The 53,557-nt window shown below is 68.9% G+C and carries 61 protein-coding genes and 3 tRNA genes (1 of these 64 only partly in view); 18 read left to right on the top strand and 46 right to left on the bottom strand.

What is annotated here, in order from left to right:
• The 6 genes from gshA to CPCC7001_RS07570 all read right to left on the bottom strand — a co-directional run.
• On the bottom strand, positions 1 to 963 hold the 5' portion of the coding sequence (gene gshA, locus CPCC7001_RS07595) for a glutamate--cysteine ligase (protein WP_043369744.1). It extends 204 nt beyond the left edge of the window; the window shows 963 of its 1,167 coding nt (coding positions 1-963); its start codon is at positions 961 to 963; its stop codon lies beyond the left edge, outside the window.
• Positions 964 to 983: 20 nt separating this feature from the next.
• Positions 984 to 2,543 (bottom strand): anthranilate synthase component I family protein, encoded by a 1,560-nt coding sequence (locus tag CPCC7001_RS07590; protein ID WP_006909826.1) that lies wholly within the window; start codon positions 2,541 to 2,543, stop codon positions 984 to 986.
• An 80-nt stretch (positions 2,544 to 2,623) separates the two neighbouring features.
• Positions 2,624 to 3,055, bottom strand: a complete 432-nt coding sequence (locus tag CPCC7001_RS07585; RefSeq protein WP_006910658.1) for a photosystem I reaction center subunit II PsaD — start codon at positions 3,053 to 3,055, stop codon at positions 2,624 to 2,626.
• 129 nt (positions 3,056 to 3,184) lie between these two features.
• A complete protein-coding gene (locus CPCC7001_RS07580; RefSeq protein WP_006910845.1) occupies positions 3,185 to 4,564 on the bottom strand; it encodes a sensor histidine kinase KdpD in 1,380 nt (459 codons plus the stop codon).
• A 13-nt stretch (positions 4,565 to 4,577) separates the two neighbouring features.
• Entirely contained in the window at positions 4,578 to 5,858 is a 1,281-nt protein-coding gene (gene rodA, locus CPCC7001_RS07575; RefSeq protein ID WP_006910113.1) for a rod shape-determining protein RodA, read from the bottom strand.
• Positions 5,859 to 5,862: 4 nt separating this feature from the next.
• Positions 5,863 to 6,966, bottom strand: a complete 1,104-nt coding sequence (locus CPCC7001_RS07570; protein WP_006910428.1) for an Mrp/NBP35 family ATP-binding protein — start codon at positions 6,964 to 6,966, stop codon at positions 5,863 to 5,865.
• A gap of 139 nt (positions 6,967 to 7,105) precedes the next feature.
• Here CPCC7001_RS07570 and hemF point away from each other — a divergent pair, with 139 nt between their 5' ends.
• Positions 7,106 to 8,182, top strand: coding sequence for an oxygen-dependent coproporphyrinogen oxidase (gene hemF, locus CPCC7001_RS07565; protein WP_050757208.1), 1,077 nt, complete (start codon positions 7,106 to 7,108; stop codon positions 8,180 to 8,182).
• On the opposite strand, the gene CPCC7001_RS07560 is transcribed toward hemF, so the two are convergent.
• Entirely contained in the window at positions 8,109 to 8,999 is an 891-nt protein-coding gene (locus CPCC7001_RS07560) for a hypothetical protein (RefSeq protein ID WP_050757092.1), read from the bottom strand. The two genes, hemF and CPCC7001_RS07560, sit on opposite strands and share 74 nt — an antisense overlap.
• A gap of 70 nt (positions 9,000 to 9,069) precedes the next feature.
• On the bottom strand, positions 9,070 to 9,621 hold the full coding sequence (locus tag CPCC7001_RS07555) for a cofactor assembly of complex C subunit B (RefSeq protein WP_006910150.1): 552 nt from the start codon (positions 9,619 to 9,621) through the stop codon (positions 9,070 to 9,072).
• A gap of 94 nt (positions 9,622 to 9,715) precedes the next feature.
• On the opposite strand from CPCC7001_RS07555, the gene CPCC7001_RS07550 reads away from it, so the two are divergent.
• Complete coding sequence (locus CPCC7001_RS07550) at positions 9,716 to 10,390, top strand: ribonuclease D (protein ID WP_006910311.1); 675 nt, start codon at positions 9,716 to 9,718, stop codon at positions 10,388 to 10,390.
• Positions 10,391 to 10,429: 39 nt separating this feature from the next.
• Here CPCC7001_RS07550 and CPCC7001_RS07545 read toward each other — a convergent pair whose 3' ends face one another.
• Together CPCC7001_RS07545 and CPCC7001_RS07540 are read right to left on the bottom strand one after the other, a co-directional pair.
• Positions 10,430 to 10,687: a hypothetical protein gene (locus CPCC7001_RS07545; RefSeq protein ID WP_006910930.1), complete on the bottom strand. Its 258-nt coding sequence runs from the start codon at positions 10,685 to 10,687 to the stop codon at positions 10,430 to 10,432.
• Between the two features lie 27 nt (positions 10,688 to 10,714).
• Positions 10,715 to 11,986, bottom strand: a complete 1,272-nt coding sequence (locus CPCC7001_RS07540; RefSeq protein WP_006909725.1) for a lipid-A-disaccharide synthase-related protein — start codon at positions 11,984 to 11,986, stop codon at positions 10,715 to 10,717.
• A gap of 44 nt (positions 11,987 to 12,030) precedes the next feature.
• Here CPCC7001_RS07540 and CPCC7001_RS07535 point away from each other — a divergent pair.
• Positions 12,031 to 12,101: transfer RNA gene (locus tag CPCC7001_RS07535), tRNA-Cys, on the top strand.
• A 335-nt stretch (positions 12,102 to 12,436) separates the two neighbouring features.
• Here CPCC7001_RS07535 and CPCC7001_RS15155 read toward each other — a convergent pair.
• Entirely contained in the window at positions 12,437 to 13,048 is a 612-nt protein-coding gene (locus CPCC7001_RS15155; protein WP_043368777.1) for a hypothetical protein, read from the bottom strand.
• A gap of 84 nt (positions 13,049 to 13,132) precedes the next feature.
• On the opposite strand from CPCC7001_RS15155, the gene CPCC7001_RS07520 reads away from it, so the two are divergent.
• Entirely contained in the window at positions 13,133 to 14,113 is a 981-nt protein-coding gene (locus CPCC7001_RS07520; RefSeq protein WP_050757206.1) for an aldo/keto reductase, read from the top strand.
• A gap of 27 nt (positions 14,114 to 14,140) precedes the next feature.
• Here the strand turns inward: CPCC7001_RS07520 and CPCC7001_RS07515 are convergent, their stop codons facing one another.
• Together CPCC7001_RS07515 and purM are read right to left on the bottom strand one after the other, a co-directional pair.
• The gene (locus CPCC7001_RS07515; RefSeq protein ID WP_006910373.1) at positions 14,141 to 14,797 is read right to left on the bottom strand and encodes a hypothetical protein; all 657 of its coding nucleotides are present in this window, start codon (positions 14,795 to 14,797) and stop codon (positions 14,141 to 14,143) included.
• 232 nt (positions 14,798 to 15,029) lie between these two features.
• On the bottom strand, positions 15,030 to 16,067 hold the full coding sequence (gene purM, locus CPCC7001_RS07510; RefSeq protein WP_006911361.1) for a phosphoribosylformylglycinamidine cyclo-ligase: 1,038 nt from the start codon (positions 16,065 to 16,067) through the stop codon (positions 15,030 to 15,032).
• Between the two features lie 450 nt (positions 16,068 to 16,517).
• Between purM and CPCC7001_RS07505 the strand changes: the two genes are divergently transcribed.
• Positions 16,518 to 17,036: a septal ring lytic transglycosylase RlpA family protein gene (locus CPCC7001_RS07505; protein ID WP_006911789.1), complete on the top strand. Its 519-nt coding sequence runs from the start codon at positions 16,518 to 16,520 to the stop codon at positions 17,034 to 17,036.
• 148 nt (positions 17,037 to 17,184) lie between these two features.
• Positions 17,185 to 18,684 carry a bifunctional pantoate--beta-alanine ligase/(d)CMP kinase gene (locus CPCC7001_RS07500; RefSeq protein ID WP_369699360.1) on the top strand — a complete coding sequence of 500 codons (1,500 nt, stop codon included), beginning with the start codon at positions 17,185 to 17,187 and terminating at the stop codon, positions 18,682 to 18,684.
• Between the two features lie 10 nt (positions 18,685 to 18,694).
• On the opposite strand, the gene CPCC7001_RS07495 is transcribed toward CPCC7001_RS07500, so the two are convergent.
• The 12 genes from CPCC7001_RS07495 to CPCC7001_RS07440 all read right to left on the bottom strand — a co-directional run bounded on the left by CPCC7001_RS07495 (position 18,695) and on the right by CPCC7001_RS07440 (position 27,381).
• Positions 18,695 to 19,183 carry a low molecular weight protein-tyrosine-phosphatase gene (locus CPCC7001_RS07495; RefSeq protein WP_156796725.1) on the bottom strand — a complete coding sequence of 163 codons (489 nt, stop codon included), beginning with the start codon at positions 19,181 to 19,183 and terminating at the stop codon, positions 18,695 to 18,697.
• A complete protein-coding gene (locus CPCC7001_RS15150) occupies positions 19,180 to 19,851 on the bottom strand; it encodes a HEAT repeat domain-containing protein (protein ID WP_006910624.1) in 672 nt (223 codons plus the stop codon). Before CPCC7001_RS15150 ends, CPCC7001_RS07495 begins: the two co-directional genes overlap by 4 nt.
• On the bottom strand, positions 19,848 to 20,672 hold the full coding sequence (locus CPCC7001_RS07485; RefSeq protein ID WP_006910157.1) for a HEAT repeat domain-containing protein: 825 nt from the start codon (positions 20,670 to 20,672) through the stop codon (positions 19,848 to 19,850). Before CPCC7001_RS07485 ends, CPCC7001_RS15150 begins: the two co-directional genes overlap by 4 nt.
• A 181-nt stretch (positions 20,673 to 20,853) precedes the next feature.
• Positions 20,854 to 21,342 (bottom strand): phycocyanin subunit alpha, encoded by a 489-nt coding sequence (gene cpcA, locus CPCC7001_RS07480; protein ID WP_006910423.1) that lies wholly within the window; start codon positions 21,340 to 21,342, stop codon positions 20,854 to 20,856.
• Positions 21,343 to 21,412: 70 nt separating this feature from the next.
• Positions 21,413 to 21,931 (bottom strand): phycocyanin subunit beta, encoded by a 519-nt coding sequence (locus CPCC7001_RS07475; RefSeq protein ID WP_006909676.1) that lies wholly within the window; start codon positions 21,929 to 21,931, stop codon positions 21,413 to 21,415.
• Positions 21,932 to 22,232: 301 nt separating this feature from the next.
• Positions 22,233 to 22,721 (bottom strand): phycocyanin subunit alpha, encoded by a 489-nt coding sequence (gene cpcA, locus CPCC7001_RS07470; protein ID WP_006910423.1) that lies wholly within the window; start codon positions 22,719 to 22,721, stop codon positions 22,233 to 22,235.
• A 70-nt stretch (positions 22,722 to 22,791) separates the two neighbouring features.
• Positions 22,792 to 23,310, bottom strand: a complete 519-nt coding sequence (locus tag CPCC7001_RS07465) for a phycocyanin subunit beta (protein WP_006909676.1) — start codon at positions 23,308 to 23,310, stop codon at positions 22,792 to 22,794.
• Between the two features lie 393 nt (positions 23,311 to 23,703).
• Positions 23,704 to 24,555 carry a phycobilisome rod-core linker polypeptide gene (locus tag CPCC7001_RS07460; protein ID WP_006909798.1) on the bottom strand — a complete coding sequence of 284 codons (852 nt, stop codon included), beginning with the start codon at positions 24,553 to 24,555 and terminating at the stop codon, positions 23,704 to 23,706.
• 292 nt (positions 24,556 to 24,847) lie between these two features.
• Positions 24,848 to 25,336, bottom strand: coding sequence for a phycocyanin subunit alpha (gene cpcA, locus CPCC7001_RS07455; protein WP_006910423.1), 489 nt, complete (start codon positions 25,334 to 25,336; stop codon positions 24,848 to 24,850).
• Positions 25,337 to 25,406: 70 nt separating this feature from the next.
• Positions 25,407 to 25,925, bottom strand: coding sequence for a phycocyanin subunit beta (locus tag CPCC7001_RS07450; protein ID WP_006909676.1), 519 nt, complete (start codon positions 25,923 to 25,925; stop codon positions 25,407 to 25,409).
• 283 nt (positions 25,926 to 26,208) lie between these two features.
• On the bottom strand, positions 26,209 to 26,478 hold the full coding sequence (locus CPCC7001_RS07445) for a phycobilisome linker polypeptide (protein ID WP_006910191.1): 270 nt from the start codon (positions 26,476 to 26,478) through the stop codon (positions 26,209 to 26,211).
• A 57-nt stretch (positions 26,479 to 26,535) separates the two neighbouring features.
• Complete coding sequence (locus tag CPCC7001_RS07440; RefSeq protein ID WP_006910713.1) at positions 26,536 to 27,381, bottom strand: phycobilisome rod-core linker polypeptide; 846 nt, start codon at positions 27,379 to 27,381, stop codon at positions 26,536 to 26,538.
• 349 nt (positions 27,382 to 27,730) lie between these two features.
• On the opposite strand from CPCC7001_RS07440, the gene CPCC7001_RS07435 reads away from it, so the two are divergent.
• Positions 27,731 to 28,090, top strand: a complete 360-nt coding sequence (locus CPCC7001_RS07435; protein ID WP_156796724.1) for a hypothetical protein — start codon at positions 27,731 to 27,733, stop codon at positions 28,088 to 28,090.
• 42 nt (positions 28,091 to 28,132) lie between these two features.
• On the opposite strand, the gene CPCC7001_RS07430 is transcribed toward CPCC7001_RS07435, so the two are convergent.
• From CPCC7001_RS07430 to psbB, 12 genes are all read right to left on the bottom strand, one after another.
• Entirely contained in the window at positions 28,133 to 28,747 is a 615-nt protein-coding gene (locus tag CPCC7001_RS07430; protein WP_006911659.1) for a chromophore lyase CpcT/CpeT, read from the bottom strand.
• Positions 28,748 to 28,799: 52 nt separating this feature from the next.
• Positions 28,800 to 29,042 (bottom strand): hypothetical protein, encoded by a 243-nt coding sequence (locus tag CPCC7001_RS07425; RefSeq protein WP_006911041.1) that lies wholly within the window; start codon positions 29,040 to 29,042, stop codon positions 28,800 to 28,802.
• 180 nt (positions 29,043 to 29,222) lie between these two features.
• A tRNA-Phe gene (locus tag CPCC7001_RS07420) sits at positions 29,223 to 29,295 on the bottom strand.
• A gap of 30 nt (positions 29,296 to 29,325) precedes the next feature.
• The gene (locus CPCC7001_RS07415; RefSeq protein WP_006909982.1) at positions 29,326 to 29,970 is read right to left on the bottom strand and encodes a ComF family protein; all 645 of its coding nucleotides are present in this window, start codon (positions 29,968 to 29,970) and stop codon (positions 29,326 to 29,328) included.
• A 56-nt stretch (positions 29,971 to 30,026) separates the two neighbouring features.
• The gene (locus CPCC7001_RS07410; RefSeq protein ID WP_006910349.1) at positions 30,027 to 30,299 is read right to left on the bottom strand and encodes a DUF2470 domain-containing protein; all 273 of its coding nucleotides are present in this window, start codon (positions 30,297 to 30,299) and stop codon (positions 30,027 to 30,029) included.
• Positions 30,300 to 30,507: 208 nt separating this feature from the next.
• On the bottom strand, positions 30,508 to 31,800 hold the full coding sequence (locus CPCC7001_RS07405) for an FGGY-family carbohydrate kinase (protein WP_043368773.1): 1,293 nt from the start codon (positions 31,798 to 31,800) through the stop codon (positions 30,508 to 30,510).
• A gap of 35 nt (positions 31,801 to 31,835) precedes the next feature.
• Complete coding sequence (gene metK, locus CPCC7001_RS07400; RefSeq protein WP_006909533.1) at positions 31,836 to 33,086, bottom strand: methionine adenosyltransferase; 1,251 nt, start codon at positions 33,084 to 33,086, stop codon at positions 31,836 to 31,838.
• Between the two features lie 68 nt (positions 33,087 to 33,154).
• Positions 33,155 to 33,937, bottom strand: coding sequence for an HAD family hydrolase (locus CPCC7001_RS07395; protein ID WP_006910985.1), 783 nt, complete (start codon positions 33,935 to 33,937; stop codon positions 33,155 to 33,157).
• Between the two features lie 8 nt (positions 33,938 to 33,945).
• A complete protein-coding gene (locus CPCC7001_RS07390) occupies positions 33,946 to 35,001 on the bottom strand; it encodes a 30S ribosomal protein S1 (protein ID WP_006911328.1) in 1,056 nt (351 codons plus the stop codon).
• 124 nt (positions 35,002 to 35,125) lie between these two features.
• Positions 35,126 to 35,611 carry a transcriptional regulator NrdR gene (gene nrdR, locus CPCC7001_RS07385; RefSeq protein WP_043368772.1) on the bottom strand — a complete coding sequence of 162 codons (486 nt, stop codon included), beginning with the start codon at positions 35,609 to 35,611 and terminating at the stop codon, positions 35,126 to 35,128.
• A 182-nt stretch (positions 35,612 to 35,793) separates the two neighbouring features.
• Positions 35,794 to 35,889, bottom strand: a complete 96-nt coding sequence (locus CPCC7001_RS07380) for a photosystem II reaction center protein T (protein ID WP_043368769.1) — start codon at positions 35,887 to 35,889, stop codon at positions 35,794 to 35,796.
• Positions 35,890 to 35,904: 15 nt separating this feature from the next.
• Positions 35,905 to 37,464, bottom strand: a complete 1,560-nt coding sequence (gene psbB, locus CPCC7001_RS07375; protein WP_043368767.1) for a photosystem II chlorophyll-binding protein CP47 — start codon at positions 37,462 to 37,464, stop codon at positions 35,905 to 35,907.
• Between the two features lie 116 nt (positions 37,465 to 37,580).
• Here psbB and CPCC7001_RS07370 point away from each other — a divergent pair, with 116 nt between their 5' ends.
• Complete coding sequence (locus CPCC7001_RS07370; protein WP_006909679.1) at positions 37,581 to 38,105, top strand: 2Fe-2S iron-sulfur cluster-binding protein; 525 nt, start codon at positions 37,581 to 37,583, stop codon at positions 38,103 to 38,105.
• Positions 38,106 to 38,179: 74 nt separating this feature from the next.
• Positions 38,180 to 38,287, top strand: a complete 108-nt coding sequence (gene psbM / locus CPCC7001_RS07365; RefSeq protein ID WP_043368765.1) for a photosystem II reaction center protein PsbM — start codon at positions 38,180 to 38,182, stop codon at positions 38,285 to 38,287.
• Positions 38,288 to 38,403: 116 nt separating this feature from the next.
• Here the strand turns inward: psbM and CPCC7001_RS07360 are convergent, their stop codons facing one another.
• Complete coding sequence (locus CPCC7001_RS07360; RefSeq protein ID WP_006909440.1) at positions 38,404 to 39,252, bottom strand: universal stress protein; 849 nt, start codon at positions 39,250 to 39,252, stop codon at positions 38,404 to 38,406.
• Positions 39,253 to 39,311: 59 nt separating this feature from the next.
• Here CPCC7001_RS07360 and CPCC7001_RS07355 point away from each other — a divergent pair, with 59 nt between their 5' ends.
• From CPCC7001_RS07355 to CPCC7001_RS07330, 7 genes are all read left to right on the top strand, one after another.
• Positions 39,312 to 39,764, top strand: coding sequence for an acyl-CoA thioesterase (locus tag CPCC7001_RS07355; protein ID WP_006910902.1), 453 nt, complete (start codon positions 39,312 to 39,314; stop codon positions 39,762 to 39,764).
• 190 nt (positions 39,765 to 39,954) lie between these two features.
• On the top strand, positions 39,955 to 41,019 hold the full coding sequence (locus CPCC7001_RS07350) for a DNA-processing protein DprA (protein ID WP_006909902.1): 1,065 nt from the start codon (positions 39,955 to 39,957) through the stop codon (positions 41,017 to 41,019).
• Positions 41,020 to 41,120: 101 nt separating this feature from the next.
• Entirely contained in the window at positions 41,121 to 41,990 is an 870-nt protein-coding gene (gene prmC, locus CPCC7001_RS07345) for a peptide chain release factor N(5)-glutamine methyltransferase (protein ID WP_006910401.1), read from the top strand.
• Positions 41,987 to 42,595: an L-threonylcarbamoyladenylate synthase gene (locus CPCC7001_RS07340; protein WP_006909285.1), complete on the top strand. Its 609-nt coding sequence runs from the start codon at positions 41,987 to 41,989 to the stop codon at positions 42,593 to 42,595. Before prmC ends, CPCC7001_RS07340 begins: the two co-directional genes overlap by 4 nt.
• 9 nt (positions 42,596 to 42,604) lie before the next feature.
• Positions 42,605 to 42,760, top strand: coding sequence for a hypothetical protein (locus CPCC7001_RS15145; protein ID WP_006910144.1), 156 nt, complete (start codon positions 42,605 to 42,607; stop codon positions 42,758 to 42,760).
• 36 nt (positions 42,761 to 42,796) lie between these two features.
• Positions 42,797 to 44,050 carry a family 10 glycosylhydrolase gene (locus tag CPCC7001_RS07335; RefSeq protein ID WP_071778290.1) on the top strand — a complete coding sequence of 418 codons (1,254 nt, stop codon included), beginning with the start codon at positions 42,797 to 42,799 and terminating at the stop codon, positions 44,048 to 44,050.
• Between the two features lie 170 nt (positions 44,051 to 44,220).
• Positions 44,221 to 44,754 carry a hypothetical protein gene (locus CPCC7001_RS07330; RefSeq protein WP_006909240.1) on the top strand — a complete coding sequence of 178 codons (534 nt, stop codon included), beginning with the start codon at positions 44,221 to 44,223 and terminating at the stop codon, positions 44,752 to 44,754.
• 44 nt (positions 44,755 to 44,798) lie between these two features.
• Here CPCC7001_RS07330 and CPCC7001_RS07325 read toward each other — a convergent pair.
• The 7 genes from CPCC7001_RS07325 to ctpZ all read right to left on the bottom strand — a co-directional run bounded on the left by CPCC7001_RS07325 (position 44,799) and on the right by ctpZ (position 49,609).
• A tRNA-Thr gene (locus CPCC7001_RS07325) sits at positions 44,799 to 44,870 on the bottom strand.
• A gap of 49 nt (positions 44,871 to 44,919) precedes the next feature.
• Positions 44,920 to 45,162, bottom strand: a complete 243-nt coding sequence (locus tag CPCC7001_RS07320) for a response regulator transcription factor (RefSeq protein ID WP_006909994.1) — start codon at positions 45,160 to 45,162, stop codon at positions 44,920 to 44,922.
• 50 nt (positions 45,163 to 45,212) lie between these two features.
• Complete coding sequence (minE, locus tag CPCC7001_RS07315; protein ID WP_006910275.1) at positions 45,213 to 45,533, bottom strand: cell division topological specificity factor MinE; 321 nt, start codon at positions 45,531 to 45,533, stop codon at positions 45,213 to 45,215.
• 4 nt (positions 45,534 to 45,537) lie between these two features.
• Complete coding sequence (minD, locus tag CPCC7001_RS07310; protein WP_006910901.1) at positions 45,538 to 46,356, bottom strand: septum site-determining protein MinD; 819 nt, start codon at positions 46,354 to 46,356, stop codon at positions 45,538 to 45,540.
• Between the two features lie 78 nt (positions 46,357 to 46,434).
• The gene (gene minC, locus CPCC7001_RS07305) at positions 46,435 to 47,169 is read right to left on the bottom strand and encodes a septum site-determining protein MinC (RefSeq protein ID WP_006909740.1); all 735 of its coding nucleotides are present in this window, start codon (positions 47,167 to 47,169) and stop codon (positions 46,435 to 46,437) included.
• The gene (locus CPCC7001_RS07300) at positions 47,169 to 48,410 is read right to left on the bottom strand and encodes an HD domain-containing protein (RefSeq protein WP_006909637.1); all 1,242 of its coding nucleotides are present in this window, start codon (positions 48,408 to 48,410) and stop codon (positions 47,169 to 47,171) included. Before CPCC7001_RS07300 ends, minC begins: the two co-directional genes overlap by 1 nt.
• Entirely contained in the window at positions 48,407 to 49,609 is a 1,203-nt protein-coding gene (gene ctpZ / locus CPCC7001_RS07295; RefSeq protein ID WP_043369724.1) for a carboxyl-terminal processing protease CtpZ, read from the bottom strand. Before ctpZ ends, CPCC7001_RS07300 begins: the two co-directional genes overlap by 4 nt.
• 125 nt (positions 49,610 to 49,734) lie before the next feature.
• Between ctpZ and petB the strand changes: the two genes are divergently transcribed.
• Both petB and petD read left to right on the top strand, forming a co-directional pair.
• On the top strand, positions 49,735 to 50,406 hold the full coding sequence (gene petB / locus CPCC7001_RS07290; RefSeq protein WP_006909213.1) for a cytochrome b6: 672 nt from the start codon (positions 49,735 to 49,737) through the stop codon (positions 50,404 to 50,406).
• 86 nt (positions 50,407 to 50,492) lie between these two features.
• Positions 50,493 to 50,975, top strand: a complete 483-nt coding sequence (gene petD / locus CPCC7001_RS07285; RefSeq protein ID WP_006911783.1) for a cytochrome b6-f complex subunit IV — start codon at positions 50,493 to 50,495, stop codon at positions 50,973 to 50,975.
• Between the two features lie 99 nt (positions 50,976 to 51,074).
• On the opposite strand, the gene CPCC7001_RS07280 is transcribed toward petD, so the two are convergent.
• On the bottom strand, positions 51,075 to 52,547 hold the full coding sequence (locus CPCC7001_RS07280) for a glycoside hydrolase 100 family protein (protein WP_043368762.1): 1,473 nt from the start codon (positions 52,545 to 52,547) through the stop codon (positions 51,075 to 51,077).
• Positions 52,548 to 53,557: the final 1,010 nt, after the last annotated feature.

Here is a 53,557-nt window from a genome sequence, read left to right as displayed (position 1 = left end):
CGCCAGCGGAGCCACCTCGGCGAGCAGCCGCTCCAGCCAGGCACGGGCCTGAACCGGGGTGCCGTCCCGCCAGTCGCGCAGCTCGGCTTCCAGGCTGGCGCGGGCCGCGGCCCTCTCGTTGCCATCCGCCAAACGCGCCAGCTCGGCCGGATCCAGGCTGCTGGCCAGCAGGGGATCCCAGCGCTGGGGATCCCGCTGGACCTGCCAGAGCCGCAGTTCCGCCAGGGCCGTGATCGCCAGCAGCACCAGGGGATCACTCACCAGATCGCAGATGCGGATCTCCAGCCGGTTCAGTCCGTAGGGGCGGTCGTCGCCGTTGGGGCGCACCGAGGTCCAGAGATGGCGCACGTTCTGCATGGTGCCGGCCTCCAGCTGCTGCTCCATCCAGCGGATGTAATGGGCGTGATCGAGAAAGATCGGCACCAGCTCCGGCGTGAGGGGGAACTGGAGCCAGCGCTGGGAGTGGGCGCCGGTGGGGGCTCCGTCCAGGAATGGCGAGCTGGCACTGAGGGCCAGCAGCAGGGAGGCCTCGCAGCGCAGCAACCGCAGCCCGGCGAACAGGGCCTCCATCCCTTCCAGGCCGAGGTTGATGTGCACACTTGCCGTCACCACGCGGGTGCCGTAGGTGTGCTCGATGTAGTCGTGGTAAGGGTTCCCGGGGTCGGACCGCTCGAAGTGACCGCTGTCCCCCAGGCTGAGGGTGCTGCCGGGCAGCAGGGTGAGGCCGCGCTGGGCCAGCCACTGGCGCAGCCGTTGGCGTGGTTCCAGCAGCAGGGCCAGCAGACGGCCGTAGTCCGCTTCCGGGGCCGTGATGTATTCCAGGTTGCGGTGGTCGGGCTCGGTCACGAACCCCTCAAGGGCGGCGGCCACCTCCGCCGAACAGCCCACCACCGTGCCGTCCGCCCGGCCGGTGTAGAGCTCCACTTCGAAACCCTTGAGCAGCAGCGGCGATCCGGGGGGCATGGATGCGGCCTCGGAGGAGTTCACGCCAGACACGCCAGGGCCTTCAGCATGCCGCGCGCCTTGTTGAGCGTTTCCTGGTACTCGGCCGTGGGTCTGGAATCGGCCACCAGTCCGGCGCCTGCCTGCACCTGCACGCGCCAGCTGCCCTCCTCGCCGGGCTGCACCACCATCGTGCGGATGGTGATGGCCGTGTTCAGGGCCCCGCACAGGTCCACGGCGCCGTAGACCCCGGAGTAGGGCCCCCTGGCATCGGGTTCCAGGGCGTGGATCAGCTGCATGGCCCGGATCTTGGGAGCGCCGCTGACCGTACCTGCCGGGAAGGCCGCCATCAGCAGATCCCACACGCTGCGGTCCTCGGACAGGAGCCCCTCCACCTGGCTCACGATGTGCATCACGTGGGAGTAGCGCTCGATGACCATCAGGTCGGTGACCGTCACGCTGCCCGGCTGACAGACACGCCCCAGATCGTTGCGCCCCAGATCCACCAGCATCACGTGCTCGGCCCGTTCCTTCGGGTCGGCCAGCAGGTCGGCCTCCAGGGCCAGGTCCTCGGCCTCATCGCTCCCCCGGGGGCGGGTGCCGGCGATCGGCCGGAGGGAGGCCCTGATCCCCCCCCCCGGGAGGGGGTCGGCCTTGACCATCACCTCCGGACTCGAGCCGATCAGGTACCAGCCGCCGAAATTGAAGAACGCCATGTAGGGCGATGGGTTCACCATCCTCAGGCTGCGGTAGAGCTCGAAGGGATCCCGGCGGATCGAGGTCTCGAGCCGCTGGCTGATCACCAGCTGGAACACGTCCCCTGCGGCGATGTGCTCCCGGGCCTGCACCACGGCGGCTTCGAAGTCCGCCTGGCTGCGGTTGCTCGTGGTGGTCAGGTCGCTGCCGCTGCTCTCGTGCCACTGCAGGGGAGCCACGCCCGCCGGCAGCGGCGCGTGCATCTGCTCCTCCAGCGCCGCGATCCTGGCGGCCGCCGCCGCGTGGGCCGCGGCCGGATCCGCCCCGCTGCTGAGGTCGGCGTAGGCGATCGCCGTGATCTGGCGCTTGACCTGGTCGAACACCAGCAGGCTGTCGGCCAGCATCCAGCAGCCGTCCGGCGGATCGAGCGGGTTCACGGCATGGACGGGCACGCTCGGCTCGATCCACTGGATCAGTTCGTAGCCCCAGAAACCGAACAGCTGTCCCACCGGAGGCAGGCCGGGGACCGGCGGAGCGCTCAGGCCTTCCAGACAGGTGCGCAGCAGCGCGAAGGGGTTGCCTTCGAGCGCCTCGCAACGCCCATCGCGCCACTGGCGTGAGGCCTGGGATCCCCGGGCGGTGAGGATCCAGAGCGGCTCGGTCACCACGAAGCTCCAGCGTCCGATCCTTTCGCCCCCTTCCACCGACTCCAGCAACACCCCGTGGCTGCCGGAGGCCCCCACCTTCAGCCAGGTGGTGAGCGGCGTCTCCAGGTCGGCCGGCCAGCGCTTCCAGAGCGGGATGAAGCTGTGGCCCGCCGCCACCTGGTCAAGGAAGGCCTGGCCAAGGACGGACTCGTCCGGGAAGCCGGATTCGCCGGTGCCAGAGCGATCGGACGGTGACATGGGGGAACCGGCAGGCAAAAAAAACGGGGCACCGGGCCCCGCCTTTATAGGAGTTGAGTGGACGCGAGCGCCTCGGGGACTCAGGCGTCGAAGGTGTTCTTCCCGGTGAACTTGAGATTGGCGGGATTGGTGTTGGCCCCAATGGTGCGGGGGTTGTGGCCGACGATGGGACGACCTTCGTTGACCTTTTCCGGGAACACACCATCTTTTGGATGGAGATATTCAGTGTCACCACCGGGGAAGATCCGGTAGATCTTGTAGTCCTCGATGCGGGGCTTGAACTTGGTGCGGAGCTGGGTGCCGAGGGCCAGGCACTGTTCCTTGCGGGCGAAATACATCAGGTTTTCGCCTTCGTTCATTTCGGCCGCCCCGCCGGTGGGGAGTTCGAAGGCCTGGGCCTTGGAACTGGTCCAGGTGATGGCGTACTTCTCTTCGGTTTCAGCGGCGTTGAGCAGGCCGCCGGTGCTGCCGATGTACTTGGGAAGTTGACCGCTCAGTGCCGTTGCTGTCATGACGAGGTTCAGGTGTCGGCAGACTGTTTCAGCGGGAAGCTAGCACCGTGTTTTTGCCCCTTTCCGCGCCGCCGCGCCACTCTTCACACCCGTCAACAAACCCGGGGCGTGGGAGCGGTTCCCCGCGGATCAGCAGGCCGGGAAGAACACCGTGAGGCCGTTGCCGCTCCGTTCGGTGAGGCGGCCTCCCATGCGCTCGAACAACTGCTGGGTGGCCTGATGGCTCAGCTGCAGGCTGCCGGTGCTGGGGTTCCAGCTGAGCACCGGCCCCACCAGCTCCCGGGCCGTCGCCTGGCTGGGCGGGGCGAGGGGCTGAACGGCCGTGCCCTCGCTGCTCAGCTGCAGTTTCAGCCGTGCTCCGGCGGGCTGCAGCGAAACCACCACGGTGCTGCCCGCCGGCAGGCTGCGGCTGAAGCGGTCGATCAGCCCGCCCAGCATCGTTTCCAGCCGGGCTGGATCGCTGAGCACCGCGGGCAGGCCATCGGCGAGGGTGAGCCGCAGGGTGAGATCACGGCGGGCCAGCTGGCGTTGCCAGAGCGCCTCGAGCTGGCCCAGCAGCTGGCTGAGGTCGGTGCGGGCCAGGGGGCGATCGGCGGGAGGCTGGGCCGGGTCGGCCTGGCGCTGCAGCTCGGCCGCCAGAAAGATCAGGCCGAATCGGTCGATCTGTTCGCTGCATTCCCCATCGATGTGTTCCAGCCGCTGCCGCACCACGGCCGGCAGGTCGGTGCGGCGCAGCAGGGAGCGGATCAGGGTGCGGATGGTGGCCAGCGGCGTGCGCACCTCGTGGGTGAGGGCCTCCAGCAGCGCCAGCTCGGTCTTCACGGCCCGGCTCTCGGCTGGGGAGGGATCGGCCCGCGCCTCCGCCACCATGGGCTGGAGGGTGAGGCTGGGAGCGATGGTCGCCAGGCGGTCCGCCAGCCGCGGCCAGAACCGTTCCCCCAGGGAGGGATCGCTGTGCAGGGGGCCCAGGCGCTGCACGGCTGCCCGCAGTTCGGCCGCGGCGGGTTGATCGGTGCGCTCCAGGCGTTCGTGGATCAGCGTCAGGGCCCGCGAGAGCACCTCGGCGTCGAACCGCACCACCAGGCGCCGGGCCTCGACCGCCCCATCCAGGCAGAGGGCCACCTGCAGATGGGGGGTGATGAGCACCAGCAGCGGGTCGTTGCCGTCGTCGGGCTCGAGGGGCAGGCGCCGGAATCCCCGGCCCGGATCAGCGCCGGCCTGGCGCGATGCCGTGGCGCCGGGGAGCAGCGGGGCCCCTGCCGGCAGCAGCCCATCCAGGGGAGCCGGCGTCCACACCCATCCCTGAAGCTGCTGCAGCAGGTCCGGCTCGTAGAGCGCCGGCAGCGGCGCTGCCAGCCAGAGCCCGGAGAGACTGCCGCGCTCCAGCAGGAAATCCTCCTGAAGGGTGGCCAGGGCCGCCCACCACTGCCGCCGCACGCCGTCGTCACGGCTGGATCCGGGGGGCACCCCCTCGCAGAGGCAGTGCCGCAGCGCGCGCAGGCTGGCCAATCCGCCCCTCCCCTTACCAGCGGTTCGGGGAGGGACGGCCCCGGCGGGCCACGGAGGCGCACAGCCCCAGCGCCATGAAGTTCATCAGCATGGCCGAACGGCCGTAGCTCAGAAACGGCAGGGGGATTCCGGTGATGGGGCCGAGTCCGATCGTCATGTTGATGTTCACCACCACCTGGAACATCAGCATCGCGCCGATTCCCACCACCACCAGTGATTCGTAATCGGTTCGTGCCCGGCCGGCGATCTGCAGCAAGCGCCACATCAGCAGCACGAACCCGGTCACCACCAGCACCGAGCCGATGAAGCCCGTCTCCTCGCCGAGGGCGCTGAAGATGAAATCGGTGTGTTGCTCGGGTATGAACCGCAGCTTGGTGAGGGACCCCTGCATCAGGCCGGTGCCCCAGAGCTGGCCGCTGCCGATGCCCACGGTGCTCTGCAGCAGGTGGTACCCCCCACCGAGGGGGTCCTGCCCGGGGTCGAGGAACAGGGTGAGCCGATCGCGCTGGTGAGGCCGCAGGCCGTGCTCCCAGAGCCAGGGGGTGAGCACGGCGAACAGGGCCTGGATTCCCACGGCCACCGCCAGCATCACACGCTTCCAGGGCAGGGAGGTCCAGGCCAGCCAGCCCATCAGCGGAATCCAGCCGATCAGCAGCCACGGCACGGTCCCCGAGGCGATGGCGCTGACCAGCGGCGAGAGCAGCAGCACCACCCAGGCGGCCGGCATGCCGGCCCAGAACAGCATCACCAGCAGCACCGCGCCGAACACCAGCGAACTGCCGAGGTCGGGCTGGATGAACACCAGCAGCCATGGGGCGGCGATCACGGCCACGGGGCGCACCAGATCCACCGGTCGCTCCACCGGGTGCCGGGCCAGCACGTCCGCCAGCAGCAGGATGCCGCCAAGCTTGGCGAACTCGGAGGGCTGCACGTAGAAGCCGCCGATGTTGATCCAGCTCTGGGCGCCGAGAGCGCTCACCCCCACCACCCGCACGGCGATGAGGCTGATCACCATCGCCGCGAAGATCGGCCACTTCCATGGCAGCAGCCGCTCCAGAGGAAGCCTGGCCAGCAGCAGAGCCAACACCATTCCCACCGCGCCGGTGATCCAGTGCTGGTACCAGTCGGCATAGTTGGCCTGCCGCTGGGTGCTGGCGATCAGCACGCCGGCCACCAGCACCATCGCCAGGGGGATACCCCAGAGGAACCAGTCCACGTTGGCCAGGGGGCGCCGTCGCGCCACTCCGCTCCCCGAGAACAGGCCCCGGTTCCGCCGCCGTGGCAGGGTCACCATCCGTTCAGGCCGGCACCGCCGCGAGCGAGGCCACCTTGCCGGCCAGGGCCATGAAGCCACGCGCTGTCGCCGATTCGGGTGCCGTCAGCACCACGGGGCGGCCGCCGTCGCCGGCCTCGCGCACCGGCATCTCCAGGGGCAGCTCAGCCAGCAGGGGAACGCCTGCCTCCCGGGCCAGCCGCTCACCGCCACCCTGCCCGAAGATCGGGTAGAGCTTGTCGGGGGCATCGGGCGGGATGAAGCCGCTCATGTTCTCCACCACCCCCAGCACCGGCACGCCCATCTGCAGGAACATCGCCAGGCCGCGGCGGGCGTCGGCCAGGGACACCTCCTGGGGCGTGGTGACCACGATCACACCGGCCATCGGCACCGCCTGGGCCAGGGTGAGCTGGGCATCGCCGGTGCCGGGGGGAAGGTCCACCACCACCACATCGCGTTGCCCCCAGGCCACCTGGTAGAGGAACTGGCGGATGATCCCGTTCAGCATCGGACCTCTCCAGATCACCGGCTGGTTCTCCGCGATCAGCAGCCCCATCGACACCATGGCGATGCCGCAGGTCTCGATCGGTTGCAGCTCCTGGCTGGCTCCCTCCCCACTCACTTCCGGGGTCCGGTCGGCCACCCCGAGCATGGTGGGGGCATTGGGTCCGTAGATGTCGGCATCGAGCAGGCCCACCCGCAGGCCGCTGCGGGCCAGGGCACAGGCCAGGTTCACGGCCACCGTGCTCTTGCCCACGCCCCCCTTGCCGCTGCTCACGGCGATCACCTGTTTCACGCCGGGGATGGGCTGCTGCTGGGGCAGCTGGCCCTGGCCGCCGGGCCCGTGCCCCGCCGCGCCGATCGCAGCACCGCTGTGGCCTGAGCCCTCGGGCTGGGCCAGTTCGATCTGCACGTCCTGCACGCCGTCAAGGCCGAGCAGAGCCTGGCGCGCCTCGGCGGCGATCCGATCTCTCTGGCTCTGGGCAAAGCCCGGCAGGGCCAGGCGGATCACCGCCCGCTCCCCCTGCAGGCGCGGATCCTGAATCCAGCCCAGCTCCAGCACGCCACGGCCGCTGCCCGCGTCCTTGAGACCGCTCAGGGCGGCGCGGGCCTGCTCGACAGTGGCCATCCGGGGAGCATGCAGGGAGGGTCGATCCTAGAAGGCATCAGCCGGATGGCTGGCATGACAGAGCCTCTCGAACACTTGATGGCCGGGCGGCCGGGCTGAAATGGTGAAACCGTTTCAGGCGCCCGTGGGGCGCGATGTGATGGCCAAGGCCGAGTCGACGCTGGGGTCCACTGGGAGTGCGGAACTCGGGTTGGAGGCCCCGCCGGCGGGGTCGCGGCAGCGGGCCCGCGCTCTGTTGCTCGGCCTGCAGGACTCGATCTGTGCCGGTCTGGAACAACTCGATGGCGAGGGCCGCTTCGCCGAGGAGAGCTGGGAGCGCCCGGAGGGCGGCGGTGGGCGCTCACGGGTGATGAAGGAGGGCCGGGTGTTCGAGCAGGGGGGCGTGAACTTCTCGGAGGTGCAGGGTTCGGAGCTGCCCCCCTCGATCCTCAGCCAGCGACCGGAAGCCAAGGGCCACCCCTGGTTCGCCACCGGCACCTCGATGGTGCTGCATCCCCGCAACCCCTACATCCCCACCGTCCACCTCAACTACCGCTACTTCGAGGCGGGGCCGGTGTGGTGGTTCGGCGGCGGCGCCGACCTCACCCCCTACTACCCCTTTCTGGAGGACGCCCGCCATTTCCATCGCACCCTCAAGGGGGCCTGCGACAGCGTGAACCCGGCCTACTACCCGGTGTTCAAACCCTGGTGCGACGAATACTTCTTTCTGCGCCACCGCCAGGAAACCCGCGGCGTGGGCGGCATCTTCTACGACTACCAGGACCCGCGCGGCGTGCTCTACAAGGGGCAGAACCCCGAAGGACCCGCCGCCGCCGCCAGCCTGCGGCAGGGTCCGCTCCCCCAGAGCTGGGAGCAGCTGTTCCAGCTGGCCAGCGCCTGCGGCCATGCCTTCCTGCCGAGCTACGTGCCGATCGCCGAGAAGCGCCAGCACACGACCTACGGGGATCGGGAGCGGCAGTTCCAGCTCTACCGGCGCGGCCGCTACGTGGAATTCAACCTGGTGTTCGACCGGGGCACGATCTTCGGGCTGCAGACCAATGGCCGCACCGAATCGATCCTGATGTCCCTGCCGCCGTTGGTGCGGTGGGAATACGGCTACAGCGCCGGTGAGGGCAGCCGCGAAGCCCTGCTGACGGAGCTGTTCACCCGCCCCCAGGACTGGTTGGAGGACGGCTCGCTGGAGGCCCGCTGCGCCCCTCACCAGGCCGTGAACTGAGGCCACTGCCGCTGCCGCTGGGGCCAGGCGCGGCGATGGCCGGCCTGGCCAGGCCGGGCTCAGCCAGCCCCTGCTCCAGGGCCGCCACCACCCGTTCGGCGATGGCGCCGATGGTGGCGTTGCGGCGGCGCGGATCGCGCAGGGCCCGCTCCAGCGTCCCCTCCAGCTTGCCGATCTCGAGGATGGCGATGCCGCGGCGAGGGGCGCCAAGCCCTTCGCGGTAGAGCAGGGGGTAGGCGCCGAAGGCCTGGGCCAGGCTCTCGTCCAGCCGGCTGGGGTGGCGGTGCAGGGGCGGGATCAACCCCGAGCCCACCCCATCCGGTCCGTAGGCGTCGTAGTGGATCTCCAGCGCGTAGCCCCCGCGCGCCGCGTGAGTCTTGCCGACGCTCCAGTTGGTGCGCGGATCGTCGCCATCGACGATGGTGCGCGCGGGGGGGTCGTAGAGCCGGATCGCCAGGCCCCGCTGGCGGCCCAGGGCCACCACGGCCCGGGCCGTGAGCAGGTTCCAGTAGAGCTCGTCGCGGATGCCGGTCTGCATCGGCCGGGCTCCGAGGCGATCCACCGCTTCACCGGCGGTGCCGGCGCCGGCGATGCCCTGGGAATCGGCGTGGCCGGCCATCACCAGAATCTCGGTGTCGCCCGGCAACGTGCGCAGGCCGATCCAGTCCTTCTGGCTGCTGAGGCGGCTGCGGGGGCCGGTGAGGGGATCGGGCCCGGGGATCTCCGGTGCCCGGGCGATGGCGGCCGGTGCCAGCAGCAGGGCCGCGAGCCCGAGCAGCAGGGCCGGCCGGCGCAGGTTGGTGAGGTGCAACGGCATGGAAGGACACCAGCGGGCAGGCGGGCAGGGATGCAGGGCCCATTCCGTCGGCGCCCATCCTCGGGGAGATTCAGATGGGGGAGCTCAACAGATTGGCATCGCTGAACAGCCCCAGCCGGGGACCGAGCTCCAGCTCGATCGCGATCAGCTCGTCGCGGTGGGCGCGCAGCCGCAGGGCGCTGCCCGTGGCCAGGTCGTGGCTGATCAGCCGCAGCTCCACCGTTTCGGCCCGGGCGGCCCGGCGGCTGTAGATCAGGCCGGCCAGCGGGCCCAGCAGCATCAGCAGCAGGGGCCACCAGCCAAGGGCCGGCTGCACCTGCCGGATCACCAGGCCGAGGCAACCCGCTCCCACCGCTCCCAGCAGCGAGAGCAGGCCTGCCAGCACGGCGCTGGAGCGAACCTGACCGCGGAAGCGGAGGCTGCGCTGGTCGGGATCGCTGGCCTCCGCCATCCAGCCCCGTTGCTGCAGCCAGGTGCTGAGGCAATCGAGCACCTCCAGGGGAGGCTTCGACGACCGCACCTCCACGGTGGTTGTGCGGTCCTTGCTGGCGGCCCGCAGAAAGAACACCAGCCCCACCGCCAGCAGCAGCGTGAGCACAAGGGTGGAGCTGGTGGAGGTCATGGCCCGTCCGTGGTGACCCCATTCTGGAGGGGAGCCAGGCGAGCGGCGTCCAACATGGACCCGCCATCCCCCTGCCGTGCCGCCTCCGCAAGCCATGACCGCCACCCCCACCAGCAACCTGCCGGCTCCGTCCCGCTTCGCCGTGTTCGACGGCGACCTCGACGCCGGTTGGGCGGAGCTCTACGCCGGTGCCCGGGCCCTGGCGGTGGACACCGAGGCCATGGGTCTGATCCACGGCCGCGACCGACTGTGTCTGGTGCAGATCTGCGACGACGCCGACAACGTGTGCTGCATCCGGCTCCGCCGGGGTCAGAGCTCCGCCCCGCACCTGCAGGCCCTGATGGAGAACGCCGCCATCGAAAAGGTGTTCCACTTCGCCCGCTTCGATGTGGCCGCCCTGGCCGAGAACCTCGGCATTGCGGTGCATCCGATCTTCTGCACCAAGATCGGCAGCCGTCTGGCCCGCACCTACAGCCCCCGGCACGGTCTCAAGGATGTGGTGCAGGAACTGGTGGGGGTGGAGCTGGACAAACGCGCCCAGAGCTCGGACTGGGGCGAGGTGGATGACCTCAGCGAGGCCCAGTTGGCCTATGCCGCCGGCGATGTGCGCTACCTGCTGCAGGCCCGCGACCGGCTCGAGCGGATGCTGCGGCGCGAGGAACGCTGGGAGCTGGCCCAGCGCTGCTTCACCTGTCTGCCGGTGTTCGCCGATCTGGATCGCCAGCGTTTCCACCTGCTGTTCGAGCACTCCAGCGGCGGCAACCGCTGAGGCTGGGCGTCAGTCCTGGAGCCTTCGCTGCTCGGCCCTTCAGTCCTCGAGCATGAAGTGCTCGTCGCTGCCCACGGCTTCCAGCAGGGACGAGAGCATGGCGTGGTTGGCATCGCTGCTGGAGGTGGCCTCGGCCAGCAGTTCCTCGGCCAGGGCCTGCCGCCCGGCGGTGTCCCGGATGCCGGCCGCCGTCGCCTTCACCTCCACCTTCCGCCGGGCCGCCGCCAGGCTCACCCCCATGGCGCTGGCCAGCCTGGCGCAGGCCGCGTTGTAGGCCCGATCGGGGATGCCCGCCATGGGTGCTGCCGTGTCAGAACCCCTGCATCATCCCAAGCGGTCGGAGAGCAGCCGCTCCTCCACCAGGGCAGCGAGGCGGGCACCGCCGCCGGCATCGCCCATGCGCCGCCGGCCCTGCCGGCCCAGGTGCTCCCGCAGGGCTCCATCCTCCAGGAGCCGGCCGAGCCGCTCGGCCAGCTCCTGCGGTCCGGCGCAGGGCTGAACCGCGCCTCCCAGCAGGCGGCTCTGCCGCCGGGCGAAGTTGGTGGTGAACTGGGGGCCAGCGCCTGGAAGGGAGAGCACGGGCACCCCCATGCCGGTCAGTTGCTCAGTGGCCGTGCCGGCATTGGCCAGCCCCACCTCGCTCCAGGGCGCCCACCGCTCGAAGCAGCCATAGCCAAGCAGCACCTGCAGCAGTCCGCGGCGCCAGGCGGCCGCGACCCCGATGGCCGCGGCGTCCGCATCCGGATCCATGGGCTCGAGTCCGTGCTGGTGCAGCCGTTGGGCCCAGTCCTGCCGTTCGGGCCGGGCGGTGCTGGCGATCAGCAGCGTGGTGGGGGCGGTGGGTTGCCAGGCCTCCAGCAGCGCCAGCAGGCGGGTGGCGTTGCGCAGGCACTCCGGCATCCGGCTGCCGGGCAGAAGCAGCAGCCGGCGTCGCTGCCGCAACCACACGGGAGGGAGCTCTACGGGGTCGAGGCGATCGAGCATCGGATTGCCCGGGGCTACTGCCGGCACGCCCCGCCGGCGCAGGCCCCGGGCCGTGAACCGGTCGCGCACGGCCACCAGCTGACAGCGCGGCTGCCGCATCAGGGCCCATTCCCAGGGGTCCCATTCACTGCCCTTGCAGCGGTGGTAGGCGTCGGCCAGGGGGGTGGGGCGCCAGCCCCGGGGCACCGGGGAGGCCCAGGTGAAATCGCTCTTGGGCGTGCCGATGAACCCATAGGACGCACCCGATGCCCAGGCCAGCGCCAGGGGCACCAGATCGCCGATCGCCAGCACCGCCCCGCCGGGGTTGCCCCGGCGCCAGGCCTGCAGCACGCGCCACTGCTGCCAGCTGAGCCGGGCCAGGCCCGCCCGCAGGTCCTGGCCCAGACCCGCCAGGCTCTGGTTGCTGAATCCCCCGCTGGGCAGGGGGAGCCGAGGCCCCAGCAACCGAAGCCGGCCTTGGGCGCCGCTGCGCTCGAAGCTTCCGCCCTCGCCCACCAGCGGCAGAACGGCGGGCACCAGGCCGGGTTGGCGCTCCAGCAGTGCCTCGATCACGCGCAGGGCGATCAGGTCTTCACCATGGCCGTTGCTCAGAACCAGCAGCGGGGCAGGCATGCCATGGCTGATACGATCCGCTCACGGGAGTTTGCTCCCCGGTCGGCGGCATGGCCAAGTGGTAAGGCAGAGGATTGCAAATCCTTTACCCCCAGTTCGAATCTGGGTGCCGCCTCTTTCTTGCTGATCCCGATTCCTGCCCCCGATTCGTGACACCCTGCTGCCCGGATCGGGGGCCGTGCATAGCGTGTGCGAGATCCCCCCGAAGCACGAGCCGAGGCACGATGCGATTCCAAGGTCCCCTCGTCCAAGGTCCTCTGCTCCATGGTCCCCTGGCCGCCGCCACGTCCCGGAACCGGGCAGCGGCTCTGCTCGTGACGCTGGGAATTCTGCTCGGCAGCTTCCTGTCGCAGCCGGCCGGGGCCTGCGAGCGCCATCTCGATGGCCATCACAACGGTTCCGACACCGCCCACGAGACCATGGGACGCTGAGGATCAAGCGCCGCTGGGCTCAGGGCATCCGGGCTTCGGCCACCCAGCTCCCACCCGTGGGATTGTGCGCTTCACAGTGCAGCCTCGCCTCCTGGAGGGTGCACGTGCCTCGGGCCAGATGGGTGCGGGGAAGTTCCAGGATCAGTCCGCGATCGTCGTAGCGGCTCCCCGCCACCGTGCTCACGATGAGGGCGGTGGGCAGCCTCGGGTCGCAGCGTCCGTCATCGGAGCAGTCCATGGCCGGCTGGCCGTCCTTCAGCTGTCCCACGAACAGGAGCTCTTCGGCGGCGACTGCCGGTCCCTGACCGTCTGCCATGAAGCGCACGGAGAGAACCCCGGCCAGATTCTGCTCCAGCCGCACAGCGTGGCAGCCGCGCGCCTCCTGATTGATGCGCAGGTCGCAGTGGTGGGTCTGGCTCTCCCAGCGCCCGTAGCCCTGGCCGCGGGCTGGTGCGGAGCTGGCCTCCAGCGCCAGCCCGCCCGCCTGCAGAGCGATCAGCAGCGCGACTCTCAGTAGCCCGAATCCGCCACGCAGAAGCCCTGGCAGCTGATCCCGTTGCTGGCGGTGCGGCCGCAGTGGTGGCAGAGCACCGGCTCGTCGTCTGGCGCAGGGGCGGACGGAGATGGGCACGGCTCGCGGGCAGGCAGGGTGGAGGACTGGGGCGTCGACAACGCGCTCATCTTGGATGGTTCACCGCAGGGGATCCAGCTCACCATGGCGCATTCCACTCCGCCGCCGTCCGCGCCGCCCGGCATCGGCGTGGGCACCTGGGCCTGGGGCAACCAGCTGCTCTGGGGCTATGACCCCGCGCAGGACGACCAGCTGCTGGCCACCTTCACCAGGGCCGTGGACCTGGGGCTTGGCTGGTTCGACACGGCCGATTCCTACGGCACGGGCCGCTTCAATGGTCGCAGCGAGTTGTTGCTGGGGCGGTTCTGCGCGGGCCTCTCCCCCGGGAAGCGCCAGAACCTGCTGGTCGCCACCAAGCTGGCTCCGTTCCCCTGGCGCCTGGGGCGAAACGGCCTGAAGCGTGCCTTTGCCGCGTCGCGAGAGCGGCTGCAGGGGAAGCTCGATCGCGTGCAGCTGCACTGGAGCACCGCCCGCTACGCCCCCTGGCAGGAAGGGCCCCTGCTGGAGGGCCTGGCCGACCTGGTGACGGAGGGGCAGGTGCCCGAGCTCGGCGTTTCGAATGTGGGGCCCCGCCGTCTGCGCCAGATGCACGCCAAGATGGCCCGGCGCGGGGTGCAGCTCCGCAGCCTCCAGGTGCAGCTGTCCCTGCTGTGCCCGGAGCCGCTGGAGGCCGGTGGTGTGGCCGAGGTGTGCAGGGAGCTCGGGATCGAGCTGATCGCCTACAGCCCCCTGGCCCTCGGACTCCTGGCCAGGGGTGGGGGCCAGGAACCACCCGCGGGTCCCCGTGGGGCCCTGTTCCGGCGGCTGACCCCCCAGTTGGCGCCGCTGCTCGCCGCGATGGAGGCGATGGCGCGCCCGCGATCGACTCCCCTGGCGGCCGTGGCCCTGAACTGGTGCCGCGCCCATGGGGCGATGCCGATCCCTGGACTGCGCCGCCCGAGCCAGGCCGAGCTGGCCGCCCAGGCCCTCAACTGGCAGCTCGAGCCCGCTGAGCGGGAGGAGCTCGATCGCCTGGCCCGGGCCTTGCCGCGCCGGATGCCCGCCAACCCCTTTGCCAGCGCCTGACGGGCGAGGGGCCTTGGGGCTGCTGAATCAGGAGCCGGCAGGCGCCGGAGTGAGCACCACCGGCATGGCTGCGGGGCGCACCACCGGCATCACCGGGAAGCTGCGGCCGGAGTCGCCCGCCTCCGGGCCGTCGCCATCGGCCAGCTTGGTCTGGAGCTGGTCCTTCGGCTCGCAGGCCGTCAGGGCCTCCTGCAGCAGGGAATCGAAGGTGGCGCCGGGCAGGCGGTGCCGGGCCAGCTCCATGAAGGCACGGGCCAGGGATTCACCGGCGGCCGCGCGCAGGGCCGGGTTGTTGCGGCGCAGATCCTGTTCCTCGTCGATGGCGCGGATGAATCGCTCGGTCACATCCCGCTTGGTGCAGGCACGGATGCGCGTGTCCTGCTCCGCCTGGGTGAGGCCGACACGGGCCTCCAGTTCAGCGAGGCGCCGCAGCAGGCTCTCCAGCACCTCCCTGGCCTCCTTGGCGATGTGGGCCAGTTGCCCGTCGGAGAGCCGGGGCAGGTCAGCCACGTAGACCTTGCCGTGGTCCCGCAGGGTCAGAAACGTGGGCCGCAGGCCGCCCCGAACGCCATGGGGATGGCCATCCCTGGGGCGGACCGGCCGGGTCGGGGGCAGGGGGCCGGCCGAGCTGCGGCGCCGGGTGATGCGTTGCCCGGTGGTGAAGGAGGTTTGCGGCTTATTCATGCGGTATGGCGTGGAACGGCGTGACGCGGGCACACCCTGTCGCTGGAGATGTTCCGGACACGCGCTTTCCGGGAGGGTTTGGGAGGGTTTGGGTCGTCGGGGTGGGCCCGGCCCGGGTGGATGGAAATCCTGGGCAGCAGCAGGGCCAATCTGCCAGCGAAGCTGGCAGGGATCCAGCCAGGCGCTGTTCGGCAATCCGTCGGGGCCTGCAGGCAGGCGCTGCCTGCGTCGATCAGAGCGGCAGCCCGCTGATCCCGGAGCTGTCCTCGGCTCCGCCCGCCAGCACCTCGCCCAGCCGCCAGGCGGCGTGGCCGGCCGCCGCGCAGCAGGCGAGCGCAGCCTCCTCGGCCTCCGGAGGCACCACCAGGCAATAGCCCACCCCCAGATTGAAGGTGTTCCAGAGGTCGCTCTCCGGCACCTCCCCCGCCGCCTGCAGCCAGCGGAACACCGGCGGCCGCTCCCAGCTGCTCGGATCCACCCGCGCCTCCACGCCGGAAGGAAGGCAGCGGGGCAGGTTCTCCGGCAGCCCGCCGCCGGTGATGTGGGCCATGCCCCGCACGGGCACCGGCGCCTTCAGCAGGGCCTTCACGAGATCGCCATACAGACGGGTCGGGGTCAGCAGCGCGTCGAGGAGCCCCCGGTCGCTGCCGGGCAGCGGGGTCGAGGCCGTGGCACCACTGGCTTCCAGGATCCGGCGCACGAGGCTGAAGCCGTTGCTGTGCACGCCGCTGCTGGCCACCGCAAGGATCGCATCGCCGGCCTGGATGCGGCTGCCGTCGATCAACGCGGCCTCCTCCACCACGGCCACGCAGAACCCGGCCAGGTCATAGCGGCCAGGGCCGTAGAAACCGGGCATCTCGGCCGTTTCCCCTCCCAGCAGGGCGCAGCCGCTTTGGCGGCATCCCTCGGCAATGCCCTCCACCACCGCGGCCATCGCCTCTGGACTGAGCCTGCCGGTGGCGATGTAATCCAGAAAGAAGAGGGGCTCGGCGCCGCTGGTGATCACGTCGTTGACGCACATCGCCACCAGGTCGATGCCCACGTCATGGTGGCGGCCATGGGCCTGGGCGAGCTCCAGCTTGGTGCCGACACCATCGGTGCCGGCCACCAGCAAGGGTTGGCTGAGGCCGCTCGGCAGGCGGCAGAGCCCGCCGAATCCGCCCAGGCCGCCCAGCACCTCTGGGCGGTGGGTGGCCTCCACGCTGGAGCGGATCCGATCCACGAAGGCCCGGCCTGCTGCCACGTCCACCCCGGCCGTGCGGTAATCCATGCCTCGAACCCCGGTCTGTGATGGGGGAATCCTCCGATGCCGGGGGGAGGCGGCTGCGGCGTGACCACCGCTGCCGGACAGCCGCTGGATTGGCACAAGCTTGAATCAGTGTGGCTTATTTCATTGATCGGACTGGCTGATCAGTGTGAATGGGTCTGGGATGGGTAACCCCAGGCCTGGGCTCGGGAGTCGTGTTTGATGACAAAAACTGATCAGTCTTCGCCTCCATCCCGATGGCAGAAAACCGGTGGAAATGCCACTACCTTTGCGCAGTTGTTTTCTGGTCAGGAACTCCGCAGGCGAATTCGCTACCCATTCGGCCGCTAATCACGTCCATATCCGGCCGCGGTGGTTTCTGTCACCGCTCTCGGAGACTGAACCAGGGCCAAGCGAATCCAACGCCTTCGAACCTTTCTCGAGGTTGCTGTTCTGCAGCGGGTTCCGCTTGTTATGCACCGAACCTTCTCGCTCGGGGCCATCGCCCTCACTCTCGCCAGCAGCGCCCTGGTTCCAGGCATCGCGGAACCTGCCCGGGCTGCCGAGTCCCCGTCAGTGGCGTCGGCTGCCCCAGCCACCCCTCTGGCCATTCGTGACGCCGACTCCACTCCCGCACCGGTTGAAGGGCTGCAACAGATTGCTCCCCCGGTGCGCATCGCCACCAGCACCCCGGCCGTCGTCAAGGTGATCCGTGGTCAGGCCAGCTGGTATGGCCCCGGCTTCTACGGCCGCCGCACCGCCAGTGGCGAACGCTTCCGCCGCGGCACCCTCACCGCTGCCCACCGCACCCTTCCTTTCGGCACGAAGGTGCGGGTGACCAACCTCCGCAACGGCCGCTCCACCGTCGTGCGCATCAACGACCGTGGTCCGTTCCACGGCAACCGCGTGATCGATCTGGCCCACGGTGCCGCCTCCGAGGTGGGTCTCACCGCCAGTGGTCTGGCTCCGGTGAAGCTGGAAGTGCTGCGCTGATCGCCGCGCCGGTCAGGGCAAGCCCATCGGACCGGCATGATTCCGCCACCCGCCTGCTTGCGGGTGGTTTTTTTTGGCCTGGGCTCCCGTGCAACTGCTCCAAACCCCAGAAGCCCTGCGGGCTTGGCGCCGGCAGCAGTCTTCCCCGCTGCACTTCGTGCCCACGATGGGGGCGCTGCATCGGGGCCACGGGGCGCTGATCCGGGCCGCCGCCAGGGCCAGGGCCGGTGAAATGCCGCCGGTGCTCGTGAGCGTGTTCGTCAATCCGCTCCAGTTCGGGCCGGGGGAGGATTTCGAGCACTACCCGCGGGATCTCGGTGCCGACGTGGAGCGCGCCGCTGCCGCAGGGGCAGCCGCCCTGTTCGCTCCTGAGGCTGGGGCTCTGTTTGCGGGCGGGGTGACGGCGATCACCCGGATCCTGCCGCCGGACAGCCTCACCCAGACCCTCTGCGGGCCGTGCCGTCCGGGTCATTTCGAGGGGGTGGCCACCGTGGTGGCCCGGCTCCTGGCCCTGGTGCGCCCCTCCCGCCTCTGGCTGGGGGAGAAGGACTGGCAGCAGCTGGTGATCCTGCGCCGGGTGATCGCCGACCTGGGCCTGCCCGTTCAGGTGGAGGGCGTGGGCACCGTGCGGGAGCCGGATGGGTTGCCCTGCAGCTCCCGCAACCGCTATCTCTGCGCGTCGGAGCGGCGGCAGGCGGCGGTTCTGCCCAGGGCCCTGGAGGCGGTGGCCCGGCTGGCCCGGCAGGATCCCCAGCGTTGCGATCCCCCGGCCACCCTGCTGCGCAACCTGCTGGAGGAGCAGGGCCTGCGGGTGGACTACACCCAGTGGGTCGAAGCCCACACCCTGCAGCCGGTCCACCGGCTGTCAGGGTTGTCTGTCCTGGCGGCGGCGGTCCACTGTGGATCGGCGCGGCTGATCGATCACACCTTCCTGATGAGTCGCGCCCCGATCGTTGCCATCGACGGCCCCGCCGGAGCCGGCAAGAGCACGGTGACCCGTGCCTTCGCCCGCAGGCTCGGCCTCGTGTATCTCGACACCGGCGCCATGTACCGGGCCGTCACCTGGTGGCTGCAGCGTCAGGGGGTTGACCGCTCCGATGCCGCGGCGGTGGCCCCCCAGCTGGCGGATCTGCAACTGGGCTTCCAAGGCACGGGGAGCGAGCAGCGGGTGCTGCTGCAGGGCCACGACATCACCGAGGCCATCCGCAGCCCCGAGGTCACCGCCGAGGTGTCCCTCGTGGCGGCCCATGGCTGCGTGCGGGACGCCCTCACGGCCCAGCAGCAGGCCATGGGCACCCGCGGCGGCCTGGTGGCGGAGGGACGGGACATCGGCACCGCGGTGTTCCCTGAAGCCGACCTCAAGGTGTTCCTTACCGCCACCGTGGCCGAGCGGGCCAGACGCCGTGCCCACGACCTCCGGGAGCGGGGTTTCGCCGTGCCGGCCATGGCCGAGCTGGAGGCCCAGATCGCCGAGCGGGATCACCGGGATTCCACGCGCGCCGTGGCCCCCCTCCGGATGGCGCACGATGCGGTGGAACTGGTCACGGACGGCATGGGCATCGACGCGGTGATCGAGGCCCTGCTGGACCTGTTCCGCGCGCAGGTGCCCCATGACGCCTGGCCGGAACCGCCAGAAGGCAGCGCCTGAGGTGCAACGGTCAGGGCCTGGGCCGCAGATGCTCCAGCAGGCCCTGGCAGGCGTCGAACAACAGATCGAGCACCCGCTCGAAGCCTTCGGGCCCGCCGTAGTAGGGATCGGGCACGGCCTCGGCGCGGTGCTCCCGGCAGTAGCGGGTGAGGGGTTCGATCCTGGCCAGGTCCTGGCGGGAGCCCAGCTCCATGCTCAGCCCGCGCACCTCGGCCAGGTTGTCGGCGTCCATCGTGAGGATGTGATCGAAGCTGGTGAGATCCGCCAGCTCCAGCTGGCGCGCCCTGCTGGTGAGGGTGAGGCCGCGGCCGGCGGCGGCGGCCCGCATGCGGCGATCCGCCGGTTTGCCGGCGTGCCAGCCGCCGGTGCCGGCGGAGTCGACCAGGAACTGATCCTCCAGCCGCTGCTGGGCCACCAGGTGAAGGAACACGCCCTCAGCGGCGGGGGACCGGCAGATGTTCCCCAGGCAGACGAACAGCACGCGCGTGGGCTCGCTCACGGTGTCTCGAGGCGTTGCAGCGCCAACTCTGCCCGCAGTTGCACCACCCGGGGGTTCTCGTCGCTGGCCTCGGCCAGGCGGAGCAGGCCAGCCACGCTCCGCTGCCTCTGGGCATCCGGCTCCGGCAATTCCGCGGCCAGCGATTCCAGTCCCACCGCCACGGCGTAGCGCACAACCCACTCCCCATCGGCGGTCGCGGCCAGGAGGGCCTCGAGGCATTGCTCCCGCACCGAGCGGCGCTCCAGCGGCTCCAGCGCTCCGAGATCCAACTGGCCGAGGCCCCGCGCCGCAGCGCGCCGCACACTGGCCGCCACATCGGTTCCGAGCGCGTCCACCAGGAGCTCCAGCCCCCGCACGTCGCCGATGCCGGCCAGGGCCCTCACGGCCCAGGCCCTGGCGCCGTAGTTCTCGGCGTCCAGGCGCAGCAGGGCCTCCACGGCGGCTCCCCCCAGGGTGATCAGCCCCTCCACCGCCGCCACGGCGGCACCGGGGTTGTTGAAGCCGAGCACCTCCACCAGGGTGGGGGCTGCCCGCTGGTCGCCGCAACCGGCCAGGGCCCGGGTGGCCACCACCAGGGCATCGCTGCTGCCGGCCTGTTCAACGGCGGCGATCAGGGCCGCCACCGTGCCATCGGAACCGGAGAGGGGTACGGAGCTCAGGCCGCTCACAGCAGGGCATCCATGCAGGCCAGCAGCTGCTCCTCGCCCGGCTCTCCCTGCCCGCGCTCCACCAGGCCACGCAGGGCGATCAGCTTCAGACTGTTCTCCGCCAGCGTGCTGCTGATGGCCTGGTGGGCAGGCCGCCAGCCCGCTGCACCCAGGTCCATCAGGGCCGCTCGTCGCACCTGCAGCTGGGGATGGTCGAGCAGCTCCAGCAGCAGCGCCCCCCAGCGCCCCTCTCCGCTGAGTTGCAGCAGGGTGCGGGCGGCGGCGCTGCGGATCAGTGGGCGGGGATGGTCCACGAACGGCTCCACCACGGCCATCACCTCCGGCAGCGCCACACCGATTTCCCCCAGGGCCTCCAGCAGGGCCTCGCAGGGTTCCACAAGCCTGGGGCTGCCGGGTTCCTGGGCGCCCGCACCTTCGGGGCCGCTGGCCAGGCGACGGCAGAGCGGAGCCACCGCCTCCACGGCGCCCAGTTGTCCGAGCGAACGCGCCGCCGCTTCGCGCAAGCCATGGTCTGCGTCGTCCAGCGTGTCCAGCAGATCCGGGATCGCCACCCGGGCCGAGGGCCCGAGCTTGCCGAGGGAGCGGGCCGCATTGCGGGCCACGGCGTTCTCCTCCACGCCGGCGCCCGGATCGCGTGGACGGCGCTGGCGCAGGCACGCCTGCAGCAGGGGCACGGTGTCCGGATGTCGGCTGCGCATCCGACCCACCCACCAGGCGGCGTAGTACTGCTGGGAGGGATCCTCCGACTGGCGCAACCGGGCCAGGGCTTCGGCCTCGCTGATGGGTTCGCCGGCCCTCGGGGCACTCTCGGTGCTGGCCATGGATGATGTCGGCTGCGGACAGCTGCTGTCGATGATCGCAGTCCGTCTGGCGGGTGTGTGACGCCAGGCAAGAAAAAAGCCCCCTGAGAGGGGGCTGGAAGAAGATCGCGGCAGGAGCAGGAGTTGATTCTGCTGTTCCTGGCGTCGTGAGGGTTGGACTGGGGGAACCCCAGGGCTGGCCTCAGACGAGGGCGGCGATGGCGTAGTCGATGTAGTTGTTGGCGATGACACCGGGGTCGCCGGAGATGCCGTGGTTGGCCTTGATGTAGTTGAGGGCCTCGACGTACCAGGAGGGGGAGAGTTCGAAAGCGCGGTTGATCTCATCGAGACCGGCGATCAGGTACTCATCCATGGGGCCGGTGCCGCCGGCCACCAGGCAGTAGGTGACCATGCGGAGGTAGTAGCCGATGTCGCGGGCGCACTTGGCCTTGCCGCGGGAGTCGGAGGCGTAGTTGCTGCCCTGCATCTGGGTGGTGTAGGGGAACTTGTTGTAAACGGCCTGGGCAGCGCCGTTGACGAGTTCGTCGGCCTTGGCGGTGAGGGCCTTGGCGGCGCTCAGGGCGTTGGCGGCGCGCTCGAAGCGACCGAAGGCGGCGTTCAGCTCGGTGTTGGAGAGAAAGCGTCCCTGGGAATCGGCGGCGGCGACGGCCTCGGTGAGGGGGGTCTTCATGGGAGAGAAAGGAAGAAGGTGGAACCGTTGATCAAGGAGAGGTCAGGGAAGACCTTGGGATCGGAGCCGATCAGCCGACAGCGGCGGCGGCGCGGTCGAAGTAGGTGCCGACTTCGCTCATGAGAGCGGAGCAGTCGCCGGGGGTGATGCCGTTGCGGTCGTTGGCGATGGCGATGGCGGCGTCCTTCATCTTGCGGATGCCTTCTGCCACGGAAGCGCCGGGGACGCCGAGGGCGAGATAGGTTTCACGGAGGCCATTGAGGCAGCGGTCTTCCAGGACGGAAGCGTCGCCGGTGAAGATGGCGTAGGTGACGTAGCGGAGAACGATCTCCATGTCGCGCAGGCAGGCGGCCATGCGGCGATGGGTGTAGGCGTTACCGCCGGGGGCGATCAGAGCGGGCTGCGAATCGAAGAGATCGCGAGCGGCGTTGGTGACGATTTTGGAGGCATTGGAGGTGATGCGGTTCACCGTGTCCATGCGCTTGAAGCTGTCGCCGACCATCGCCGAGAGGGCGTCAATCTGACCGGCATTGATGAATTCGCCGCGGGCATCAGCCTGGGCTACAACCTTGGTGAAGGCGTCGAACATTGAGGAACTCCTGGTCTCGACGAAGGGTCGGGAAGGGAAAGGAACGTGGCGGATGGCGTGATGCCGCCCGTCGTGCGGTGCACTGGGCCATTGTGATCAACTCCTGGCCGCGAATCGCGTCAGTTCACAAAGGGTCACCCATCCAGCCTTCCCTCCTCTGGAGCTGGATGGGTGTGCCATCGGGCCGGCAAGAAAAAAGCCCCCTGAGAGGGGGCTGGAAGAAGATCGCGGCAGGAGCAGGAGTTGATTCTGCTGTTCCTGGCGTCGTGAGGGTTGGACTGGGGGAACCCCAGGGCTGGCCTCAGACGAGGGCGGCGATGGCGTAGTCGATGTAGTTGTTGGCGATGACACCGGGGTCGCCGGAGATGCCGTGGTTGGCCTTGATGTAGTTGAGGGCCTCGACGTACCAGGAGGGGGAGAGTTCGAAAGCGCGGTTGATCTCATCGAGACCGGCGATCAGGTACTCATCCATGGGGCCGGTGCCGCCGGCCACCAGGCAGTAGGTGACCATGCGGAGGTAGTAGCCGATGTCGCGGGCGCACTTGGCCTTGCCGCGGGAGTCGGAGGCGTAGTTGCTGCCCTGCATCTGGGTGGTGTAGGGGAACTTGTTGTAAACGGCCTGGGCAGCGCCGTTGACGAGTTCGTCGGCCTTGGCGGTGAGGGCCTTGGCGGCGCTCAGGGCGTTGGCGGCGCGCTCGAAGCGACCGAAGGCGGCGTTCAGCTCGGTGTTGGAGAGAAAGCGTCCCTGGGAATCGGCGGCGGCGACGGCCTCGGTGAGGGGGGTCTTCATGGGAGAGAAAGGAAGAAGGTGGAACCGTTGATCAAGGAGAGGTCAGGGAAGACCTTGGGATCGGAGCCGATCAGCCGACAGCGGCGGCGGCGCGGTCGAAGTAGGTGCCGACTTCGCTCATGAGAGCGGAGCAGTCGCCGGGGGTGATGCCGTTGCGGTCGTTGGCGATGGCGATGGCGGCGTCCTTCATCTTGCGGATGCCTTCTGCCACGGAAGCGCCGGGGACGCCGAGGGCGAGATAGGTTTCACGGAGGCCATTGAGGCAGCGGTCTTCCAGGACGGAAGCGTCGCCGGTGAAGATGGCGTAGGTGACGTAGCGGAGAACGATCTCCATGTCGCGCAGGCAGGCGGCCATGCGGCGATGGGTGTAGGCGTTACCGCCGGGGGCGATCAGAGCGGGCTGCGAATCGAAGAGATCGCGAGCGGCGTTGGTGACGATTTTGGAGGCATTGGAGGTGATGCGGTTCACCGTGTCCATGCGCTTGAAGCTGTCGCCGACCATCGCCGAGAGGGCGTCAATCTGACCGGCATTGATGAATTCGCCGCGGGCATCAGCCTGGGCTACAACCTTGGTGAAGGCGTCGAACATGGAAGAACTCCTGGTTGAGAGGGAGGAAGCGTGTGGCTAAAGAGTTTCAGGCCTGATGGCGTGGGCCGCCGGGGGCGGATCACTGGCTGATGGCCCTGACCCTGGGCCCTGACCCGGGGCGAGACCCGACCGGGTGGACCTCGGCCGGCGATGAAGCCGCTGCTGCGAAAGCCCCTGCGGAACAGGTGCTTCCAGGCCTGGTGCCATGTCCGGTGCGTGAGGGGGCACGATCGGACATGACGCGCAAAGCACCCGACCATTGTTGAGGAAGCACCCCGGCTGGCGGGGGCCAGCGTTACGAAGGGTCATCGCCAGGGTGTCGCCCGAGGAGGCGAGGCTGGGGTCAGGACAGGTCTGAGCCCGACGGTGCTCAGACTGTGCCCGGTATGGTGCTCAGTTCACCGGAGTCACACTGGCCACGCGACCGCCCTGCCGGTGGATCATCTGCTGGGTTTCCAGCAGTTTGTCGAAGGTCACGAAACGGGCTGTGCTGGCGCGCTTGTGCAGCCGGTAGTTGTTCAGACCGGTCACTTCGACCCGGTAGACCCTGGCCTTCTGGCCGATGCCGCGGGCCATGGTGGTGATGGACTCATTGGCCACCTGGGTGGGTTGGTAGCCGGCCCCTTTGGCGTTCGGGCTCACCACGGGCACCGCCCGATCCTGGTGGAGGGCTTTGCCGAGCCGGAAGTTGGTGCCTGCGGTATCCCCTTTCACGGAGGCGGCGACACCCCGGGCCAGTTGCATCAGCCAGGAGAACTGCCGGCCCTCCTGGCCGCTGGAGTAATCCCACCCGTGCACGTAAGGCACCGTTTCTTCTCCGAAACGTTGCTGGTACTCGCTGCTGTCGATGTAGGAATCGATCTCGGCGTCGTAGCCCTGCTCCTGGAGAATGGTGAAGTGATGCAGCATCTCGGCCTTGTTGTTCGGAGCACGGCCCAGCAGATGCTTGTGGTTCAGCTCAATGAAGTGATACGGGTTGCAGTTTTCAAAGAACTTGCTGCGGTAGAGGCCGCTCTTTGCGATCTGCCTCACGAATTCCCGAACGCTGAGGAGATTATGTTTGAACAGCGACTCTGTCTGTGTGAGTCTTTCGCTCTGCATGATGTATTGATTGCCAAGCACCTGCTTGTAAACGGCGCGAATCAGGCTGGCTTTGTCTTCCTGGGAACTGACGCTCCAATTTTCTTTGTTGCGATCACCACTGAAACGCTCAATTCCAAGGTGCGAGGCATTGAGAAGGGGCATGGCGGGGTGAAGGAAAGGGAGACTGCGCCGAGACATGGGCGCATGTAATGAAAGCCTATGGGCATTTCCCTGCACCATCGCGGGGCCGACAGCAAGCTTCACAGCACAGGTTGGAGCGTTTTGAAGGGAGACGGCAGCCTGGTCTCTGCTTGTGCTGGATGGGTGTGCCATCGGGCCGGCAAGAAAAAAGCCCCCTGAGAGGGGGCTGGAAGAAGATCGCGGCAGGAACAGGAGTTGATTCTGCTGTTCCTGGCGTCGTGAGGGTTGGACTGGGGGAACCCCAGGGCTGGCCTCAGACGAGGGCGGCGATGGCGTAGTCGATGTAGTTGTTGGCGATGACACCGGGGTCGCCGGAGATGCCGTGGTTGGCCTTGATGTAGTTGAGGGCCTCGACGTACCAGGAGGGGGAGAGTTCGAAAGCGCGGTTGATCTCATCGAGACCGGCGATCAGGTACTCATCCATGGGGCCGGTGCCGCCGGCCACCAGGCAGTAGGTGACCATGCGGAGGTAGTAGCCGATGTCGCGGGCGCACTTGGCTTTGCCGCGGGAGTCGGAGGCGTAGTTGCTGCCCTGCATCTGGGTGGTGTAGGGGAACTTGTTGTAAACGGCCTGGGCAGCGCCGTTGACGAGTTCGTCGGCCTTGGCGGTGAGGGCCTTGGCGGCGCTCAGGGCGTTGGCGGCGCGCTCGAAGCGACCGAAGGCGGCGTTCAGCTCGGTGTTGGAGAGAAAGCGTCCCTGGGAATCGGCGGCGGCGACGGCCTCGGTGAGGGGGGTCTTCATGGGAGAGAAAGGAAGAAGGTGGAACCGTTGATCAAGGAGAGGTCAGGGAAGACCTTGGGATCGGAGCCGATCAGCCGACAGCGGCGGCGGCGCGGTCGAAGTAGGTGCCGACTTCGCTCATGAGAGCGGAGCAGTCGCCGGGGGTGATGCCGTTGCGGTCGTTGGCGATGGCGATGGCGGCGTCCTTCATCTTGCGGATGCCTTCTGCCACGGAAGCGCCGGGGACGCCGAGGGCGAGATAGGTTTCACGCAGGCCATTGAGGCAGCGGTCTTCCAGGACGGAGGCGTCGCCGGTGAAGATGGCGTAGGTGACGTAGCGGAGAACGATCTCCATGTCGCGCAGGCAGGCGGCCATGCGGCGATGGGTGTAGGCGTTACCGCCGGGGGCGATCAGAGCGGGCTGCGAATCGAAGAGATCGCGAGCGGCGTTGGTGACGATTTTGGAGGCATTGGAGGTGATGCGGTTCACCGTGTCCATGCGCTTGAAGCTGTCGCCGACCATCGCCGAGAGGGCGTCAATCTGACCGGCATTGATGAATTCGCCGCGGGCATCAGCCTGGGCTACAACCTTGGTGAAGGCGTCGAACATTGAGGAACTCCTGGTCTCGACGAAGAGTCGGGGAGGGTGAAAGGTGCCAGGTCGTGCAAGCTCTGCGGATGTCAGGCGCTTGTCAACTTGACCTGTCCATTGTTGACAGGTCTGCTGCTCGCTGAGGGCTGTGTTTACAAACGGTCACCCCTTCACGGCGGCCTGAGGCGTCCGCTCGGGCCCTCGCGTCCGGCCGTGATGCGAGCCAGGGTTAAAGGGGCGCCGGCCACGAAAAAGCCCCCGGATCCCGGGGGCCGAGCCGCAGGGCCTGAACGGTGGTTGGTCAGCCTTCACTCTTCGACTGGCTCTTTTTGCGGGCAGGAGCCACCTTGGTGCCTGGTCCCACCAGATCGCCACCGTTGACGGTGACGCCGGTGATCTTGCCGCCCATCCGCTGAACCAGCCGCATGGTTTCGTTCATGCGGGTGTAGGGCACATTCATCACCATGTCCGCCGTGCGGGAATAGTCGTTGTTGGCCAGGCCGGTGACCGTGAAGGTGACCTGCCGGCCGCTGGTGAAACTGGTGCCGCGAGTTCCTGCAGAGACTTTCATGGCTGAATGGGGAGCGAGGGAACGTGGGGGTTGGGCGGGACGGGTTTCGCCTGGACGTCAGTTCACAGGGGTGATGCTGGCGATCCGGCCACCTTCGCGGTGGATCTGCTGCTGGTACTGCAGCAGCTTGCTGAAGGGAATGAAGCGAACCCGGTTGCTGCGCTTGTGCAGGCGATAGTTGTTGAAGCCTGAAATTTCCACCCGGAAGGTGCGGCCCTCTTCGCCGGCACCCACGCCCTGCCGGGTGACACCATCGGTGGCCACTTTGCGGAACACCGCGCCTTTGGCATTGGGGCTGACGACGGGCAGCGGCTGCTCGGCATGCACGGCCGGATTCAGACGGGACTGGGTCTTGAGCAGATCACCCCGCACAGAGGCTCCGACTCCCCGGGTGAGCTGGAGCATGTAGGAGAACTGCAGGCCCTGCTGGCCGGAGTTGTAGTTGAACCCGTGCAGGTAGGGAACGACCTCTTCGCCAAAGCGCTCCTGGTATTCGGCGCTGTCGATGTAGGAGTCGATTTCGGCGTCGAAGCCCTGCTCCTGCAGGATGGTGAAGTGATGGAGCATCTCCGCCTTGTTCTGAGGCGCACGGCCCAGCAGATGCTTGAAGTTCAGCTCGATGAAGCGATAGGGATTGCAGTTTTCGAAGAACTTCTGCTTGTAGAGCCCACTCTTGGCCACCTGACGCACGAACTCGCGGACACTGAGGTAACCCCGCTTGAACAGCGACTCAGGGCCTTCCAGCCGCTCGCTCTTCATCACGTACTGGTTGCCAAGCACCTGCTTGTAGACCGCCCGAATCAGGAGTGCCTTGTCGTTTTCCGAGGCATTGGTCCAGTTCTCTTTGGTGCGATCGTTGGCGAAACGCTCGATGCCCAGGTAGGCAGCGTTGGCGAGAGTCATGGGCGTGAGGCCGTTGGGGAGAAAACGCGTCGGGGCCGTTGGCCGCCAGGGCTGGCCAACCGCACGGTGCAGCGATGGACAGCGATAAACGACGGTGCCAACGGCTGCATCAGCAGATCCTATGGGCCGGTCGCGGCCCCATGGCCAGGTTTTCAGAATCGTTACATCCGTGGCAGCCCGTGGCGGCGGCGGCCTTGGGGTCTGGCGCCTGCTTCGGGGATCGATACCATCACGGCACCAGCGGTGTGGAGCCATGGGTGTGGACGCGGCGGATCATCCCTCCGGGCCTCAAGGTTCCGGCCCCCCGAGCCCGGGCGAGCAACACCTCCAGCAACCCCTCGTGGATCGGGTGGCCTCCCAGCTCAACACCCTCTCTGAAGTGCTGGAGACACTCACGGTACGCCTCCTGGAGCTGGAGGAGCGCCTGGAGACGCATCACCAGGAGGTCCAGAGCTGGCGCGAGCTGGCTGCTTCACCCCACCCGGCGGACGGTACCGATCTGCGTCTCGATGACACGGAAGAGCGCTTGAGCCGGGTGGAGGCCCTGCTGCAGGGACTCGACGAACCCGGCAGGCGGGGTCTGTCCCCCGTGCATCCCTGTCATGCCGGGCCGGACATGCAGCCAGAACAGGGGCCGATCGACGACCCCTTCCCCGAGGACGGCGAGCAGCCCTTCATGGATGACCTGGCCGATCAGCTCACGGCCTGAGCGCGAGCCCGGATCCCACGCACCATGAGGTGCGGGAGCTGATCACTGCTGGAAGGCGTCGTGCCAGGCAGCGGGGATTTCGTGGCTGTAGTCGTTTGTGCGGCTGAACTCGAATGGTCCCGCCAGGGACCCCCACACCTGAGCGTGGGATTGGGGGTCATGGCCGGTGTCGATGGTGCGCATGCCCAGGGCATCGAGCTCCAGCCGGCTCACCAGGTAGGTGGACTGTCCCTTGCGTTCCACCAGGCAGCGGCAGCCGGGCTCCACTTCGCCGATGAATCCATCCGCGTGCTCGCGCACCACGTAGGCACATCCCTCCAGGGGGCGCAGGTCAGCGGCGCTGATGCGGCTGCGCAGTTCGTCGTTCTCCACCGCCCCCCAGAAGCGCTGGTCATCGGCCAGGGCCTGGTTGTGGATCACCAGGCCATCGCCCTGCCGCTCCGCCCGCAGCACCCGGATCCGGTAGGGCGCCGCCGGATTGATCGCGTAGCTCTGCTCCAGCAGCAGCGATCCCGGGGCGAGCTGGGGAAGCGGCCGCATCTTCACCAGGATGTGGGCGTAGAGAGGAGGGTTGTCGAAGGCCTGCTGCTGGTTGCTGAAGCCTGCGCACAGCAGCTGCACCAGTCGACTCAAGGAGGAGGCTGTGCCGATCACCACCGGGGTTCAACTGCGCTGCGGTCAAGTTAGGACCCTGGCCTTGGCTGGAGCCTCAGAGCCCGAGCAGTCTCAGCCGGAATTGCGCCACTTGTTCCGCCAGTTCGGGGGAGCTGCGGCGGAAGGGGTGGTCGGCGAGCTGCTCCAGCACGGCGGCAAGGCTGGCCTCCCGGTCCAGCTCCGGGCTGCGGCCAGTGCGGCTCAGCTGCTTCCAGGCCTCATCGAAGGCCTGGGCAAAGCTGTCGGCGTTGTTGAACACCTGGGAAGAGCTGCCGGCAGGCTCACGGATCGGGGCCATGGCTGGAGCGTCCGGTTGGGTCCTGGAACAGGCGAGTCCTAGCACTCTCGGTGTCCTTCACAGCACCCAGGACCGGCGGCATCGGCATCGGGGCAGGCGTGCTCCACGGCTCACTGCGGTGCTGCTGGATGGGTCCAGCCCACGATTCAACCCCGCCGGGCTGGTTCCCTTGGTTGATGATGCCAGGACCCAGATTTGAACTGGGGACACGGCGATTTTCAGTCGCCTGCTCTACCAACTGAGCTATCCCGGCCCGCCGCCTCGGCGGCACGGGGATCTTAGATCACGGCCTGCGCTGCTCCGGGGTTCGCGCCAGACAGGCCATGCCCAGTGTCCGCCAGCCGGCCTCCTCCAGGCTGGCCGCCGCGTTGCAGGCGGTGGCCCCGGTGGTGAGGATGTCATCGAGCAGCAGCACGGGCCGGCGGCCGCGCGAATCCGCCCGTGCCGACACCAGACAGTGAAAGGCCCCTTGCTGGTTGGCCCAGCGCAGCTCCCGGTTGAGACGGTGCTGCCCGAGCACCGGCCTGCTCCTGGCCAGCAGGGGGGCCAGGGGCCAGTGCAGCTGGCAGGAGAGCTGGCGGGCGAGGAGGGGTGGCAGGGGGTTGGCCCGGCTCTTCCAGCTGGGTATGGGCACCAGCAGGGGCGTGGCCCCCAGCGTGGACAGGCCCGGATCGTCCTGGAGGGTGGCCGCCAGCCGCCGCACCAGCGGCAGCAGGCGCCGGGGTTGGAGGTCACGCCGCAGCCCCAGGAGCTGGCGCCGCAGGCCGGCTTCGTAGAGCCCCGCGGCCCACCAGGGCAACGGTTGTTCCCCCTGGATGGAGGGCTGCAGCAGCGGCGCGGATCCAGGCGCGTGGACGCCATCCAACCCCCGGATCAGCCACTCCAGTGGCAGCAGGCTGGCCAGGCTCTGCCGCAGGGTGGAAAGCATCGCAGCACAGCCACTGATGGCAGCGTTGCCACAGGCCCCTGGCCAGGGCGGGCTGCTCAGGCGGGTCCGGGCAGGGCGCGCAGCATCGCCACCAGCGTGCGGTGGGCGTCTTCGCTGTCGCCGAGGGTGTGGTCGAAGGGCACGCGGATGGTGGCACCATCCACCTCCAGTTCCATGGCGTCCGGGTGGATCGCCAGCATGCGCGCCTGGTCGGCCTGCTGAATGCCCCCGTAGTGGCGTGCGTAGCTGAGCACCGCATCGGCGTGGTCGTCGTTCATGTGCTTGCAGATGCGCTCGCTCACGGCGGCGGTGAGGGGGTCGGCGGACATGGCTGGTGGTGGAGTGGAGAAGGGAAGGGGTCTGGCCCGACCGTGGCGCAATGCACGGCGTTCGGACGCGGCGTGGTGAACCGGAGCCTGGCTCAGGCCATGGCGAATCGCTGCCAGAGCAGCAGGGCGAGTCGGATGGCACTGAAGCCGACATAGCCCGCCAGCACCACGAACAGGGTCATCGAGATCCAGGTGCGCAGACGTTCGTTCATGGTGGGCCGAGGGAAGTCCCGAGCTTGGATGCGGCCAGTCTGGCCATGCCGAGGGCGGCGGAGAGGCCGGCGCGGTTGAGCACGGGCACCCCCAGGCGCTGCTCGCGCAGGCGGCGCCACTGGGGGTTGCGGGCGCCCCCCCCCAGGGTGATGACGCGACGGATGGGAGGCGCACCGAGGGCGGCAAGTGTCTGCCAGCCCGCCTGCTCGATGGTGGCCAGGCCTTCCAGCAGCGCCTGCAGGTAGAGCGCGTCACTCACCGGCCTGGGGTCCAGCACCGGCTCCAGGGCGGGGTCATCCACCGGGAAGCGCTCTCCCCGGCCGGGCAGGGGGCGGAGCTCCAGGCCCGTGGGCCGGGCCGGGTCGATCTGGCGGCTCAGTTCCTCCAGCTGCCCGGGGCTGAAGAACCGGGCCAGCACCCCTGCCCCACTGTTGGAGGCCCCACCCACCAGCCAGCGGCCCGCCACCCGGTGGCAACTGATGCCGGAGCCATGCAGGGGCCGCTCCACGAACTGCTTCAGCACCAGGGTGGTGCCCAGCACGGTGACGCCGTCCTCGGGGCCTGGGTCGGCGGCCAGCACACCGGCGTTGGCATCGGTGCTGCCGGCCACGACCCGGCACTCCCGGGGCAGTCCCAGTGCGCGGGCTGCCGCTGGGGCCAGGGTTCCCAGCACCGTGCCGGAGTCGCAGATCCGCGGCAGGGCCGCGCTCCAGGGCTGCTCGGCGATCCGGCCGCCCCACTGCCCTGTTTCCAGGTTCCAGCCGAGCCGCACGTTGTTGCCGGCCTCCCCCCACTGCCAGTCCCCCAGCAGCCAACCCATCAGCCAGTCGGCCTGGTGGCGCAGGAGCAGGGGCTCGGCGGCACCGGCGGCATGCTCCAGCAGGCGAAGAGCGCGGGCCAGGCTGCCGCTGGCACTGGCCGCAGGACCTGCCTGGCCGGGCGGGGCGCCGGCGATCGCCGCGGCCGCGGCCGCCTGCTCAGGGCAGACCTGGGCGTAGGGGAGAGCCCGCGCCAGAGTGCCCTCCAGCAGGCTGCCGTCGTGACGGCAGAGCAGCAGGGTGCCGGAGGTGCCATCCACAGCGATCGCGCCGATGCTGCGGCGCCATTCGAGGGGGATCCGGCCGCACAGCTGCTGAAAGCCCTGGCGCCATCCCCGAGGGTCCTCGAAGGGGGCGGGGTAGGCCGAGGCCTGCTCGAGCACCGGGTTGCCGGCCCCATCAACCACCACCAGTCGGAGCCCGCTCGTGCCGAGGTCGAGGCCGAGGGCACAGGGGAGGCTTGGGGGCATGGGCTGGGATCAGCGGGGGGCCAGCCGGCCCGGGCTCAGGCGGCTGCAGCCAGGGAACGGCTGGCGTCCCTGAGCACGGCAGCGATGGACTGCACGTCTTCCCATGGCAGCCGCAGGTCACTCCGTCCGAAGTGGCCGTAGGCCGCCACGTCCTGGTAGAAGCGGCCACCGCGCTGTTGCGGCAGCTCACGCAGCCCGAAGGTTTCGATGATGGCCCCTGGCCGCAGGTCGAAGTGCCGTTGCACCAGGGTGGTGAGCTCGGCATCGCTGAGGGTGCCGGTGCCGAAGCTCTCCACCAGGACACTCACCGGTTTGGCCACACCGATGGCATAGCTGAGTTGCACCTCGGCCTTGCGGGCCAGGCCGGCGGCCACCAGGGCCTTGGCCACGTAGCGGGCGGCGTAGGCGGCCGAGCGGTCCACCTTGGTGGGGTCCTTGCCGGAGAAGGCGCCACCGCCGTGGCGGGCATAGCCTCCGTAGGTGTCCACGATGATCTTGCGGCCCGTGAGGCCCGCATCCCCCTGGGGGCCGCCCACCACGAACTTGCCGGTGGGATTCACCAGGAAGCGGGTGGTGTCGGCACTGGGCCTGAGGCTCAGATCCGCCGTGGCTGGCAGCACCACGTGGGCCCAGAGGTCGGCCGCGATCCGCTCCCGCAGCGCCTTTTCCTCGCTCACCCCATCGATCTCGGCAGTGTGCTGGGTCGAGATCAGGATCGTGTCGATGGCCACGGGCCGGTTGTCCTCGTAGACCACGCTCACCTGGGTCTTGCCATCGGGGAGCAGGTAGCCGAGGGTGCCGTCGTGGCGCACCTCCGCCAGGCGGCGGGCCAGACGGTGGGCCAGGCTGATGGGAAGCGGCATCAGCTCTGGGGTTTCGTCGCAGGCGAAGCCGAACATGATCCCCTGGTCCCCTGCTCCCACCTTGTCGAGGGGATCCCCGTCGTGGTCGTCGGCTTCGTCCACGCCCTGGGCGATGTCGGGAGACTGCTGATCCAGGGCCACCAGCACGGCGCAGCCATGGGCGTCAAAGCCGCCGGCCCTGGCTCCGGTGTAGCCGATCTGCTCGATCACGCTGCGCACGAGCGTGTTGAAGTCCACCCGCGCCGTGGTGGTCACCTCGCCGGTGATCAGGCAGAGCCCGGTGTTCACCACGGTTTCGCAGGCCACCCGGGAGGCGGGATCCTCGGCGAGCAGGGCATCGAGCACCGCATCGCTCACCTGGTCGCAGATCTTGTCGGGGTGCCCCTCCGTCACGGACTCGGAGGTGAACACGTACCTGCTCATGGCGTGCGGCCTGACGGGGCCCACAGCTTATGGCGTGATGCCGCGCCCGAAGGGGCCGCGGCATCCACTCAGGGCAGCTGCACCTCCAGGTCCTCCCAGTGCCGCATCCGGGGAAAGGAGGCATCGAGCGGGGGCTCGCTGCGCCATCCCGCCAGGTACCCCAGGGCCTGGGCAAGCCCGGCCCGGCGGGCCATGAGCAGGTCGCTGTTCGCATCGCCGATCAGCAGGCAGCGCCCGGGCTCGACCCCCAGCTCACGGCAGAGGGCCAGCACCGCGGCGGGATCCGGCTTGCGGGGACTGTGCTCCGCGCTCCAGATCGCCTGGAAATGCCGGCGGATTCCCTGGCTGGCAAGGAACGTCTCGATGCCGGACACGTCATCGTTGCTGATCACGGCGCAGCGCACCGTGGCGTTCGCCAGCCGCTCCACCAGGGCATGGAGGCCTTCGGTGGCTTCGGCGCGGTGGGCGCTGCCCTCGCCCTGCAGATGGTCCGTCGCCAGGAAGGTGGCCTCCGCCAGCTCCAGGGCTTCCGGCCAGCCCAGCCCCAGCTGGGCCAGGGCGGTGGCCGTTGAGATCAGGTTGTGGGCACGGCTGGCCACGGCCGTGGTGCCGGCGGGATCAAGTCCGTCGCCGCGCAGCCCGTAGGCCCGCGTCAGCAGATCACGCAGCTCGGACCCCAGCCGGCCGTGCAGGTCCGCCTGCTGCTGCCGCAACAGCTGATCGCAATGAAAAACCCTGGCGTTGGCCAGGGCGAGGAGGCTGGGCTCGCTGATGGAGAGGGTGCCGTCCTTGTCGAACAGGACGGCGTCCACATCCGCGAGCGGCTCACCCCGAAGCAGGAGCTGGGCCACAGGGGAGGTCAGTCGAGGGTGACACCCATCGGTTCGTTGTCCTCGGCCTGCTCGAGCAGCATCTGCTTGTAGCGGGCGGCCATCTCCTCGGCCTTGTCGAACACCTTCTGGGGATCGGTGAGCATGTCGCCGGGTTCCGGTTCCAGGGCCTTGGTGGAGAGGGAGATCCGGCCGCGCTCCGCATCGAGATCGATGATCATCACCTTCATCTGATCATTCACATTGAGCACCGTGTGGGGGGTCTCGATGTGCTCGTGGCTGATCTCGGAGATGTGCAGCAGGCCGCTGACCCCACCGATGTCGATGAAGGCGCCGTAGGGCTTGATGCCGCGCACGGTGCCGAGCACCACTTCGCCCACCTCGAGGCGGTTCATCTTGCGCTCCACCAGGGCGCGGCGGTGGCTGAGCACCAGCCGGTTGCGCTCCTCGTCCACCTCCAGGAACTTGAGGGGCAGGAAGTCGGCCACCAGCTCCTCCTTGGCCTTGCGGGTGCTGATGTGGCTGCCGGGGATGAAGCCCCGAAGCCCCTCGACCCGCACCAGGGCACCACCGCGGTTGGTGGCGAACACCTCGGAGTAGATGGTGGCGTCCTCCTTCTGCAGCTGACGCACGCGCTCCCAGGCGCGCTGGTATTCGATCCGGCGGATCGAGAGGGTGAGCTGGCCGTCCTCGTTCTCCTCGCTGAGGATGAAGAATTCGCGGATCTCGCCGGGCTCCAGCACGTCGCTGAGCCCTTCCACGCGGTTGATCGACACCTCCTGGAGCGGCATGAAGGCCGCTGTCTTGGCGCCGATGTCGATCATGGCGCCCTTGGATTCCAGGGCGAACACGGTGCCGTTGACGACGTCGCCGGGCTTGAAGTTGTAGTCGTACTTGCTCAGCAGAGCGGCGAACTCATCCAGGGTGAAGCCGACGCCGTCGAGGTCGCGCGTCGCGGCCCGGCTGCTGGGGTCATCGGCCGTCGGTACCTCTTCCGGAATGGCGAGGTCGAGATCGGCTGCCGCTTCAGCGGCCAGGTCGAGATCGGCCTCGGTGCTGCTGATGTCGGAAGGGGTCACGGTCATGGTGGATGGCGGCCTGCCCGGGGCAGTGCGAAGGGGAACGACCAAACCGCCCGCCAGCGGCTTTATCGCGATCCGCCATCGTAACAACGCACCCCGCCCTGATCCGGGGCTGCGCCAGGCTGTGTCAGCCCACGGCCGCCAGGGCCGAAGGCTTGGTGGTGCGGCGGTGCAGCCCCTCCAGGGTGGCGATGAAGTCGCTGATGCCCTGGAACTGGCGGTACACCGAGGCGAAACGCACGTAGGCCACCTCACTCATCTCGGCCAGTTGTTGCAGCACGAGCTCACCGATCTCGGCGCTGCTCACCTCCCGGCCCGTGCGTTGCTGCAGCGCCAGTTCGATCTCGTCCACCACCACCTCGAGGCGGGCCGGTTCGAGCCCGGTCTTCTCGCAGGCGCGCAGCAGGCCGTGGAGGAGCTTGCCGCGGTTGAAGGCCTCACGGGCTCCGCTGCGCTTGATCACCGTGATCGGCACCGTTTCCACCCGCTCGTAGGTGGTGAAGCGGAACTCGCAGTTGAGGCATTCCCGCCGCCGCCGCACACTGCGCCCGGCATCCGCCGCACGGGACTCCAGAACCCGGCTGTCGGTGTGTTGGCAGGAGGGGCATTGCATCCCCGTCGATCCGGGTGGAGTTATGGAAGTTTAAGCAGCCCATCTCCAATTGAGAAGTGGCTGAGAAGTTGGACCGTGCTGCTCCACTCAGCCGTGCCTTTCGGCGTTGCAGGCAAAAAAAAGCCCCCGGAGCAACCGGGGGCAGGAACAACGAGGCGGATGATCCGGCCTTCAGTGGGGCCTTATTTGCCGATCTTCGGAGGATCGCGGAAGGCGATGGCGAAGAACAGGGTGGCCAGGGCCAGCGTGAGGATCAGGATGTAGGCGAAGCTCTCCATGGGGAATCTCCCGGGTCAGCTGAGGGTGGAGCCGGCTGGGGGGACGTATCCCTCCGGCAGACGGCGGGTGGACTTGTCGCCGAGCTTCTGGAACAGACCGAACTCCACCTGCTCGCCCAGATCGGGGTCGATGCCGGCGAACACATCCCGGTACAGGGTGCGGGCGCCGTGCCAGATGTGCCCGAAGAAGAAGAGCAGGGCAAAGGTGGCGTGGCCGAAGGTGAACCAGCCACGCGGGGAGCTGCGGAAGGTGCCGTCGGAGTGGTAAGTCTCGCGGTCGAATTCGAAGGCCTCACCCAGCTGGGCCTTACGGGCGAGACGCTTGACGTCAGCCGGATCGGTGAAGGTCTGGCCGTTCAGGGCACCGCCGTAGACGGTGGCCGTGATGCCGGTCTGCTCGAAGGAGTACTTGGCCTCGGCCCGACGGAAGGGAATGTCAGCGCGGACGATGCCGTTCTGATCCTCGAGGACCACCGGGAAATTCTCGAAGAAGTTGGGGAGACGGCGCACCTCGAGGTCGCGACCCTCCTTGTCAGTGAAGGCGATGTGGCCGATCCAGCCGGTGGGGAGGCCGTCGCCGTTCACCATCGGGCCGACCCGGAAGAGACCGCCCTTGGCCGGGCTGTTGCCCACGTAGTCGAAGAAGGCGAGCTTTTCGGGGATGGAGCTGTAGGCCTGCTCCTTGGTGGCTCCGTTGTCAAGAGCGGTCTGCACCCGGCGGTTGATCTCAGCCTTGAAGTAGCCCTGATCCCACTGGTAGCGGGTGGGGCCGAAGAGTTCCACCGGAGTGGCGGCGGCGCCGTACCACATGGTGCCGGCCACAACGAAGGCGGCGAAGAACACGGCGGCGATCGCCGAGGCCAGCACGGTTTCGATGTTGCCCATCCGCAGGGCCTTGTAGAGGCGCTCGGGAGGACGGGTGGTGATGTGGAAGATGCCGGCGATGATGCCCACGATGCCGGCGGCGATGTGGTGGGCCACGATGCCGCCCGGATTGAAGGGGTTGAAGCCCTCAGGCCCCCAGGACGGCTGCACCGGCTCGAGATGGCCGGTGAGGCCGTAGGGGTCGCTCACCCACATGCCGGGGCCGAACACGCCGGTGAGGTGGAAGGCGCCGAATCCGAAGCAGGCCAGGCCCGCGAGAAGCAGGTGGATGCCGAAGATCTTGGGCAGGTCGAGGGCCGGCTCGCCGGTGCGGGGGTCCTGCCAGATCTCCAGATCCCAGTAGGTCCAGTGCCAGATGGCGGCCAGGAACAGCAGCCCGCTGAGGATGATGTGGGCGGCGGCGACCCCTTCGAAGCTCCAGAAGCCGGGGTCCACGCCGGTTTCACCGGTGATGCTCCAGCCGCCCCAGCTGCCCGTGACCCCCAGACGGGCCATGAAGGGCATCACGAACATGCCCTGGCGCCACATCGGGTTGAGCACCGGGTCGGACGGATCGAAAATCGCGAGCTCGTAGAGCGCCATGGAGCCGGCCCAGCCGGCCACCAGCGCAGTGTGCATGAGGTGCACGGCGAGCAATCGGCCCGGGTCGTTGATCACGACCGTGTGCACCCGATACCAGGGCAATCCCATGGGGGGTAGTTCTGGGGTGGGTTGGGCGATCGTAAGGGCGTGACTGGCATCGTGGCGGTGCAGGTTACGGACCGCAACGGCGCGCCTCAGAATGGTGAGGCGCTGCGTCTGCATCCATGCCGGTGATCCGATTCGTGCGGGAGGACCGCGACGTGGAGTGCTACCCGGGTGAGAACCTGCGGGAGGTGGCCCTGCGGGAAGGCGTGCAGCTCTATGGCCTCAAGGGAACCCTCGGCAACTGCGGCGGGTGCGGCCAGTGCATCACCTGCTTCGTGGAGATCCCGGAGGGCACGCCCGGCCAGGCCCTCAGCGGCCGCACGCCCGTGGAGGATCAGAAGCTGAAGCGAAGGCCGGGCCACTGGCGCCTGGCCTGTCAGGCCCTGGTGCAGCAGTCGTTGGTGGTGCTCACCCGGCCGCAGGTGGGGCTGGCCGACAAGGACACGCGCCTGGTGGCCGCGATGGCCTCCCCCCTGCCGCCCGGGCCCACGCAATGGCCGGCCCCGCCTGTGCCTGCCGCGGACGGGTCGGAGGACGAGGCAGACGCAGACGGTGCGTCGGAGGGCGCGTCAGAGGGCGCCGAGGAGGTTGACAGGGCTCCCGGTGGCGTGGCGCCCGTGACCGAGTCGCCGGATGCCGGCTGAGCGCTACGAGCGGTGAAGGGGCGGAAAAGCTGCCGGAACCCCGGTGATACCCTCCGGACACCTTCAGTTTCGCTATGGAAACCAACGACCTCGGCTTCGTGGCCAGCCTGATGTTCGTTCTGGTTCCAACCGTGTTTCTGCTGGTGCTGTACATCCAGACCAGCAGCCGCCAGAGGGGCTGAATCAGCTCTCAGCGTCCGGCCCCCACGTGCTCCCGGCAGCTTGGCTGAGGGGCACTCCACAGGAGGCCCAGCCAGCTTCCCAGCCAGCTAGGGAGTGCACCTGCGGCTGTTCGGCCTCACCTCCGGCCTTCCGGTTCCCGCACCAGAAGCACCGGTGCCGGAGCGTGGACGCGGATGTAATCGCTTACGGAACTTCCCAGCAGCCGGTCGAGATCCACGAGGGCCTTGGCCACCACGGGGCGGCGGTCCTGCGAGGCAATCACCACCAGATCACTCTTGAGTTCCTCGGCTGCCGCGCACACGGTGCGACCCACATCGCCGGTGCGGTGCACCGGTTGCAGGGTCACCCCCAGGCTGCGCGCCCTCTGCACGGCCCGCTCCAGCACCTCATCCGCCGGTGACTTGCCGCCTCGGGAGGGGGTGATGTCCTGGCGGGTCACGTGGATGCCCGTGAGGGTGCCGCCCGGAATCTCCCGCACCAGTTCACAGGCCAGCCGCAGGGCGTCGTCGCCCACGCCGGTGCCATCCACCGCCACCATCAGCTTGTTGATGTGGCGCACGTAGAGGTCGTCCCGCACCAGCAGCATCGGCCGGGTGGAGAGCTGGAACACGTACTGACTGGCGCTGTTGCTGAGGATGGACTGCAGGCGGCTCAGGCCCCTGGACCCCATCACGATCAGATCGGCGTTGAGTTCCTCCGCCACCTTGAGCACCGTCTGCTTGGTGTCGCCCTGGCGGATGATGGTGTTGATCTCGCTCGGATCGAGCCTGAGGCGCCCGACGGCGGCAGCCACGATGCCGGCCGCTTCCTGCCAGTGCTCCTGAAAGTCCTCGCCGGCCTGCTCGGGCACCACGTGCAACAGGTTCAGGCGGGCCTCACGCACCACGGAGATCTCGCGGAGCATCCGCACCATCTCCTCCACGTGGCCTTTGCCTGAGTCGGCGATCAGAACGTTGCGAAACACGGAACGGCAGCGGGCTATCCGGCAGCCTATGGCGGTTTGTGAGGCCTGAGGCTCCTGGCATGCAGACCGTGATGGAGGAGCCCCGCAGCTGGCTGCTGGAACGTCGTGTCCTGCCGCAGCACACCGACCACGCGGGGGTGATGTGGCATGGGGCCTACGTGGCATGGATGGAGGAAGCCCGGGTGCAGGCCCTGGAAGCCGCAGGGCTGGCCTACAGCGACCTCTCCGCCCGGGGCCTGGAGTTGCCGGTGGTGGGGCTGTCCATCAGCTACCGCCAGGCGCTCTTCCACGGCGATGTGGTGCAGGTGCGCAGCGTGGTGCTGCCCCGCCGGGGGCTCAAGCTGCCCTGGCACAGCCGTTTCGTGGCGCCGGATGGGGCCGTGGCGGCCGAGGCCCAGGTCGATCTGGTGCTGCTCGACGGCTCGGCCGGGCCTGACCGGCGGCGGGTGCTGCGGCGGTTGCCCCCGGATCTCGCGGCGGCGGTGGAGGCCCTGCGCCACGGACCGCCTTAGGATCAGTACAAATGTACTGATCACCATGGGACGGGTGCTGCGCTTGCCGCTGCCAACGCCGCTGCCAACGCCGCTGCCAACGCCGCTGGCCGCTCGGCAGGCAGGGCATGGCGCAGGGGGTGCCCATGGCTGGTCGCGGGTTCGGCGGCGCTGGTGGTTGCTGTGGGCGGCATGTCCAGGGGTGGGATGGGTGCGGCTTCAGGCCATCGAGGCGGGCTTCGGAGATCTGGCCGAGGCCTGGCAGGCCCCGCTGGAGGCCTTCGAGGCCCGGCAGGGGCTGGGAGGTGCCTGGCTGCAGCGCCTGGCCGGCTTCCGCCGGCAGTGGGGCCCCGAACCCTTCGGCGGATCGGCTCCGCCGGCGCTGCTGCGGCGGCTGCTGGCCTCGGAGCGCCGCGTGCTGCTGCCGGGCGATCCCTGCTATCCAGCGGCGATGGCCGGCCTGGAGCGGCCGCCGCTGGCGCTCCGCTGGCAGGGCCATGGGGCCCTCTGGCCGCTGCTGGCCCGCCGCCGGGGGGTGGCGATCGTGGGCACACGCCGGCCTTCGCGCCACGGCGTGGCCGCGGCCGAGGCCCTGGGTGCCGCCCTGGCCCGGGCGGGTTGGCCGGTGGTGAGCGGCCTGGCGGAGGGGATCGACGCGGCGGCCCATCGCGGCTGTCTGGCGGCGGGCGGCGTGCCGGTGGCTGTGCTGGGTACGCCCCTGGAGCGGGTCTATCCCCGCCATCACGGCAGCCTGCAGCGCCAGGTGGGTGAGCGGGGGTTGCTGGTGAGCGAGCAGCCGGCCGGCGCGGCGGTGCGTCCTGGCCATTTCGCCGCCCGCAACCGCCTGCAGGTGGCCCTGGCCCGCGCCGTGGTGGTGGTGGAATGCCCGGAGTCGAGCGGAGCGCTGCATTCGGCCCGGCTGGCCTGGCACAGCCAGCTGCCGCTCTGGGTGGTTCCGGCCGACGCCGGCCGGCTCTCGGCCCGCGGCAGCAACCGGTTGCTGACCCAGGGGGCCTCGGCCCTGCTGGACGCCGATGATCTGATCCGGCAGCTCGGCCCCGGCCCCCGGCCCGTGGCCTCCGCAGCTGGTCGCTCCCGGGGGGCCGCCAGCGAGGCCGATGCCGCCCTGCTCCAAAGCCTGGAGGGAGGTGCCTCCCTGGAGCAGCTCTGCCTGGCCCTGGAGCAACCCGCCGCCCAGGTGGCCACACGCCTGCTGGCCCTGGAGCTGGCTGGCCTGGTGCAGGCGGAACCAGGCCTGTGCTGGCGCCGGCTTTAAGGTCAAATCTGATGGCAGGGGGGCCTGGGCGGATGCAGGGGCCAGCCAATCCGGCGGCAGGAGCTGTCAGCCCCGACCGGGGCGAGACCGCCGCGCACAGCATGAGCGCCGAGGCCCTGCTCACATGGCGGCGCCGCTGCCTGGCGGAGGGCGGCCGGCCCGCCGACTTCGACTGGCTGCTGGACGTCGGCTCCGGTCTGCCCTGGACCCAGCTGCAGCGCCTGCGCCTCGATCCCTCTGCGCCCGTGCGGCTGAACCGGGCGCCCGCCCAGATCGAGCAGCTCTGGCACCGGCACCTCCAGACCGCCGAACCCCTGCAGTATCTGGTGGGTCTGTGCCCCTGGCGTGATGTGGACCTGCAGGTGGGCCCGGGTGTGCTGATCCCCCGCCAGGAGACGGAGCTGCTGGTGGATCTGGCTCTGGAGCTTTGCTCCCGTCCTCCGGCACTCTGGGCCGACCTGGGCACCGGTTCCGGCTGTCTGGCGGTGGCCCTGGCGCGCCTGTGGCCCGAGGCCCAGGGACTGGCAGTGGACCTGAGTGCGGAGGCGCTCAACCAGGCCGGCACCAATCTGCAGGCGTTCGAGCGGGCTGGCCAGGTGCGCTTGCTGCAGGGCAGCTGGTGGGAGCCCCTCAAGCCCTGGAGGGGTTCGGTGCAGCTGGCGCTGGCCAACCCGCCCTACATCCCCACCGCCGTCTGGACCGACCTGGAGCCCGTGGTGCGGGACCACGAACCTCGCCTGGCACTCGAGGCCGGGAGCGACGGCCTGGACGCCATCCGTGCCGTCGTCGCTGGTGCGGCGACAGGACTGGCCCCGGGCGGTCTGCTGCTGCTGGAGCACCACCACGACCAGAGCGAGCGGGTGTCCTGCCTCCTGGCGGCGGCGGGTCTGATCGAGGTGCAGGCCCACCGCGACCTCGAGAATGTCAATCGCTTCGCCTCGGCCCGCAGGCCTCCCTCCAGCACGCCGTGAGCACTGAACACCGCTTCGAGTCCCTGGTCTGCTCCCCGCTCCAGCTGGCGGAGCGGCTGCGCGGTGGTGAGGCTGCCCTGCTCCCCACCGATACCTTGCCCGCGCTGGCCGCCTGTCCGGACCATGCCGACCAGATCTGGACCCTCAAGAGCCGGCCGGCCGAGAAGCCCCTGATCCTGATGGGTGCGGACCTCGAGCAGCTCCTGCCGCTGCTGGGCGGCCCCTGGCGGCAGGAGTGGCTCCACCTGGGCCACCAGGGCTGGCCGGGGGCGCTCACCCTGGTGCTGCCGGCTTCCGGGCCCGTGGCGGCCGCTCTCAATCCCGGACGCGGCAGCCTGGGGCTGCGGATCCCCGCCTGCGAGCAGGCCCGGGCCCTGCTCCGCCTCAGCGGCCCCCTGGCCACCACCAGTGCCAATCCCTCGGGCCGGCCGGCGGCCACCACCGCGGCCGAGGCGGGCGCCTACTTCCCCCGGTTGCCGCTATTGGGCCCTCTGCCTTGGCCAGGGGCCGCCGGAGTGGCCAGCACCGTTCTGGCCTGGTCGGCATCGGGAACCTGGCAGGTGTTGCGGGCCGGCGCTGTGATGCCCCCAGGCATCGCTCCCTGAGGTTTCACCATGGCGGTACTGCTTCTGGCGCTGGCCGTCACGATGGCCCTCTACCACTGGATGGCGACCCCGCTGATCGGGGCCCTCACCCAGGTGTCCCAGGGCGGCTGGCTGCCTCTGCTTCCCCTGCTGGTGCTGATCTGGCTGCTGGCAGGCCGGCGTTGAAGCGGTTTAGGTTTTGCGCCGCTGCCCAGGCCCCAGTTGCGTCGTCGTCTTCGCCTGCTGGCTGTGCTGCTCGCGGTGTCCACCTGGGCGGCCACCCTGCTGGGGCAGATGGGCGCCCCGGCTTCAGCCCAGCAGTCCAGCCCCGAGCTGCGCGGGGTATGGCTCACCGCCAATGACATGCCGGTGCTGCGGGATCGGGAGCAGATGCAGGCCGCCGTGGCCGACCTAGTCGCCCTGCGGTTCAACACGCTCTACCCGGTGGTGTGGAACGGCGGCATGGCGTACTACCCCAGCCAGGTGGTGCAGGATCGCCAGCTGCAGCACTTCACCTACCGCGGGCTCCAGGGGCAGGACGTGATCGGGGAACTGATCGCCGAGGGGCGGCGGCAGGGACTCCTGGTGATCCCCTGGTTCGAGTTCGGCTTCATGGCCCCCAAGGACTCCACCCTGGCCCGGCGCCATCCCGACTGGCTCACCCGCAAACAGGATGGGGGGCTCACCTCGATCAGCGCCGCCGGTGAGGTGGCCTGGCTCAACCCCTTCCGGCCGGAGGTGCAGCAGCTGATCACCGATCTCGTGCTCGAGGTGGTGGGCCGCTACGGCGCCGATGGCATCCAGTTCGATGACCACATGAGCCTGCCCAGGGAGTTCGGTTACGACCCGTTCACCGTGGCGCTCTACCGCCGGGAAACGGGCAAGCCGCCACCGGCCAACCCGGCGGACGGGGCCTGGGTGAAATGGCGGGCGGACAAGATCACGGCATTCATGGACGGTCTCAGCAAGCGGGTCAGGGCCATCCAGCCCCGTGCCGTGATCTCGGTGTCGCCGAACTACTACAACTTCGCCTACAAGCTGCAACTGCAGGACTGGCTGGCCTGGGTGCGCAAAGGGGTGGCCGATGAACTGCTCGTGCAGATCTACCGGCCGGATCTGGCCAGCTATCTGCCCCACCTCTCCAGCTCCGAAGTGCAGGAGGCCCGCCGCAAGATCCCCACGGCCATCGCGATCATGAGCGGCCAACGCAACCGTCCCACGGCCATGCCCCTGCTGGAGGAGAAGGTGAGGGCCAACCGGGGGCAGGGTCTGGGGGTGGCCTTCTTCTACTTCGAGAGTCTGTGGAACCTGGGGCCGGAACCGCCCGAGCAGCGCAAGGCCGCCCTGGGCCGCTGGTTCGCGGCACCGGCGCCGCGCCGCGTTGCGGCAGCGCCCCAGGTCAGCCCGCCTCAACGACCCGCCACGGCCCCTCCCCTGCCGCCACCGCCGCTGCCCGCCCCGGCCCCCGGGGGCTGAGGCTGCCATGGCAGGCAGCCAGGGCAGGGCCGTCGAAGCCACGCCGAAGCCAGCAGCTTGTGTGGCCTTCCGGGTGTGCCGAGCCAGGGAGACCCAGCTCCGTTTGAATGCCGACGGCCGCAGGGGTGGCATGCCCGTGCTCCCTGCGGTGGTCGTGATCTCCTGAATCCATGTCTGCCGCCATCGATGACGCGCCCTGGTTCAAGGTGCTGCTGGTCCTGCGCTGGCCCTGCGCCCTGGTGCTCTCCTCCATCGTGCTGGGGGGCGTGCTGCTCCGGGTACTGAGTCGCCCCATCCCCATCCGCCTGGCCATGCCATTGGACCAGCCCCTGGCCGTGAAGGCCCAGGTGGACGAGCTGGCCAAGCCGATTCATGTGGAACAGCTCAACCGCGCCATCGAGATCTCCGCCAAGGAGCTGCTCACCGTGAAGGGCACCGTGGGGGTCGATGCCTCCAAGCCGATTCCCATCACCGGGCAGCCGCGGGTGGTGGTCACCAGCCCCGTGGAGGTGAAGGCCGGCACACCGCTGCCGGTGCAGGGTTCGGTGGCGGTCAAGGCCGAAGACACCCTGCCCGTGCAGGTGGAGGGTGACGTGAAGGTGGACACTCCGGAGCCGCTGAAGGTGGAGACCGACGTGAAGCTGGACACCTACGACGAACCCGTTCAGATCCAGGTGAAGGAGGGTCTGATGGGGATTTTCTGAGCGCCGCCGCCACTGGGAGCGCTCCCTGCCGATGGCCAGGAGAGAGCCGGCTAACGGATTTGAACCGATGGCCTTCGCTTTACAAAAGCGCTGCTCTACCGCTGAGCTAAGCCGGCTGGTGGTGACTCACCGCGATCGCGTCGTCGACGGGGCCACGGCGACAAACTACTCGGCGGTGAGGGCCCAGATCAGCAGCTGGGTGCGGTTTCGGCAACCGGTCTTGGCCAGCAGGCTGGAGATGTGGCTCTCCACCGTGCGCACGCTCACCACAAGGGCCGTGGCGATGTCGCGGTTGCTGTGACCCCGGCACACCAGACCAAGCACCCGGGCTTCGGCCGGGGTGGCCACCGGTCGTAGGGCCAGGGCGGATGAGGTGGAACCTGGTGAGGAGCTGAGGGGCTGGGCCATGGGGAACCCGGGGAGCCTGGTGGGTGCACCACAGGCTTGCCACAGCCGCTTCAGGGACGCGTGCCGGGGGGTACCGTCGCACCGCCGGAGGCGGACATCCCCGACATCAGGGGGCGTGTGCCCTTGATCGGCAGGTTGGCCACCAGCGCGGTCACCCGATCCTCCGTCTCCAGGCTCACATCCCCCTCCTCGAGGTCGATCTCCACGTAGCGGCTCACCACCTCCAGGATCTCGCGGCGCATCTGCTGGAGCAGCTCGGGGTTGAGGTCACTGCGGTCGTGGGCCAGCACCAGCTGCAGCCGCTGCTTGGCGGTGGTGGCGCTGGCCGGCTCCCGCCCCAGCAACTTGTTGATCAGATCACGCAGCGTCATCGGCTCAGAAGATCTTGGTGTGCATCAGGCGGCCGATCTTGGCCCGCAGCCCCTGGCGTTCCTTGGAGGGATCGATCAGTGGCACCGCTTCACCGCGCAGTCGGCGGGCCACGTTGGTGTAGGCCCGGCTGGCAGGCGACTGCGTGTCGGAGAGGGTGAGGGGCTCGCCGCGGTTGGTGGACACGATCACCTGTTCGTCCTCCAGCACCAGCCCCAGCAGAGGAAGGGCCAGGATGTCCGTCACGTCATCCACGGCCAGCATCTCCTGGTTGGCCATCATCTTGGGCCGCACCCGGTTGAGCACCAGCTGGATCGGTTTCACCCCCTCGGTGTTGAGCAGCCCGATCACCCGGTCGGCATCGCGCACCGCGGACACTTCCGGGGTGGTGACCACGATGGCCTCCCGGGCCGCCGCCATGGCATTGCGGAAGCCCCCCTCGATGCCGGCCGGCGCGTCGATCAGCACGAAGTCGAAGCTGTCCCCCACCATCGCCGCGATCTTGCGCATGTCGTCGGGCTTGAGCCACTCGAGCATGCGGGGATTGCCGGCGGGGAGCAGGGCCAGATTGGGCTCCTGTTTGTGCTTCACCAGGGCCTGCTCCAGCCGGCAGGACTCGGACAGCACGTCCTGGGCGGTGTAGACGATCCGGTTCTCCAGCCCCAGCAGCAGATCGAGGTTGCGCAGACCGAAATCGGCGTCCAGCACCGCGGTTCGCGCCCCCTGCTTGGCCAGGGCGATGCCCAGGTTGGCGGTGAGCGTGGTCTTGCCCACGCCCCCCTTGCCGGAGCAGATCAGGATGTAGCGGGTGGACGCGGCTGGCACGGCACTGGCTGAGGTCGGGGAAGGCTAAGGCCAAATCCCGCTGCGGGCCCGATCCGATCGCCCCGGGTGCGGCAAGGATCAGTCGCTGAGGGGCCAGTGGGGCGGCGCGGGTTCGAGACGGATGGCTCCATCCACCAGGCTGGCCTGCTCCGCCAGCCCCGGCGGCGGTGATCCCTGGGGCCCACGGGCCACGGCAGCGGCGATCCGCAGCTGCAGGGGCCGCAGCTGCAGGGCCACGATCCGGGCCCCACCGTCGCCGCGGCAACCGGCATGGGCCGTGCCCCGCAGCCGGCCCCACACCAGCACGTGGCCGCTGGCGCTCACCCGGGCGCCGGGGTTCACATCCCCCAGCAGCAGCACGGATCCCTCCACCTGCAGATGGTCGCCCGACCGCAGGGTGCCGCGATGCAGGGTCAGGGGCGCTACGGTGACCTCCGCCTCGGTGGCGGGCCAGGCCGGGGCCGGTTCAGGCTCTGGAGATGCCGCCGGCGGAAGCCTGACCTCCAGGCCCAGGGCCGCACCGGCCACCAGCGTGCGCCGGTTGCTGCTCAGCAGGCCCTGCAGGCAGAGGCCGGCCTGAGCGAGCTGCAGGGCCATCGCCTGCAGGTCTCCCACCGGCAGCCACCAGGCGCCGGCATGCAGATCCAGAGCGCCGGCGGCCGGGAGGCTCTGCAGCAGGCTGGCGCTCGCCAGGGCCGCGGCCACCAGTTCGGGGGCGCCCAGGGTTCCCTCGGGGCTGGGCAGCACGAGCCGGTGGGGGGCGCCGCTGCCATCGGAGGGGAGGAGCAGGGCGCTGAGCGGCGGCGCGGTCATCAGGCCTGCAGCAACCGCCGCAACCTAGGGGCCACCTCGCCGGGATGAATCAGCCAGGCCAGCTCCGTGGGCTCGCTGAGGCTGCGCACCAGCGGGGAACGCTGCTCCAGGGCCTGCAACTGCCGGCCATCCCAGAGGCGCAGGCCACCGGCGTAGGGGTGGTAGCCCCGGCTCTGGCGCTGCTCGAGGGCGCAGCAGCCATCGGGGTCGAAACCGGCGGCGCCGGCCAGCTGCCGGGCCTGGGCCAGCAGCTCCAGACGGCGGCTCCGCTCGATGGGGCTCACATCGGTGGCCTTGAGCAGCCGCCGTTCCAGCAGACGGCCGCAGGGCTCGGCCAGCTCGGCGGGGCCGTCCTCCAGCCAGCGCTCGAGGTGATAGCCGGTGCGCAGGTCGTCGTTGGCCAGGTAGGTGCCCAGGTCCAGGCTGTCGGGCTCCCAGAGCCAGCGGGCCATCACCCCATCGGTCCACACGGCCGCGGGGCCCAGTTGCCGCGCCACCGCGATCACCCGTCGCAGCAGCCAGTTGCACACCACATTGAGCCGGTGGTTGTACACGCTGCGGTACATCAGCTGGCGCACCACCAGGTAGTGCTCCACCGCCATCAGGCCGCGGGGGTGCACCGCCAGGCTGCCGTCGGGGGCCAGGGTCAGGGCCGCCAGGATCCGCTGCAGGTCGAGCCGGCCGTAGCTGGTGCCGGTGCTGTAGCTGTCGCGCAGCAGGTAGTCGAGCCGGTCGCAGTCCAGCTGGCTGCTCACCAGGGCCTTGATGGCCGCGCAGCGATGGTGCCCGTGTTCCAGCAGATCGGCCACGGCATCGGCGCTGCCTGGTAGGTGCCGTTCGAGCAGGTCCCGCAGGTCCGGATGCTGCCGCACCAGGCGGCCTGACCAGGCCTCATGGCGCAGGCCGTACATCTCCTCCCCCGAGTGGCTCAGGGGGCCATGGCCCACGTCGTGCAGCAGGGCGGCGGCGTAGAGCACGCCCCGGTGCTCCGCCAGATGGGGATGCTGAGCTTCCAGCTGGGCCAGGGCCAGCCGTGCCAGGTGCAGCACCCCCAGCGAATGGGTGAAGCGGCTGAATTCGGCGCCGTGAAAGGTGAGAAAGGCCGGCCCGAGCTGCCGGATGCGGCGCAGCCGCTGAAACGGCGGTGTGTCGATCAGGTCGATGGCCAGGGCCTCGGCGGGATCCTCCCGGTTCAGCTCGATCGCCCCATGCAGAGGGTCGTGGTAGACGCGGCTGCTCATGGTTCAGGCGCGTTGCGCCCGATCCGCTCCACCAGCAGATCCGAGGCCTCCTGCAGCCAGGCATCGTTGTCGCCGCCGGGGTTGAGCGGCTCGGGCGGCGGCAGGGGATGCTCGGGCTCGATGCCCTGGTTCTGGATGTCCCGCCCGCTCGGGGTCACATACCGGGCCACGGTGATGGCCAGACCGCTGCTGTCGCTCAGGGGCAGCAGGCTCTGGATGAGGCCCTTGCCGAAGGTGCGGCTGCCCGCCAGCTCGCTGCGGCCGTTGTCCTGCAGGGCGCCGGCAAGGATCTCGCTGGCGCTGGCCGTGCCGCCATTCACCAGCGTCAGCATCGGACCGTCGTAGAGCTGGCCGGCACCCGCCTGCACGGGCGAGCTGAGGCCATCGCGGTCCTGGGTCTCCACGATCGGCTGGCGGTCGAGCAGCTGGTCGGCCACCGCCAGTCCGGCGCTCACCAGGCCTCCGGAGTTGTTGCGCAGATCGAGCAGCAGGCCTTCGATCCCCTGATCCACCAGATCCGTGAGGGCCTGGTGCACCTGCTCCGGCACGGGCTCGGCGAACTGGGTGATCCGCAGGTAGCCCACGGTGTGGCCCTCGAGTCGCAGCCGCCGGCTGCGCACCGGCCGCAGGTTCACCTGCCTGCGCTCCAGCACCACCTCCTCGGGCTGGCCGGAGCGGGCCACGGTCACCAGCACCTGGCTGCCGGTGCTGCCCCTGAGGGCAGCGGCCGTGCCCTCCAGGCCCAGGGCCGGGGTGGGCTGGCCGTCCACCGCCAGCAGTTCGGTGCCGCTGGTCAGCCCGGCTTCCGCGGCAGGGGAGTCGTCCAGCGGGGCGATCACCACCACGCGCTGGTCCCCGTCGCGCAGGCCGATCTGCAGGCCCACCCCGGTGACGCTGCCCTGGGTGCTGGAGCGCAGATTGTTGTAGTCATCGGGCCGCAGCAGCCGGGTGTAGGGGTCGCCGATCGGCGCGAGCATGGCCTCGATGGCCATGTAGGCGTCGTCGGAGCTGGAGATCGGCCGTTCCAGGGCCTTCTGCCGGAGCCGCCGCCAGTGCACGGCCTCGAAGCGCTGGGGATCCACATAGCTCTGGTTCACCAGCCGCCACGCCTCCACCACCAGCTGCTGCGCATCGCTCAGGGCCAGAGCCGGGCCGGCCGCCAGCAGCAGCACCAGCCCCAGGATCAGGACAGCCCTCAGGGTCCTGGGGACCCTGCTCCCGGGGGCCGCACTGGGGAACGGGGATGGCCGGAACCACGGGCGTTCAGTGCTCACGGTGCCTTCGAGGTGGTGCGTAGACTCTCGCAACCAAACCTCCCAGCTGCATGGCGAACACTCCTGCTGGAAAGTCGTCCCCGGTCTACGACTGGTTCCAGGAGCGCCTCGAGATCCAGGCCATTGCCGACGACATCTCGGCCAAGTACGTCCCTCCCCACGTCAACATCTTTTATTGCCTGGGCGGGATCACCCTGGTGTGCTTCCTCATCCAGTTCGCGACGGGCTTCGCGATGACGTTCTATTACAAGCCCACCGTGGCCGAGGCCTACGCCTCGGTGCAGTACCTGATGACCGACGTCAGTTTCGGCTGGCTGATCCGCTCGGTGCACCGCTGGAGCGCCTCGATGATGGTGCTGATGCTGATCCTGCACGTGTTCCGCGTGTACCTCACCGGCGGCTTCAAGCGGCCCCGTGAGCTCACCTGGGTCACCGGTGTCACCATGGCCGTCATCACCGTGTCCTTCGGCGTTACCGGCTACTCCCTTCCCTGGGACCAGGTGGGCTACTGGGCCGTGAAGATCGTGAGCGGTGTTCCTGCTGCCGTGCCCGTGGTGGGTGACTTCATGGTGGAACTGCTGCGCGGCGGCGAGTCCGTCGGCCAGGCCACCCTCACGCGCTTCTACAGCCTCCACACCTTCGTGATGCCCTGGCTGCTGGCCGTGTTCATGCTCATGCACTTCCTGATGATCCGGAAGCAGGGCATCTCCGGCCCGTTGTGACTGTTCGAGACAGTCAGTCCCGCCCGCCTCGGCGGTCTCCCTAGCCTTCCTCTCACGATCAGCGTTCACGGCACCCGGCCATCGCCATGCACATCCTCAAGAAGCCTGACCTCACCGATCCGGCCCTTCGCGCCAAGCTGGCCAAGGGCATGGGCCACAACTATTACGGCGAGCCCGCCTGGCCCAACGACCTGCTCTACATGTTCCCGGTGGTAATCCTGGGCACCATCGGCTGCATCGTCGGCCTGGCCGTTCTGGATCCGGCCATGCTGGGTGACAAGGCGGATCCCTTCGCCACCCCGCTGGAGATCCTTCCCGAGTGGTACCTCTATCCGGTGTTCCAGATCCTCCGGGTGGTTCCCAACAAGCTGCTGGGCATCGCTCTGCAGACCATGATTCCTCTGGGTCTGATGCTGGTTCCCTTCATCGAGAGCTTCAACAAGTTCCAGAACCCCTTCCGCCGTCCCGTGGCCATGGCCGTGTTCCTGTTCGGAACCGTGTTCACCATTTACCTGGGAATCGGCGCCGCGCTGCCGATCGACAAGTCGCTCACCCTGGGCCTGTTCTGATCCGGGCTCCAGCGCCACTCAGCTCTGCCTTTTCACGCCGCGGCCCTGGTCGCGGCTTTTTGTTGGCTTGCCGTTCGCCTCGTTGCCAGGGCCGCTTCGTCAGGAGTGGAGCAGCCCGGAGGAGGGATCGTGATCGAGATCCAGCAGGCTCACGTCCTCCGGTTTCATCCGCAGCAGGTGGTGCAGCAGCAGGAAGCCCACGATGGTCCAGGTCTGGTAGGTGCGGGCCTGCTGCCCCACCCAGGTGCCGGTGGGACCATCGAAGTACTCGGCCCACTGCTGCCGCGGCAGCTGGTTGAGCTGGCTCCAGTAGCACTCCTCCAGCATGGCCTTCATCTGCCCCATCAGCAGCACGTCCGCCTGGGGGTGACACTGTTCGTGCAGCAGAATGGCTCCACCGAGGAACCAGAGCAGGCTCGGCCAGTGGCCGCCGTTGTGGTAGCTCCAGGGCCAGTTCTTGGGGTCGGATCCCGTCTTGTTGCGCCACTCATCGGCTTCCATCGGCGGGTGGCAGATCCGCATGGGCATCTGGGCCATCAGATCGCCCCGGTTGTGGAGCACCAGGCGGAACAGGGCCCGCTGCTGCGGCGCGGTGAGCAGCCCGAACAGGCAGGCCAGGGAGTTGCCGAGGCTGTAAAAGCGGAAATCCGGCCGGCCGGTGCGGATGTTGCCGATCAGGTAGCCGCCGCGGTTCTCGAGCCAGTCCTGCAGCCAGGGGGGGATCACCTGGGGCTGCACGTTGAATTCGTTCTCGTGCTGGTGATCGCCGTATTGCTCCGTGGGCCGCCGGCGCAGCACCTGCATCGTCTTGCTGGTCACCCAGTAGTGCTTCAGCAGAAAGGAACGCAGGTCGTGGAGCCACTGCCGCGTCAGCACCAGCCGCTGATCCAGCAGCCGGCTCATGGAGCTGGTCTTGGCGATCTCCATCAGGTTGCAGCAGCTGCGCAGGCACCCGAACAACAGCACCTCCACCTCCAGCGGGGCTCCCCACACGTCCATGGGGCGGTCAATCATGAAGGCGCAATCCGGCACGAACAGCACCGGCGTGCCCTCGAAGGTGGGGTGGAGCACCAGATCCAGCAGCAGCTGCACACCGCGCTGCACCCGCTGGCTGGTGGCGAAATCCACGTCTTTGCTGCGCTTCACGTAGAGCCAGCAGAGCACCGGCCACCAGAGGCTGGCGTCCACCGAGGTGATGCGGCCGATGGAGCGCTGCCCGTAGTCGGCCACGATCTGGCCCTCCTCCTCCACGAAGCTGGTGGGGAAGACGCCCCGGGTCTGGTACTTGGTGCTCTGCAGATCCAGGCACACGCTCAGGAAGTTGCGCACGATCTCGTAGCGCCCCTGCAGGAGCAGGTAGAGCATCACCGGCACGTTGTCGCGCAGGAACACCTCGCCGTAATTGGCCTCGTCATGCTTCCGGGGGTGCTCCAGCGCCGCCACGGAGCCCACGAGTTCGCCCCGCACCCGCACCAGGGTGCGCTCGAAGTGCTCGCGAGCCCTGACCACCACGGCTTCTTCGCGGGAACTGGGCCGGACGCGCAGGCGCTCCTGGCTGAATGGAGTGGGCATCCGGGTTGGGGAGAGGGCCGCAGGGGCCGGTTTCTCGACCCTAAGCAGGGTGCTGGGATTGGTCAGTGGTCAGGGCCAGCTTGCCGGATGCCCTGCCACCTCTTGGTTTTCAGGGGAACAGCGACCACCCAGGAAGGATGCGCCTCTGCAGGTGCTACGCTTTTGGACTGCGCCCCTGAAGGGGGTTAGCAGGGCTTACGGAGGGAGCGAAGGCCGCGAGGCTGTGAGCTGCCGGTGATGTAAGTTTTCTGGGTCGCCTGAGAAGGCGGCGTCCACCGAGAGCTCCGGGGAACTGGGGTGGAGGTGGAGGAACCTGGACAACCGAAACGTTTAGGAACTGACGCTTCCACTGCGTCATGGGTTCTTGAGGGTCTGGAGAGCGTGCGTGCTGCCTGAGAGGGCGGTGTGGGTGCTGGAGAGATCTGAGGGGATGGATGACGAACGAGCAGTGGGGGTGTGAGGTCCCGTCAAAAGAACACAGCGACTGGCGCTGACAGGCGAGTGGACGAGAGCTTTATCACGGAGCGCTTGTGCATGGAAAGAGTCTGTTGGAGCCGGAAGCGAACCGGATCTGAGATCTGGGAAAGTCACGGGACGCCAGAGGATGAGGACGGGACTTGAGGATGAGAATTTTTCAGGTTGCGTGTTGATCGGCTGGTGGGTCGTGCACTCTTTGAAACCATTGTGAAGACAATGGGGCCACGACTGAAGCGGTGTTGCGATGCTTATTGGAGTGTGGCAGCGCTGAGTTTGGGAGTGAGCAAGCCGAGTTGAGGGCCAGCGGAAGGAATTTTGCTGGTTCGAGAGGACCGGACTACAACGGAGAGTTTGATCCTGGCTCAGGATGAACGCTGGCGGCGTGCTTAACACATGCAAGTCGAACGCACCTTCGGGTGAGTGGCGGACGGGTGAGTAACGCGTGAGAATCTGCCCCAAGGAGGGGGATAACGGCTGGAAACGGCCGCTAATACCCCATATGCCGAGAGGTGAAACGAGTATTCGCCTTGGGA

The organism is Cyanobium sp. PCC 7001 (assembly GCF_000155635.1).
Lineage (GTDB): Bacteria > Cyanobacteriota > Cyanobacteriia > PCC-6307 > Cyanobiaceae > NIES-981.
The sequence above is the reverse complement of the archived record's forward strand: the minus strand, read 5'-3'. Positions and strand labels throughout refer to the sequence as shown.

Coding starts and splice junctions, on each gene's coding strand:
- CPCC7001_RS07300 (WP_006909637.1), bottom strand. CDS start 48,410: ATGAGCAGCCGCGTCTACCACGACCCTCTGCATGGGGCGATCGAGCTG.
- prmC (WP_006910401.1), top strand. CDS start 41,121: ATGAGCGCCGAGGCCCTGCTCACATGGCGGCGCCGCTGCCTGGCGGAG.
- CPCC7001_RS07415 (WP_006909982.1), bottom strand. CDS start 29,970: ATGCTTTCCACCCTGCGGCAGAGCCTGGCCAGCCTGCTGCCACTGGAG.
- minC (WP_006909740.1), bottom strand. CDS start 47,169: ATGACCGCGCCGCCGCTCAGCGCCCTGCTCCTCCCCTCCGATGGCAGC.
- CPCC7001_RS07280 (WP_043368762.1), bottom strand. CDS start 52,547: ATGCCCACTCCATTCAGCCAGGAGCGCCTGCGCGTCCGGCCCAGTTCC.
- CPCC7001_RS07485 (WP_006910157.1), bottom strand. CDS start 20,672: ATGGCCAGCACCGAGAGTGCCCCGAGGGCCGGCGAACCCATCAGCGAG.
- hemF (WP_050757208.1), top strand. CDS start 7,106: ATGGCCAAGGCCGAGTCGACGCTGGGGTCCACTGGGAGTGCGGAACTC.
- CPCC7001_RS07320 (WP_006909994.1), bottom strand. CDS start 45,162: ATGGCCCAGCCCCTCAGCTCCTCACCAGGTTCCACCTCATCCGCCCTG.
- minE (WP_006910275.1), bottom strand. CDS start 45,533: ATGACGCTGCGTGATCTGATCAACAAGTTGCTGGGGCGGGAGCCGGCC.
- CPCC7001_RS07475 (WP_006909676.1), bottom strand. CDS start 21,931: ATGTTCGACGCCTTCACCAAGGTTGTAGCCCAGGCTGATGCCCGCGGC.
- CPCC7001_RS07355 (WP_006910902.1), top strand. CDS start 39,312: ATGCAGACCGTGATGGAGGAGCCCCGCAGCTGGCTGCTGGAACGTCGT.
- cpcA (WP_006910423.1), bottom strand. CDS start 21,342: ATGAAGACCCCCCTCACCGAGGCCGTCGCCGCCGCCGATTCCCAGGGA.
- CPCC7001_RS07330 (WP_006909240.1), top strand. CDS start 44,221: ATGTCTGCCGCCATCGATGACGCGCCCTGGTTCAAGGTGCTGCTGGTC.
- CPCC7001_RS07505 (WP_006911789.1), top strand. CDS start 16,518: ATGCACCGAACCTTCTCGCTCGGGGCCATCGCCCTCACTCTCGCCAGC.
- CPCC7001_RS15145 (WP_006910144.1), top strand. CDS start 42,605: ATGGCGGTACTGCTTCTGGCGCTGGCCGTCACGATGGCCCTCTACCAC.
- CPCC7001_RS07515 (WP_006910373.1), bottom strand. CDS start 14,797: ATGAATAAGCCGCAAACCTCCTTCACCACCGGGCAACGCATCACCCGG.
- petB (WP_006909213.1), top strand. CDS start 49,735: ATGGCGAACACTCCTGCTGGAAAGTCGTCCCCGGTCTACGACTGGTTC.
- purM (WP_006911361.1), bottom strand. CDS start 16,067: ATGGATTACCGCACGGCCGGGGTGGACGTGGCAGCAGGCCGGGCCTTC.
- psbB (WP_043368767.1), bottom strand. CDS start 37,464: ATGGGATTGCCCTGGTATCGGGTGCACACGGTCGTGATCAACGACCCG.
- cpcA (WP_006910423.1), bottom strand. CDS start 22,721: ATGAAGACCCCCCTCACCGAGGCCGTCGCCGCCGCCGATTCCCAGGGA.
- CPCC7001_RS07560 (WP_050757092.1), bottom strand. CDS start 8,999: ATGCCGTTGCACCTCACCAACCTGCGCCGGCCGGCCCTGCTGCTCGGG.
- CPCC7001_RS07425 (WP_006911041.1), bottom strand. CDS start 29,042: ATGGCCCCGATCCGTGAGCCTGCCGGCAGCTCTTCCCAGGTGTTCAAC.
- CPCC7001_RS07555 (WP_006910150.1), bottom strand. CDS start 9,621: ATGACCTCCACCAGCTCCACCCTTGTGCTCACGCTGCTGCTGGCGGTG.
- CPCC7001_RS07440 (WP_006910713.1), bottom strand. CDS start 27,381: ATGACTCTCGCCAACGCTGCCTACCTGGGCATCGAGCGTTTCGCCAAC.
- CPCC7001_RS07545 (WP_006910930.1), bottom strand. CDS start 10,687: ATGGCGGGCATCCCCGATCGGGCCTACAACGCGGCCTGCGCCAGGCTG.
- CPCC7001_RS07520 (WP_050757206.1), top strand. CDS start 13,133: ATGGCGCATTCCACTCCGCCGCCGTCCGCGCCGCCCGGCATCGGCGTG.
- CPCC7001_RS07370 (WP_006909679.1), top strand. CDS start 37,581: ATGCCGGTGATCCGATTCGTGCGGGAGGACCGCGACGTGGAGTGCTAC.
- metK (WP_006909533.1), bottom strand. CDS start 33,086: ATGAGCAGGTACGTGTTCACCTCCGAGTCCGTGACGGAGGGGCACCCC.
- psbM (WP_043368765.1), top strand. CDS start 38,180: ATGGAAACCAACGACCTCGGCTTCGTGGCCAGCCTGATGTTCGTTCTG.
- CPCC7001_RS07540 (WP_006909725.1), bottom strand. CDS start 11,986: ATGCCTGCCCCGCTGCTGGTTCTGAGCAACGGCCATGGTGAAGACCTG.
- CPCC7001_RS07450 (WP_006909676.1), bottom strand. CDS start 25,925: ATGTTCGACGCCTTCACCAAGGTTGTAGCCCAGGCTGATGCCCGCGGC.
- nrdR (WP_043368772.1), bottom strand. CDS start 35,611: ATGCAATGCCCCTCCTGCCAACACACCGACAGCCGGGTTCTGGAGTCC.
- CPCC7001_RS07590 (WP_006909826.1), bottom strand. CDS start 2,543: ATGTCACCGTCCGATCGCTCTGGCACCGGCGAATCCGGCTTCCCGGAC.
- CPCC7001_RS07390 (WP_006911328.1), bottom strand. CDS start 35,001: ATGACCGTGACCCCTTCCGACATCAGCAGCACCGAGGCCGATCTCGAC.
- CPCC7001_RS07550 (WP_006910311.1), top strand. CDS start 9,716: ATGACCGCCACCCCCACCAGCAACCTGCCGGCTCCGTCCCGCTTCGCC.
- CPCC7001_RS07445 (WP_006910191.1), bottom strand. CDS start 26,478: ATGAAAGTCTCTGCAGGAACTCGCGGCACCAGTTTCACCAGCGGCCGG.
- CPCC7001_RS07410 (WP_006910349.1), bottom strand. CDS start 30,299: ATGTCCGCCGACCCCCTCACCGCCGCCGTGAGCGAGCGCATCTGCAAG.
- CPCC7001_RS07380 (WP_043368769.1), bottom strand. CDS start 35,889: ATGGAGAGCTTCGCCTACATCCTGATCCTCACGCTGGCCCTGGCCACC.
- CPCC7001_RS07585 (WP_006910658.1), bottom strand. CDS start 3,055: ATGACAGCAACGGCACTGAGCGGTCAACTTCCCAAGTACATCGGCAGC.
- petD (WP_006911783.1), top strand. CDS start 50,493: ATGCACATCCTCAAGAAGCCTGACCTCACCGATCCGGCCCTTCGCGCC.
- CPCC7001_RS07465 (WP_006909676.1), bottom strand. CDS start 23,310: ATGTTCGACGCCTTCACCAAGGTTGTAGCCCAGGCTGATGCCCGCGGC.
- CPCC7001_RS07405 (WP_043368773.1), bottom strand. CDS start 31,800: ATGCCCCCAAGCCTCCCCTGTGCCCTCGGCCTCGACCTCGGCACGAGC.
- cpcA (WP_006910423.1), bottom strand. CDS start 25,336: ATGAAGACCCCCCTCACCGAGGCCGTCGCCGCCGCCGATTCCCAGGGA.
- CPCC7001_RS07460 (WP_006909798.1), bottom strand. CDS start 24,555: ATGCCCCTTCTCAATGCCTCGCACCTTGGAATTGAGCGTTTCAGTGGT.
- rodA (WP_006910113.1), bottom strand. CDS start 5,858: ATGGTGACCCTGCCACGGCGGCGGAACCGGGGCCTGTTCTCGGGGAGC.
- CPCC7001_RS07570 (WP_006910428.1), bottom strand. CDS start 6,966: ATGGCCACTGTCGAGCAGGCCCGCGCCGCCCTGAGCGGTCTCAAGGAC.